Below are 57,671 nucleotides of genomic sequence, written 5' to 3' on the forward strand. Positions count from 1 at the left end.
TCGGTGCCCTCCACATGGATGCTTCCCGATTCCGCGCGCTCCAGGCCGGCCATCACCATGAGAAGCGTCGACTTGCCGGAGCCCGAGGGGCCGACCAGCCCTACAGCCTCGCCGCGCGCTACTTCGAGGGAGATGCCGCGCAGGACATGCACCCGAGCCGCCCCCCGTCCAAGACTGAGATCGATCTTCGAAAGGGCGATCGCCGGACTCTGGACCTTGCCGGGTATCAAGGCAGGACCGATCTGTGTGAGATCATCGTCATGAACACCATAGGTCAGGGCTGTGCGCGAATGGGTCTGTGTCATACGTCACGCATCGGCGTCGATATGGTCGGTCGGAGAGCGCCGCGCCAGCACTCGCGCCGGACGGCCCTCGCCATGACGCTCTTTGCCGCACTCGGCGTTGGAACAGGAATCGGCCACGCCGCCTCCCGCCCGCTCAACATCGTGGCCTTCGGCGACAGCCTCACGGCCGGTTATCGCCTGCCCTCGGCAGCGGCCTTCCCCTCAGTGCTGGAACGAGAGTTGAAGGCAAGGGGACGCGAGGTCTCCATCGCCAATGCCGGCGTGTCCGGCGATACCAGCACCGGGGGACTCGACCGGCTCGACTGGTCCGTCCCGGACGGGACCGATGGGGTTATCCTCGAACTCGGTGCCAACGACATGCTGCGCGGCACCGACCCCGCTGTGACCAAGAAGGCCCTCGACACCATCGTGTCACGCTTGAAGGCCCGCAACATTCCGGTCCTGCTCGCGGGCATGAAGGCCTCGACCAATCTCGGGCCGGATTACGTCACGCGGTTCGACGCGATTTATCCTGATCTGGCTTCGCGATACGGACTCGTCCTCTACCCGTTCTTCCTCGATGGCATCGTGGGCGACCGGCGCTTCAACCTAGAAGACGGGCTCCATCCCAACGTGAAGGGCGTCGAGACGATCGTGGCTGGCATCCTGCCCACCGTCGAGACCTTCCTCGACAAGCTCGGCACGGCGTCGAAGTAACCCGATGCCCCGCCTGTTCACAGCCATAGAAATCCCGGACGACGCAGCGGAGGCGCTGACGCGCTACCAATGCGGCCTTCGCGGCGCGCGCTGGATCGAGCGCGGTGACCTTCACATCACCCTGCGCTTCCTCGGCGACGTGGATGACGAGGTGGCCGAGGCGTTCCATGCCGGTCTCGTCGAAGCGCGCCCGCGCCCGCCTCTCAACGTGACGCTGTCCAGCCTCGACGCGTTCGGCGGAGACAAGCCTCGCGCGATCATCGCAAGCGTGACTGCCGGCCCCGACCTGCTCGACCTGCAAGACGAGCACGAGCGCATCGCCCGGGCAGCCGGAGCTGAGCCGGCACGGCGCAAGTTCACGCCGCACGTCACGCTCGCCCGCCTCAACCGCCGCGACACCCAGGCGGCGGATGTGGCAGGGTACATCGCCGAGGCGGGGCTTTTTGCGACGCTGAGGTTCACCGCAACACGGGTGGCGCTGTTCTCGGCGCGGGAATCGCGAGGCGGAGGACCGTATGTGGTGGAGGCGGCGTATCCGCTAGGATGACGACGCTCACGGGCCGTTTCACAACCGCCGCAGCGCTACGCTCTCGATACGGTGGCTCGCGCCCTTGGCCAGGATCAGGCTCGCTCGTTGTCGCGTCGGCAGGATGTTGTCGCGCAAGTTGGGCAGGTTGATCGTGGTCCAAAGATTGTCGGCGATCTCCAGGGCCTCGGCCTCCGTCACCTCGGCGTATTTCCGGAAATACGAGAGCGGATCCCGGAAGGCGGTCTGGCGCAGGCGCAGGAAGCGGTTGACGTACCAGCGGTGCAGGTCGTCCTCGTGACCGTCGAGATAGATCGAGAAGTCGAAGAAATCGGATACGAAGGGGATCGCGGTCCCATCGCGCGGCAGGCGCGCCGGCTGGAGGACGTTGAGGCCTTCCACGATGAGGATGTCGGGAGATTCCACCACCCGTTCCTCGCCCGGCACCACATCGTAGACGAGGTGGGAATAGAGCGGCGCGGCCACGCGTTTCTTGCCGGCCTTGATGTCGGTGAGGAAGCGCAGAAGCGCCGCCGTGTCGTAGCTCTCGGGAAACCCCTTGCGCTCCATCGCGCCCATGCGCTTCAGCTCGGCATTCGGGTGCAGGAACCCGTCCGTGGTGATGAGATCGACCTTCGGAGTATTGGGCCAGCGCGCCAGCAGTGCCTTCAGCACGCGGGCCGTGGTGGATTTCCCCACCGCCACCGATCCGGCGACGCCGATGATGTAGGGGACCTTGGCCTCGTGCTCAGCGAGGAGGAAGCGCTGGGTTGCTTTAAACAACCCCTGCGTGGCCGCTACGTAGAGCGAGAGAAGACGCGACAAGGGCAGGTAGATCGCCACCACCTCCTCGATGGAGATGGGATCGTTGAGGGATTGCAGGCGGCTGACATCGTCGCTCGTCAGGGTGAGCGGCGTCTCGGCGCGCAATTGGGCCCACTCGTCCCGGGAAAACAGTCGGTAGGGCGACAGTCGCTCCGGGCCGATCCCAGTCACGGGATCCTGGCCCAGCACGAGGCCGCGGCCGAGAGCCGGTTCGCGCCCAATCACGGAGGCCACGGGCCGTTGGGGCTCGACGGTCACGTCTGCCTCCGGGCCGCCTTTTCGGCGATGCCGCTCTGTGCCGTACGACGCTGAAGTTCCGCCATCACCTCCGGCAGGCCGATGCCGCCGGCACGCAGCACAACCAGGAGATGATAGAGCACATCCGCCGCCTCGCTCACCAAGCCTGCCCGGTCACCCTGGACCGCGGCGATGGCGGCCTCGACGGCCTCCTCGCCGAGTTTTTTAGCGGGCTTTGCCGGCCCGCCGGCAAGGAGCTTGGCGGTGTAGGATTGGTCCGGTGGTGCGGCGGCGCGGTCGGCCACCACGGCCTCCAGGTCGCTCAGAGTGAAATCGGTCATGCGATCCTAGGGACGTTGGCGGGCGGGGCCGCGCGCTCCACGGGCCGGAGCCTGCGGCACGGGGCAGAATTGGGCAAGGGTGGGGTCGAGGGGGCGCATTACGGATCGAGCCGCATGCGCAGGCCGGCCGCCGCCATATGTGCCTTGGCCTCGGCGACGCTGTGCTGGCCGAAATGGAAGATCGATGCGGCGAGAACCGCGCTGGCGCCCCCTTCGCGCACGCCCGCCACGAGGTCGTCGAGGCCGCCGACGCCGCCGGAGGCGATCACCGGTACGGAGACCGCGTCCGAGATCGCCCGCGTCAGGGCGATGTCGTAGCCCGAGCGCATCCCGTCGCGGTCCATGGAGGTGACCAGAAGCTCACCGGCGCCGCGAGCCGCCACGGTGCGGGCGAAGTCGATGGCGTCGAGACCGGTGGGGGTGCGCCCGCCATGGGTGAAGATCTGCCAGGCATCGGGCTCCCCTGGCGCCGAGGTGCGCTTGGCGTCGATGGCGACCACGATGCACTGGCTGCCGAATTTGAGAGCACCACGCTCGACGAAGGAGGGATCCTTCACCGCCGCCGTGTTGATGGAGACCTTGTCGGCCCCGGCGAGCAGAAGCGTGCGGATGTCCTCCACCGTGCGTACGCCTCCACCCACGGTGAGCGGCATGAAACAGGCCTCGGCGGTCCGGCTCACCACATCCAGTAGGGTGCCGCGCGCCTCGTGGCTCGCGGTGATGTCGAGGAAGCAGAGTTCGTCCGCGCCGGCCGCGTCATAGGCCTTGGCCGCCTCGACGGGATCGCCGGCATCGCGCAGTTCGAGGAACTGGACGCCTTTAACGACGCGCCCGTCCTTCACGTCGAGGCAGGGGATGATGCGGGTCTTCAACATGGTGGACCTGTCACGCTTGCAGCCGGACTCCGGTCGCAGGCATCGGGCCATGCCCGTCCGGGCACCGTTCCGTCAACTCGACGGTGCGGATCGGCACGATTTTGCAGGATCAACTCTGCAGTTTTGAAAGACGGCCGATCCTGCAGAAACACCCATTCGTGATCTGCGTCAGCCGTATTTGGCGTCCCCGCGGCGATTCCGGTGGCCCTATCCCCACAGATCGGGTGTCGGAGGATGGATGAGGCTGCCGTCGAAGCGCAGAGCCGGGTCGCGGTCCCGCGCCAGGAGCAGCGGCCCATCGAGATCCACGTAATCGGCATGGTGGGCGAGCAGCATCGCCGGGGCCATGGCGAGCGAGGTGCCGACCATGCAGCCGATCATCAGCGAGAGGCCCCGCGCCTTCGCTTCGTGCGCCAGCATCACTGCTTCGGTGAGGCCACCGGCCTTGTCGAGCTTGATGTTGATGGCATCGTAGCGGTTGGAGAGAGCATCGAGGCCGGCACGGTCGTGCAGGCTTTCATCGGCGCAAATCGGAATCGGCCGCGGGATCTGGGCGAGAAGGTCGTCCTCCCCTGCCGGGAGCGGCTGCTCGATCAGTCCGACGCCCGCAGCGACGCAGGCGGCGAGGTTCGCCTCGATCGTGTTCGCGCGCCACGCCTCGTTCGCATCGACGATGAGGCGTGAATTCGGTGCGCCGCGACGCACGGCGGCGATGCGCTCGGGGTCGCCCTCACCGCCGAGCTTGACCTTGAGAAGGGGGCGATGGGCAGCCCCCCGGGCGGCCTCCTCCATGCTTTCGGGCGTACCGAGGCTCAACGTGTAGGCGGTGGTGGCGACCTGCGGTGCGCTGAGCCCGGCAATCTCCCAGGCCGGCCGGCCGATCTGCTTGGCCTCGAGATCGAGCAGGGCGCAATCGAGGGCGTTGCGTGCGGCGCCAGCCTTCATTCGCGTGAGCAGGTCCGTGCGGGTGGCACCCGAGGCGATGGCGTCGGCCTGTTCAGAGATCAGTGCGCAGACGCTCTCGGGGGATTCGCCGTAGCGAGGATACGGGACGCATTCGCCGCGCCCCACATGCCCCTCTGCCCCATGGACGATGGTCGCGAGTACCACCACGGCTTCCGTGCGGCTGCCCCGAGCGATGGTGAAAGCGCCAGCGATAGGAAAGCGCTCCACGGCGACGGTGAGGTGGCGGCTCATGCGGCGCTCCCGGCGGGAAATTCCGCGAGCATCCGGTCGATAATGCCGTCGACACCGAAGCGAACCGGATCGGTGGCGGGCAGCCCGTGATCGCGAGTGAGGTCTTGGAGCAGGGTTTGCGCCTCGTCCTCCGGCAGTTTCTGCGTGTTCACGGCGATGCCGACAGGGCAGATGGCGGGATTGGTCAGGCTTCCGAGCTGGATCGTCAGGTCGATCACCTGCTGGATCGAGGGAAGCGAGTGCTTGACCCCGCGCATGGTGGTGCGGCTCGGCTCATGGCAGACCACGAAGGCATCGGCCTGGGCGCCGTGCAGCAGCCCCAGACTCACGCCCGCGAAGGACGGATGGTAGAGCGACCCCTGCCCCTCGATCAGGTCCCAATGGTCGGGATCCGCCGCCGGGGCGATCCACTCCACGGCGCCGGAGATGAAATCCGCCACCACCGCGTCGATGGCGACGCCGCGCCCGGAGATGAACACCCCGGTCTGCCCCGTAGCGCGGAAATCTGCATCGAGCCCGCGTTCCCGCATGGCGCGCTCCAGGGCGAGGACCGTGTACTTCTTGCCCACCGAACAATCGGTGCCGACGCTGAGCAGGCGCCGGCCGGGTCGCCTCGTGCCCTTGCCCGTGTCGAAGGTCTCGCTGGTGTGGCGAACATCGTGAAGCTGCCGCCCGTTCCGCTCGGCCGCTTCGGCGATCTCGGGGATCGAACCGAGGCGCACATGCAGGCCACTGGCGATGTCGAGACCGGCATCGAGCGCTGTGACCACCTCGGACACCCAATGCGGGGGCAGCACACCACCCGCATTGGCGACGCCGATCACCATGGTCTTGCAGCCCTTGGCCACGGCGTCGCTCAGGGTGAGATCGGGGATGCCGAGATCGGCGGCACATCCGGGAAGGCGCAGCTGGCCGACGCACCATTCGGGCCGCCAATCGGCGATGCCGTAAGCCGTCTTGGCGGCGAGCGTATCCGGCACGTCGCCGAGGAACATCAGGTAGGGCGTTTCGATCTGCATCGCGCTGGCATCCGTCGCAATCGGGGGCTGTCGACCGTGTCCCGCCGTCTATGCGCGAACCGGGCGGCGCTGCCAAATGTGCGACTGCCGCCAACCCCGCAATCGACGCAGACGGAATTGTGCTTCCACGGTAAAGCCGCCTCGCCTGCAAGGGGAAGCCAAGACGCCGGATCGTTCCGAGGCACTCGGCCGAAGGCTGTGCCCGACGTCACGGCCGAAGAGCAAAACTGATGCAGGATGCCGCCCAAGAGGTAGGGGGAGGAGTATCGCAAGCTTCCGAGGGAGCAACGGACTGATGCGGCGGGTACGATTACGGCCGGTCGTTCTAGGGGCTCGAACGGGCCAGGCCGGATCCCGCCACGCCTGGCTCTCTCGTTTGGCGCAATGCGGCCATCGGGCAGCAAACCGAGTGACCCGACACTCGAGGATACGCGAACAGGGTCATTCATCGAGCGTAGCGATGCCGCCGCGGATGAAGAAGCTCGACACGTCGTCCATCCTCTCGTGCCACGCTCGTGATGAACTACGACAAGATCATCCCTTGCAACCGGCGCCTTTGTCGGGTGTGGTCCGCGCCAGACAAAGGTGAGGGAGATGGGCATGAGGATGTACGGCAACTGGCGCTCGGCCGCCGCCTTCCGGGTCCGTATCGCCCTTAACCTGAAGGGGATTCCCTGCGAGGAGACCTTCATCGACCTCGACGCTGGCGACCAGTACAAGCCGGATTTCCTCGCCATCAATCCGCAGGCGGCAGTACCGGCCTTCTTCGATGGCGACGGCCCTCCCCTGACCCAATCGCTGGCGATCCTCGACTATCTCGAGGACATCCACCCCGAACCGGCCCTGCTGCCGAAGGAGCCGAGGGCGCGGGCACGCGCCCGTTCCCTTGCGCAGGTCGTCGCCTGCGACACCCATCCGCTCTACGTCCCGCGTGTGCGCAACTACCTGATGTCGGCCTACGACATCCCGAAAGACGACATGATGGGTTTCGTGCGGCACTGGTTCGCGACAGGGTTGAAGACGCTCGAGACCCGCCTCGCCCACGAGCCCGGCACCGGTCGCTACGCGCAAGGGGACACGATCAGCCACGCCGATCTGTGCCTCGTGAGCCTCTGGGTCGGCACCGGCATCTTCGGCGTCGAGACAGCTCCCTATCCCACTGTGAAGCGGATCGCAGAGGATTGCCTGTCGCAGGAGGCTTTCGCGAAAGCGCATCCCCTCCGCCAGCCGGGTGCGCCTGCTTAAGGCGTAGAGCCGGCCTGCACGACGAAGGCTGCCGTTCAAAAAGATTTTGCCTATAATACCCGAGCGGACAAAAAGGGCGTACGGCCTGCCGCTCAACGCTGAAGACGAGGAACGCATGGTACCGGGCGAAACCGTGGACAACCTGCATCGGATCGTGGTCGTCGGCGGAGGCGCGGCGGGGCTTCAGCTGGCCACCAAGCTCGGCGACACGCTGGGCAGGAAAGGCAAGGCTCACGTCACCCTCGTGGACAAGGCCCGCACTCATATCTGGAAGCCTCTGTTGCACGAGGTCGCCGCTGGCAGCCTCGATGTCGGCCACCATGCGGTGGACTATCTCCACCACGCCCACCGCCATCATTTCCGCTATCGAATCGGCTCGATGACGGGACTCGACCGCGGCGCGCGCACGATCCAGCTCGCCGCGAGCCACGATGCCGAGGGGCGTGAGGTCACGCCCGTCCGCTCGATTCCCTACGATACGCTGGTCCTCGCGGTGGGCTCGACCACCAACGATTTCGGCACGCCGGGGGTGAAGGAGAACGCCATCGCCCTCGACACGCAGGAGCAGGCGGTGCGGTTCCACCAGCGCCTGATCAACGGCATGCTGCGCGCCCATACCCAGGTCGGCCCGGTGCGGGCCGGGCAGCTCCACGTGGTGGTGATCGGAGCCGGCGCCACCGGAACCGAGCTCGCGGCGGAACTTCATCGTACGACCCGTGACGTGGCCTCTACCGGTCTCGACAGGATCGATCCTGCCAAGGATCTGAAGATCACCCTCGTCGAAGCGGCGAACCGGATTCTGCCGGCAGTCCCCGAGCGTCTGTCCGCCGACGTCATGACGCTGTTGAACAAGATCGGTGTCGAGGTCCGCACCCAAGCGCGTGTCACCGAGGTCCGCCCCGATGGGGTTCAGCTCGCCGATGGTGGCTTTATCCCCTCCGAGCTCGTCGTCTGGGCTGCTGGCGTGAAGGCGCCGCCCTTCCTGCAGGAGATCGGCGGCCTGGAGACGACGCGCAACAATCAGCTCGTCGTGACGCCGACGCTCCAGACGACCCGCGACCCCGACATCTTCGCCATGGGCGATTGCGCCTATCTGGTGGAGAAGGGCTCGGATACCCCGATCCCCCCCCGCGCCCAGGCAGCGCACCAGCAGGCGAGCCACCTGATCAAGCAGATTCCGGTCAAGATGGCGGGCGGGACCCTGAAGCCGTTCAAGTATCGCGATTTCGGCTCGTTGGTTTCCCTCGGGGAGTATTCCACGGTCGGCAACCTGATGGGGTTCATTCAGGGAAAGAACCTGTTCATCGCAGGCCTCTTCGCGCGGATGATGTACCGCTCACTCTACAAGATGCACGAGCAGGCCCTGCACGGCACGATCAAGACGGCGCTCGATGCCATGGCTCGCGCGCTGACGCGGCGCACCGAACCACGGGTCAAACTTCACTGAGAACGGCCGGGTTGGCGGGGGGCGCGCCTCGCCCACGGCAGAAACGTGACGAGACACGAGCATGATCGACATCATCCAGGGTCTGCAGCACCGCAATCCTACCCTTGGCCCCTACGTCCTGGTGCTGCGCTCGGATTCCCGGGCGCGCCATCCTTCGGATCCGGCACGGCTGTGCACCGAGGCCGAGGCCTGGATCGCCGAGAAAGCGCCGGGCGCACGCCTATCGCAGGAGACCGTGCTGATCGCTCCCTATCCGGGCGCGATGCCGACGGAACGCAGCGTCTCGGTGATGGCCTTCAAGGATGCAATGCAATTGGCCGCCTTTGCCACCGCCTGGACGGCAGAGCCGGAACCGGAAGACGAGCCGGTCCCCGCGGACGAATGAGCCTGGCCGGAACGGTCAAGCAGCCTGCAACGTCCTGATCGTTCCGAGCGTACCGTCCCGGACCACGGCGAGGCGGTGGATCAGCGGGCCCAGATCGTCGCCGTTGCGGCAAGCGTTCTCGATCTCTCGACAGAGGTCGGACAGCCCGACGAAGCCGAGCAGCCCGGCGGCGGACACCATGACATGGGCATCGTAGGCGAGTTCCGGCGGATCGATGCCAGATAGGTCGACCGAGTCCGGAGGGGCCCCGAACCGGTCGACGAGTTCATCCGCCAGCATGGACAGAAGCGCGGTGGCTCGCTCCGGCCCCACCATGTCCTTCAACGTGTCGAAGATCTCCCGGTCGAGAATGGGCGGGGAATCCGGCGCACCGAGGATAGCCGAAGAATCGGTCCAGCGGGCGATAGCGGCATAGAGCGCGTCGCGCTTGAATGGCTTGCCGACGTGGTCGTTCATGCCGGCTGCGGTCAAAGCAGCAAGTTGCTGCGGCAGGACATTGGCCGTCATGGCGATGATCGGTACCGTACAGGCGGGCGCAGGCAGAGCGCGGATGAGGCGCGTGGCGGTAAGCCCGTCCATGCCCGGCATCTGCACGTCCATCAGCACAAGATCATAAGCCTTCGGTCCTTCCGCGGCATCCCGGATCGCGGCCACCGCTTCGGCACCGTCGCCCACGACCTCGACGCTGTGGCCCGCGAGTTCGAGGACCGCCCGGGCCAAGGCCTGGTTCACCGGCACATCCTCGGCGACGAGAATCCGTGCCCTTCTCGATGACGCGGACGCCCGGACAGGCTGCATTCCCGCTTCCTCTACAGCGACACCGCTCGCTGCGTCGGCGCGCGGCAGGACGAGAGTGAACCAGAAGGTCGATCCTTGCCCGGGAGTGCTGGTGACACCGATCTCCCCGTCCATCATCGAGACCAGGCGACGGCAGATCGCGAGTCCGAGACCGGTACCGCCGAAGCGGCGGCTGATCGAGGAATCGACTTGGCTGAAGCGCTGGAACAGGCGCTCCTGCTGCTCCGCCGAGATGCCGATGCCGGTATCCACCACCTCGAAGCGCAGGACCGGACCAGCTGCCTCCTCGCCGCATTGGCTGACATTGAGGGTGACGGACCCGGAGAGTGTGAACTTCACCGCGTTATTGAGCAGGTTGAGCAGAACCTGCCTGAGCCGGTTCGCATCGCCCATGGTCCAGGGCGGCAGCGTGGGGTCGAGCCGCGAGAGGATGGTCACGGGGCTCTTGAGCGCACTGCCGCGCACGATCTCCACGGTGTTCTCGATCAGGTCGCGTAACGGGAACGGCAGCAATTCCAGCGTGAACTGCCCCGCCTCGATCTTCGAGAAGTCCAGTACATCGTTGACGATGGTGAGGAGCGCATTGCCCGCCCCCTGGATCAATTCGAGGCGGTGCCTGTCGTCGGACGTCCGGCTCGGCTCCTCCAGCAGGAGGTCGGCATAACCGAGGATACTGTTCAGCGGCGTGCGGATTTCGTGGCTCATAGCAGCGAGGAACTCGCTCTTCGCAGCGCTCGCCCCCTCGGCCCTGGCTGTCGCGGCCTGCAATGCGGCCTCTACGGTCTTTCGTTCGGTAATGTCGAAATGCAGGCCGACCATACGATAGGGCGCGCCAGTTACGTCGTAGAGTACGCGTCCGCAGGTGGAGATCCAGCGCTGCTCGGTTTCCGCGAGGATGCGGTATTCCGCGACGTAGTTGAGCTGGTTCCGGATCGCGTGGGCCGCCTCCTCGCGGACCGCCTGCCTGTCATCGGGATGGACGAGCCGGATCCAGTCCCGGACCGGCATCGCCTGGGCGTCCTCCCCAGGGATGCCGAACAGGCCCAGTGCTTTCTGGCTGAGCGTGATCGCGTCCGTCCGGAGGTCGAGGTCCCAGGTACCGGCATCGGCCGCCGTCTGGGCGATGCGGAGCAGGTCGGACGTCTCCTCCAAGCGCTGACGCGCGGTGATGATGTCGTCGATGTCGAGGGCAGTGCCGAGCCATTCGGCGTCGTCGGGCGCCCGGTCGTCATGGGTCGGGATCGGAATCATCACGATCTTGTGCCAGCGGTAGACGCCGTCGTGGCGGCGCAGGCGTCCCTCCACCATAAAGGTCCGCCCCCGTTTGTGGGCGGTCCGCCAAGCGACCTCCATCCGTTCGGCATCGTCGGGATGGTTGCGCGCCGTACGCTCCGTCCTCTCGGGACCGATAGCGCCGTAAAAATCCGTGAAGGCGGGATTCACATAGGTCGCCGTCCCGTCCGGTGGACGCGTCGTCCAGATTAGCGCGGGCAGCGCCTCCGCGAGAGTGCGGTAGCGATCTTCGCTGCGCTGGAGTTCGAGTTCGGCCGCCCGACGCTCGGTGATGTCGCGGGTGATCTCAGCATAGCCGACCACGGACCCTTGTTCGTCGCGGATGGCGTCGATGGCGACACTGGCGAAGAATTGCGAGCCGTCTCGGCGAACCCGCCAGCACTCGAATTTGACCTTCCCTTCATAAGCAGCGGTCGCAAGCGCGATACGCGGGGCCCCCGCTTCGAGCCCCTCCCTCGTGTAGAAGCGCGAGACGTGGCGCCCTATGGCATCCTGGGCGGAATAGCCGGTGATACGCTCCGCTCCGCTGTTCCAGTTGGCGACATGCCCGGTCCGGTCGAGGGTGACGAAGGCGCAATCGCTCACCGCGTCCACGAGACGGCGGAACTGGCTCGTCCGCTCCCGCAGGGCGGCGTCGGAATTCCGGGCGTCCGTCACGTCGATGGCGGTGCCGACCAGACCCACGGTCAGACCCGCCACGTCGCATTCGCAGATGCCACGAACCACCATCGTCCGGATTTCTCCCGTGGGACGAACCATCCTCGCTTCGAAGGCGAAAGCACCTCTTCGCTCCAGCGCATTGGAGATGCTGGACCGAACCAGCTCACGGTCGTCGGGATGATGCAGATCGATGGCCCCGTCGAATGTCGGCGCGGAGGTCGCGGGATCGAGCCCGGCAATTCCGTAGATGCCGGTGGACCAGAAGGTCTGGCCATCGGCGAGCCGAACGCGCCAATGGCCGATCCCGGCAACCTCTTCCGCCATGGCGAGCAGGTGATGCGCGCTGGCGAGCGCGCTCTGGCGCTGCTGCAACTCTTCCCGCTGGTCGGCGATGGTCGCCTGATGGGCCGCGCGTTCCTCGGCCTCGCGGACCAGCCTCACATGGGCGTCCGCGAGGCGAAGATGGGCGGTGACGGTGGCAGCGAGGTCGTGCAGAGCCGCCTCATCCTCCACGCCGAACGGGCGCGGAGTGCTGTGCATGAGACAGAACGAGCCGACGCGGAAACCCGATTCGAGGCACAGTGGCACGCCGGCGTAGAAGACGATGGGATCGGGGCCGGTCACCAGGGGGTTCCCGGCGAAGCGCGGATCGAGGCGCGCATCCGGCACCACGAGCATGTCGCCACCGGCGATGGTGTGATGGCAGAACGATTCGAGGCGCGGCATCTCCTTGCGGCCGAGATCGCATTCCGACTTGATCCACTGCCGGTCGGAATCGATGAGGGCGACATAGGCCTTCTCGACCCCGAAAAGGCGTTTGGCCGTGCGCGACACCGCCTCGAAATGCTCTTCGGGGGGCGTATCGAGGATACCTAGGCCGTGAAGCGCGGCGAGGCGCTCGGCTTCATGAGACGGCGTGATCAAGGATCGGGCCTCGTTGAGCTGCGGCGGCAGCCTTGCGGAGCATCACATGTGCGGGTCGCAAGGATAACGTTCTATGTCTCGCATAAGAATTTCGCCCTCCGCCGCCTCACTCTCGACGGCGCACAGCATCATTCCATCGCCGGCGAGACTTCGCTGCCACGGCAATGGACCCAGCGTGAGACTTCAGATGGTCGATCGCTGTTGAGACAGCCAGCGAACGCGGGCCGCCTCGAGCCCCCATACCATTCCAAGCATCATATAGAGGTGACGCCACTTCTCGATATCGATCTGAAATGCCTGGAGGAAGAACATCAGAAGGGCCGGAAACACGATCTGGGCGAGCCCCTGATAGGGCGACGGTTTGAGGCACAGGCGAAACCCGACGAAGATCGATGTCAGGACGATGGAGACGAAAGCGAAACCGCCGAGCCACCCGCCATTCGCGAAACTGCCGATATAAGAATTGTGCGGCTCTAGATCGAAGACCACGCGCCATCTCAGCGGCCCGAAACCGAGGGGGCGATCGATGAGCATCGGGATGCCGCGGCGCTGGTTGCCGAACCGTCCGGTCTCGCCTTCGTCGTAATCCTTCGTGACCTGCGCCCGATCGGTGAACCGCTCGGAGACACCCTCCATCGACAGGAGGCCGCCGATCAGGAGCGCGCCGACGAGGACGGTGAGGGCCGACAACCGGGCGATGCGCCGCCGGACGGCCCGCGACGGAGAGGTTGCCCATGTGAGGCCGATCGTCAGGCAGATGCCGAGGAGGCACGCTCCCCAGGATCCGCGCGAGAACGAGAGGAAGACGCAGGCCAGCAGGACGAGCAGCGCCATTGCCGACAGGAACATCTCTCGCGTCTCCCCCACCAGCATCCTGCGGATGAGATACAGCACCGACAGGATCAGGAAGGATCCGAGCAGATTGGGGTCCTGGAACACGCCCGAGGCGCGTCCGTCCATCTTGAACAGCACGTCTTCGCCGAGCACGTCGAAATAGCTGAAGATGCCGCAGATCGCGGCGAAGAGGGCTCCCGCGAGGTAAGCCTTGAGGACGAAACCGACCCTGTCGGACGTCTCGTCCGAGAAGAACATCACGAAGAAGATCCCGGTCAACCCGAGATAGACGGCCTGATAGGTCCAATCGACCGAATTGCTCTCGTCGAGATAGGGGATCAGCGCGATGACGATCGCCACCAGATAGATCAGCAGAAGCGCTACGATGACGATCGTCGAACGATAGAACCTGATCCCCAGCAGGAACCACAACGCGATCGTCGGCAATGCCAGAAAATCATAGGGCGACGGCTTCATGAAGGTGAAGCACGTGAAGAAGATGACCAGCGCCAACAAGGCGTGACCGAGGGTATGCAGCGGCCCCGAAGAGACACGGCGAGAATCAGCCGACGTCAGAGTGACGCCAACCTCTTCTGCACTCCATCTCCCGCCTGCCGCCATTTCACCCGTCCAACCCGCCTCAGGATAAGCGCCCGGCCTCAGCATGAAGCAGTCCCGTCAGCGAAGGCTTAAGCAGGTGGCGTTGCGTCCCTCGCATGCTGAGGACCGTCGCCCAAGCGTCAGGCTGTCGCTATCCTGGGAGGCCGGGGGCGGACCAGGATTCCCTGGATGAAGCGGGTCACCGGCCGTTCTACGAACCGGTGCACGAACACGGCAAAGACACAGCAGGATACGACCGTGAAGGCGAGCGTCGGCCAAGCCCTAGTCGTTTCATCGAAGCCTGCCCATTGCATGGCCTTGCGGATCCCGACGATCACGAAAGGATGGCTCAGATAGAGCGCATACGATGCGTCGCCCAGATGGACCCCGAGCTTGGAGAGACGGGAAGGCTGCCCCTGACGGCCGAGGACGGCTGCGCAGACGATCAAAGCTGCGGGGAGTCCCCAGCCGAGGACGCGCCAGGCGTCGTTGGGCGTCGTCCAATCGATGGCCTGATGCGACGAGTCGATCGGGTCGGCTATCAGGATGGCGACCCCGCTGACGAGAAAGGCTCCCCGGATCAGTCCCGATAAAACCACACCATGGCGGAGGAGCAGAGCGATCCCCATGCCGAAGACAAATTCGAGAACGATCGGGCGGGTCCAGAAGAACGGGGCGGCGGCACTCGGCTGCAGGACGAATCCCATAAGAACGAGTCCACCGAGCAGGGCCGCCACAGCGATCACCGTCAGACTGCGTCGCAAGCCGATGAAGACCGCGAAGACGGCATAGAAAAACATCTCGTAATTCAGCGTCCATCCGAGTTCGAAGACGGGCATTGGAGCCTCATGCCCCGTGGCATAGGCTGGCCAGAAGGCAAAGGATGCGACGATGTTCGGCCAGCCTGGAAAGTCCTTAGTCGTGCCCACGAGCGCGATCACGAGAAACAGGGTGTAGAAGGCCGTGAACATCCAATAGAGCGGGACGATCCGCGCCACACGCCGCGCCAAAAACTCGACCGATGCACCCTTTCGTCCAAATAGATCTTCGGACGCGTAGACCATGATGAAACCGGAGATGACGAAGAAGATATCGACACCAGCACGCCAAGGTAACAGATGAACACGCTCGAACGAACCGCCGAGCTTCAACGTCTGCACGAAGGTGTGATGCTGGGCATGGCCGAAAACGACCATGAATGCCGCCAGTCCTCGCAGAATCTGAACGGAAACGATCTGTTTCACAGGGCGCGGCCTCGCCAGCGGCATGATGCCGGTCGCAGCGAATGATGAGTCCGGGCCGGTTAAATCCCGATAAAGCCAGTCGCGGAAAACGGGGTCCGGCGTCGGATTACCCGATCAGCCCCCGCACGAGCGCGCGGAACTGGTCGCCCCGATCTTCGAAACTCTTGAACTGGTCGTAGGAGGCACAAGCCGGCGAGAGGAGGACCACCGGCTCCGGCGCCTCAGACCGGGCAGCAGCCTCCGCCGCCTCCTTCGTCGCCACATCCAGGGTGCCGCAGCTCGTATAGGGCACCCTGCCCTCCAGCGTTTTGGCGAAGGCTTCGCTCGCTGCGCCGATGAGGTAGGCGTGGGCGACGCGGTCGAACAGAGGCTCTAGCAGGTCGATACCACCCTCTTTCGGCTTGCCACCGAGGATCCAATGAATATCGCGGAAGGCGGTGAGAGCCTTCTCGGTAGAATCCGCGTTAGTCGCCTTGGAATCGTTGACGAAGAGCACCCGCTCGCGACGGCCGACCTGCTCCATCCGGTGCGGCAGGCCGGGAAAAGTCTTCAATGCGGAAACGATTTCGTCGCCGGTCACACCAAGGGCCTGGACGACGGCGATGGCGACGGCGGCGTTCTGCCAGTTATGGGCGCCCCGGAGCGAGCCGATGCCGGAGACATCCGCGATGGCCTCCGCGGAGCGCCCGGCCACGATCCCGTCGCGGACGGTCAGCCCATCCACGTCCTGCACCGCGACGCCGATCCGCACGAGCGCCCCCCTATGCCGGTCGGCGATGGCGCGGCTCGGCTCGTCGTCGACCCCGACCACCGCAAGGGCGGAGCCATTGATGAGGCGCGCCTTGATCGCCGCGTAATTCTCCATCGTGCCGTGGCGGTCGAGATGGTCGGGCGTGATGTTGAGGAGCACGCCGATGCTCGGAGCCAGCGACGGCGTCAGGTCGATCTGGAACGACGACAGTTCGATGACGTGACAGCGCCCCGGCGCCGGTGCCTCCAGTGACAGGATCGCGGTGCCGATATTCCCGCCCATCTGCACGTCACGGCCCGCTTTGGCCAGGATATGAGCGATCAGCGCCGTGGTGGTCGACTTGCCGTTCGTGCCGGTGATGGCGACGAAAGGTGCATCGGGGGCGATCTTGGCCCGCTCGCGGCAGAACAGCTCGACATCGCCGATAATTTCTATCCCGGTGGCCTCGGCGAGACCGACGCTCCAATGGGGTACGGGATGGGTCAGCGGTACGCCGGGCGCCAGGATCAAGGCGGCAAAACCCGACCAGTCTGCGCTGCGCAGATCCGCAACGGTGACGCCCTGTTCTCGCGCCTTTGCCTGGCTCTCGGTACTGTCGTCCCAGGCGACGACGCGGGCGCCCCCGGCCTGGAGCGAGACCGCCGTGGCGAGGCCGGAGCCGCCGAGGCCGAACAGGGCGACCGTGCGGCCGGCGAAGGTAGTGGCGGGGGTCATGCGGGTCTCGAACTCGCCAATGCTCTGATCTCTGTCCCCCTCCCTCTACCTCATCCTGAGGTGCCCGCGCGAGCGGGCCTCGAAGGAGGCCTTCAGAGCCCAATGCACGAAGTGGAGGGCTCCTTCGAGGCCTCCGCTCCGCTGCGGCGCCTCAGGACGAGGTGGATCGGCGGGAGGAAGACCAGTTGTGACGAACCGTCATACGACGCTCAGCGCAGCTTCAGCGTCGCGAGGCCGGCGAGCGCCAGGATCACGGCGATGATCCAGAACCGGATGACGACCTGCGGCTCCTTCCACCCTTTCTGCTCGAAATGGTGGTGGATCGGCGCCATGCGGAAAACGCGCTTGCCGGTGAGCTTGAACGAGGCGACCTGGATGATCACCGACATGATCTCCAAGACGAACAGGCCGCCGACGATGGCGAGGACGATCTCGTGCTTGGTGGCGACCGCTACGGTGCCGAGCAGGCCGCCGAGGGCGAGCGAGCCGGTATCGCCCATGAAGATCTGCGCCGGGGGGGCGTTGAACCACAGGAAGCCGAGCCCCGCCCCGATGACTGCACCACAGACGACCGCGAGTTCGCCGGTGTCGCGGACGTAGTTCACCTGGAGGTATCCGGCGGTGAAGACGTTGCCGACCAGATAGGCGATGACCCCGAAGGTTCCACAGGCGATCATCACCGGCACGATCGCGAGGCCGTCGAGGCCGTCGGTGATGTTCACGGCGTTTCCGGCACCGACGATGACGAAGCCGGCGAACAGCACGTAGAACCAGCCGAGATTCAGCAAGGCATCCTTGAAGACCGGGAAGGCGAGCTGGTTCTGGAGCGCGGGCGCCGAATAATACGAGATCAGGGTGCAGGCCGAGATGGCGATGGCGGCTTCGAGCAGGAGCCGGAATTTGCCAGAGAACCCCTTATGCGACTGCTTCGTCACCTTGAGGTAATCGTCGTAGAAGCCGATGGCACCAAAGCCCAGGGTCACCGCGAGGGTTACCCAAACGAAGTGATTGCGCGGGTTGGCCCAGAGCAGGATCGCCACGATGGCGCCGGCCAGGATCATCAGCCCGCCCATGGTCGGCGTGCCGCGCTTGGTCAGATGAGTCTGCGGACCGTCCTCGCGGATCGGCTGACCCTTGCCCTGGCGCAGGCGCAGCAGCGAGATGATGAGTGGCCCGAACCAGAACACGAACAGGCCCGCCGTGAACAGCGCGCCGCCGGTGCGGAAGGTGATGTAGCGGAAGACGTTGAGGGGCGAGAGCGTGCCGCTCAGGTCCGACAGGAGATACAGCATCCGACACCCGGTCGCGGTTTGTCTGAGAATGGATCATCGGGGTTGGAGGAGGCCGCGCGCCTTTCCATCCCCGCCGTGCACCCGGCTGGCGGGCGAACCCGGTGCGAGGCCGGGCCTGACACGGAGGTCTATTGGCGGATCGCGGCCTGCGCCGACTCGGCGCGGTCCACCGCGTCCGCGTAGCGGGCTTTGAGAGCTTCGACAATGTGACCCATGCGGATGCTGTTCGACCCCTTCACCATGACGGCGTCTCCGGCGCGGAGGGCGCCGATGAGCGGATCGACCAGATCCGACGAAACGCCCGCCGAGACGCCGCGCCGGCTCACCGGCAGCGCCTCGAACAGATGCCGCATCATCGGGCCGGCGGTGAAGACGAGGTCGATCCCGCCCGCTTCCACGGCGGAGGCGAGCGCGCGGTGGTGATCTTCGGCCGAAGCGCCGAGTTCGAGCATGTCGCCTAGGACCGCGATGCGGCGCCCGCGCGGCCCCGTCTCGATTCCCGACAAGGTGGCCAGAGCCGCCCGTACCGAGGCCGGGTTGGCGTTGTAACTCTCGTCCACCAGGAAGGCCTCGCCCTCCTTGAGCCGCAAGGCCGTGCGCTCGCCACGCCCTACCGGCGGTTTCAGCGCGGCGAGCGACAGGGCAGCGCGGGCGAGATCGGCCCCGAGAGCATGGACCACCGCCATGACGCCGAGGGAGTTCATCGCCACGTGCCGGCCCGGCGTGCCGAGCTGGTAGGTGACGGGGACGCCCATCACCACCGCGTCCACCACCGAGAGATCGGGCCGCATGACGATGCGAAGGGCGCGGACATCCGCCTCCTCGTGCTCACCGAACGTGACGACCCGCCCCGCCTTCGAGGCATGCGCATGGGCGAGCAGACGCGGATAACTCGGATTGTCGCGGTTGATGATGGCGGTCCCGCCCGTACTCAACCCGGAAAAGATCTCACCCTTGGCATCGGCGATGGCCGAGAGCGAGGCGAAGTGCTCGATATGCACCGGCTCGACCGTGGTGATCAGCGCGATGTCGGGCCGGACCATGGCGGTCAACGGCACGATCTCGCCCGGATGGTTCATACCGATCTCGAACACGCCGTAACGGCTCTCGGCCGGCATCCGCGCCAAAGTCAGGGGCACGCCCCAATGGTTGTTGTAGGAGGCGATGGAGGCATGGGTCTCGCCCTGAGCCGAGAGGACGTGAAGCAGAGCCTCTTTCGTGCCGGTCTTGCCCACCGAGCCGGTGACGGCGACGATGCCGGCCTGGCTGCGGGCGCGCGAGGCCTGGCCCAGAGCCCGCATGGCGTCGAGGATCGGGTCCTCGCTCGTCCCCGATACCGCGAGAAGGCCCCCTGCCCCGGCGAATTCCTCGGCCCGGTCAGCCGCGACCACGGCCGCCCCGGCACCACGCGCCAGGGCATCGCGAACGAAGTCGTGACCGTCCCGCGCCTCACCGCGAATGGCGAAGAACAGGTCGCCCGGCTGCAGCGTCCGCGTATCGATGGAAGCGCCGGTGATCGGCTTCGGGTTGCCGCGCAAGGTGCCGCCGGTAGGGGCTTCCAGGGCCTCGGGGGTCCAGAGGGGCGTCGTCATCGGGCGGACTCATGCATGGGGCGACCGCGCGCGTACCCTCCCCCCTCTGCGGGGGAGGGTGGCCCGCGAAGCGGGTCGGGAGAGGGGAGCGCCAGTTCCGGAGAGGTCGTCCCCTCTCCCGCCTGCTCCGCAGGCACCCTCCCCCGCAAAGGGGGGAGGGAGAGACGCGCTGAAGACAGCGTTTCACCCTGACTCGATCTCACGCCCCCACCTCCGCGATCGCTGACCGGATCACCTCGTGATCCGAGAACGGGAGCACCTGTGTGCCCACGATCTGGCCGGTTTCATGACCCTTGCCGGCCACAACTAGGACGTCGCCGGCCCGGAGCCCGCGCACGGCGGTCTGGATCGCCTCGGCCCGGTCGCCGATCTCGGTGGCACCGGGAGAAGCGGCGAGAATGGCAGCGCGGATCGAGGCCGGGTCTTCGCTGCGTGGGTTGTCGTCGGTGACGATGACGAGGTCGGCTTTCCGCGCCGCGATGGCGCCCATGAGCGGGCGCTTGCCGGTGTCGCGGTCGCCGCCGCAGCCGAATACGCAAGTCAGGCGACCTGTCGCGAAGGGGCGGAGCGCATCGAGCACGCTCTCCAGGGCTTCGGGCTTGTGGGCGTAATCCACGAGGCAGAGGGCGCCGTTGACCTCGCCGATCCGTTCCATGCGGCCGGGCACGCCGGTGAGGTGTTCGAGGGTGGCGAGAATGTCCGCCATGCGGTCGCGGCCGATGGCGGCGCCGACGAGGCCGGCGGCGAGGAGCGCGTTCTCCACCTGGAAGCCGCCCACGAGGGGAAGCGCAACGCGACGGGTCGCAGCTTCACCGTGCAGGCGGATGGTGAGGGCCTGGGAGAACCCCTCGGTGCGGGCATCCAGAAGACGGATCGTCTCGCCTGTCCGGCCGGTGGTCAGGATGTCGTGCCCGGCTTCCCGCGCCACCTCGATGACGCGCTCGGAATAGGGGCCGTCCGCATTGATCACGGCGGGCCTGCCGGCAGGCAGCAACGTCGTGAACAACCGCAACTTGGCCTGGAGATAGTCTTCGATGGTGGGGTGGTAATCGAGGTGGTCGCGCCCGAGATTGGTGAAACCGGCGACGGCGAGCCTCACGCCATCGAGTCGGCGCTGCTCGATCCCGTGCGAAGACGCTTCCATGGACAGATGCGTGATGCCGTCATCGGCCAGCCGCGCCAGGATCTCGTGCAGCGAGACCGGGTCGGGCGTCGTCAGCGAGCCGTATTCGGCGCCCCGATCGGTGACGACCCCTACCGTGCCGAGGCTGGCAGAAGGAAGGGAGAGACGCGACAGGATCTGGCGGACGAAATCGGCCACCGAGCTTTTGCCGCTGGTACCGGTCACGGCGATCACGGTTTCGGGCTGGCGGAGGGAAAAGCGAGCGGCAGCGAGGGCCAATGCTCGGCGCACGTCGGGAACGGGGATCCAGAGAGCCTCAGCCGGCAGGCCGGCGGGCCGATCGCCCTCGCCCAGGATGGCGACGGCGCCGTCTGCGAAAGCCTTGGCGGCGAAGACCTTGCCGTCCACCCGCGTGCCGGGCACCGCCACGAAGACGCCACCGGGAACGACCCGGCGGCTATCGGCCGTGATGCCCGTCACGATCGCGCTGGAGGCCGGCCCGACATCGAGGTCCGGGAACAGCGAACCGAGATTCATGTCGCTCATCGCGGGTCGAGCATCGTCGCGTGATAGGCGCCGAGCTTCACCATCAGGGGGAATGGCTTCACCGGCGGATCGAATTGCGGCGGCAGGCCGATGATCGGGGCGACGCGCTCGATCACCCGGCCGGTCACGACGCCCGAATTCCAGGCGGCGGTGGCGTAGCCGCCGGATTCCGGCAGGCCCTGCGGCTCGTCCATGATGGTGACGAACAGGTATTTCGGGTTGTTCATGGGCGCGGCTGCCATGAAGGTCGTGAACAGGCGGTTCTTGACGTAGCGGCCGTGGATGACCTTCTCCGCCGTGCCGGTCTTGCCGCCGACATAGTAGAGCGGGATCGACGCCTTCTTGGCCGAGCCTTCCACCGCGTTGAGGCGCATGATGAAGCGCATCGCCTCGCTGGTCTCGGGCTTGAGCACGCGGGTCGCCTTCTTCAGCGCCTCGGCTTCCGTCGTCTTGAGGAAGGTCGGCACGATCAGGTTACCGCCGTTCGTGATCGCGCCCACCGCCGCCGCCGCCTGGAGCGGCGCGACCGCGAGGCCGTGACCGAACGCGATGGTGATGGTGTTGATTTCTGTCCAGCGCGAGGGAACGATGGGCTCGGCGCTTTCGGGCAACTCCGTCCGCATCCGGTCGGTGAGGCCCATCTTCTTCAAGAAGGCCCTGTGACCTGGCACGCCGATGCCGAGCGCCATCTTGGCCGAGCCGATGTTGGAGGAGTGCGTGAACACCTCCGGCATGGTGATGGTGCGGTTGGTACCGTGATATTCGTGGATCTTCTGCCGGCCCCAGGTCAGCACGCCGCCGCGCGTATCGAAGGTCGAGTTGACGTTGTACTTGCCGGAATCGAGCGCCATGGCGAGGGTCATCGCCTTGAAGGTCGAGCCCATCTCGTAGACGCCGACATTCATCCGGTTGATCCGGTCGGGATTGTTGGCCTCGGCCGGGTTGTTCGGGTCGAAATCCGGCAGGGAGGCGAGTGCAATCACCTCTCCGGTGGTCACGTCGAGGATCAGGCCTGCCGCGGCCTTGGCCTTGAAGTGATCGACGCCCCAGGCCAGTTCGTCGCGCAGGGCGAACTGCGCCCGCAGGTCGATGGAGAGCTGGACAGGGCGGAGGTCGGTGGCCTTGGCGACGAAGCCGAGGCTGTTCAGGTCCTTCAGGCCGGTATTGTCGATGTACTTCTCGATACCGGCGATGCCGATATTGTCGAGGTTGGTCACACCCAGAATATGGGCCGCCGCAGTGCCGTTGGGGTAGACGCGCTTGTGATCGGGAAGGAATCCGACGCCGGGAATGCCGAGGCGATGCACTTCGAGCTGCTGCTTCGGGGTGATCTCACGCTTGACCCAGACGAAGCCCTTCTTCGTCGAGAGCTTGGCACGCAGATCGGTGGCGTTGAGCTCGGGTAGGACGGCGGTCAGAAGCTCGACCGCCTCGTCCTTGTCGTAGATGTTCTTCGGCTCGGCGAAGACCGACACGGTGCGGATGTCGGTGGCCAGGATCTCACCGTTGCGGTCGACAATGTCGGGGCGGATCGCCGTGGTGGCCGCGGCGGCGACGCGGTTGTCTCCGTTATCGGCCTGAGGGAAGGCCGCCATCGCCACCAATCGGCCGGCGATGGTCAGGAACACCAGCGCGAAACCGAGGCCGACGAGGCCGACGCGAGCATAGGACCGCTCGATAGCGAGGTGGAACATCGCCCGCACCAAGCCCATCGGCGTCCAAGGCGGGCGCGTGGCGGCCACGGGCTGCGGAGCGCCTTCCTGCGGAAGAGCATCACCGGCCTCGTCGGCGGCGTGGAGCGTGTGATCGTGAACGGTCTCGTCTGACACGGGACTACCTCGAAACCGTATTGGGCGTTCTGGTGGTTTGGACGGTGGTCGTCTTGATCGTCGACGCGGTCACAGTCGGCTTGGTGGTGGTCGTGCGCGTGGTGATCGACCCGGTCGTCCTCGGCTCATCGGCAGTCTTCGCCGAAGATTTTTCCTTGGGCGTTGCGGTGGCGGCCAGCAGGCGACCGATCTCGTCACCGCGGTCTGGGCGCATCGGCAGGTCGGAGAGACGGCCGAGATGATTCACGCCGATGGGCTCCAGGGCAAGATGACGCTCGACGGCGGCCTGAAGGCGGTCTGGCCGGGTCAGGAGCTGCCACTCGGCCCGGAGCACCGCGATTGCCTGCCGCTCTTTGTGGAGCTGGCTCTTGGCCTTCGAGACCTGACCGGCCTGGTACAGCGTGTCGTACTTGATCGAGTAGGCGTAAATCGCCGAGCCGATCAGTCCGAGAATGGCGACGACGTTCAGGAGACGGATCACCGACGCACTCCACCGCTCTTCGAGACGAGGTGACCGCGCTGGGCGGGAAGAGCCGCCAGCGCTTCGATGGCCGCCAGCGGCGGCGCGGCCGGCGCCATGGTCCGCTCCGCCGCCCGGAGCTTGGCCGAGCGCGAGCGGGGATTGGCATGAACCTCGGAGTCGGAGGCCGTCACCGGGCCCTTCGTCACCATGGTGAAGCTGCGCGGGGTCGGCGCATCGGCGCTTGGCAGATGACGGGAGGCCTGGGCCGCTCGACCGCTGCGCGCGGAGAAGAACTGTTTGACGATACGGTCTTCCAGGGAATGGAAGGTGACCACGGCAAGGCGTCCACCCGGCCGGAGGATTCGCTCGGCGGCATGGAGCGCCTGGACGAGTTCGCCCAATTCGTCGTTCACGGCGATGCGCAGCCCCTGGAACGTCCGGGTGGCCGGATGGATTCCGCTGGCGGGATCCGCCCAGACCACGCTCGACACGATCTCGGCGAGCGCCGCCGTGGTCTCGATCGGGCTTTTCCGCCTGGCCTCGATGATGGCGCGGGCCACCGCCCGCGAGCGGCGCTCCTCGCCGTAATGGTAGATGATGTCGGCCAGCGTCGCCTCCTCGGCGCCATTGACGAGGTCGGCGGCGCTCTGGCCGGCGCGCTCCATGCGCATGTCCAAGGGCCCATCGTTGCGGAACGAGAAGCCGCGGTCGGCCTGGTCGATCTGCATCGAGGAGACGCCGATATCGAGGACGACGGCGTCGGCAGATTCGATGCCTTGTTCCCTGACAAGCGTATCAAGCGTGCCGAACCGGCCGGGCACGAGGGTCAAACGCCCTTCGGAAGCTGCCACGAGGCCGGCGCCACTTGCGATGGCAGTGGGATCGCGGTCGATCGCGAGCACGCGGATCCCTGGATCGGCTTGCAGCATCGCGCGGGTGTAGCCGCCTGCACCGAAGGTTCCGTCGACAACAAGGGATGTGCCCGGAAGTGCGAGCGATGCCACCACTTCGGCGATTAGCACCGGAATGTGCGGCGCAGCGGTAACCGCGCCGGCGGCGGCGGCATGAGTGAGCGTCATGCCGAAACCCGACCGGCGGCTCGGAACGGAACCGATCGCGGAGATCCGCACCGGGCTGGAACGAGTCGGGGACGCCAGGCGGCGGCGGAAGATGGGATGTGACGCATGCGTCCCTGCGGCGGGCATCGACCGCTTCGAGGCGGCCGGAGGAGACGGAACGGCAAAGAAAGAGGAGACGTCGCGGACGCGGCCCGCACTTCGCCCCCGGCGAGCGCCCTGCGCGTCCGCCGTTCCCAAAATCGCCGCTGACGAAGTGATTCCGGGTAACATGAGCCTCTGAGCACCGTCAACGCGCGGACCCGCATGTGAGCCGCCGAGTCCGATCAGACCTCAGCAAGGTTAACCGACGGTAAGTTTCGTCGGTTTTATGCAGCGTATTCGTCGGGTGTGAGAGAGCTCGCCAAGCGCTAGCCGATGCCGGCGGAAAGAGGATCAGCCGGCCTTTAAGCCGGGTTCTGTAGGGCCCGGAAGCGAACTTCCGGACGTGGCGGCCATTCCTCTGGGACGTTCGTTACCGAACGCCTCGAGCAACCAACCCGGGCGACGAGCCTGGAGAGAGGGCCTGCCCCGTCCCTTTCGGGAGAAGGCGTGTCGCCCCTATTCGGTTTTGCTCCCGGTGGGGTTTGCCGTACCGTCCGCGTTGCCGCGTCCGCGGTGCGCTCTTACCGCACCCTTTCACCCTTACCCTGCATGAAGCAGGGCGGTCTGCTCTCTGTGGCACTGTCCCTGGGGTCGCCCCCGCCGGACGTTATCCGGCACCGTCTCTCCATGGAGCCCGGACTTTCCTCCCCGGTTCGCACCGGAGCGGCCGCCCGGCCGACTGATCCGGCGCGGATGTGCGCCGCCATCGCTCCCGAGGTCAAGGAGCCGGATGCCCATCCGGGTGCCATGGCGGGATTTTGTTCGGCGGCTTGCTCGACGATCCACGTGGCCCTAGCTCATCGAATAGGGCCACGCCCGTCGCGGCGGCCCGCCAACGTGAGGAGGTGACCATGGCAGCGAGCGATTCGGCCTGGACGCTCGAAAACGTATCCGAACTCCGGACGCTGGCGCGCGAGCGCGTACCGGTCTCCATCATCAGCCTGAAGCTCAAGCGGCCGATCGAAGCCGTCTCGGCCAAGCTCGCCGAACTCGGCATCACGCCGGCCAGCGAAGCGGGCGGCGCATAGATCTAGAACCGAGATCGCGGGGCGCGCGATGACGCGCCCCGCGATCTCGCCGTCCTACCAGGAGCCGGTATTCTCCATGGAGGCCCACGGCTCCTGCGGCGCCTTGGCCTCGCCCTTCTGCAGGATCTCGATGGAGATCCCGTCCGGCGACTTCACGAAGGCCATGTAGCCGTCGCGCGGCGGCCGGTTGATGGTCACGCCCTTGTCCTGCAGGCGCGCGCAGAAGGCGTAGATGTCGTCCACCTGATAGGCGAGGTGACCGAAATTGCGCCCGCCGGAATAGGTCTCCGGATCCCAGTTGTAGGTGAGCTCCACCTGGGGCGCCTTCGTCTCCAGGGCCGTGTCGTAATCCCCGGGGGCGGCGAGGAAGACGAGGGTGAATCGACCCTTCTCGTTCTCCACGCGGCGGGTTTCGCGCAGGCCGAACGTGTCCACGTAAAAGGCGAGCGCCTTGTCGAGATCCGCCACGCGGACCATCGTGTGCAGGTATTCCATGGGCTGGGTCGTCTCCGGTTGATGCCGCCTATGTGGCCCGGCTATGCCGGGCGTCAACGCCGCGATGCCCCCGACGCTCCCGCCCCCTCTCATACCTTGAGGGTGGAAGCCGAGCGGGCCGACGACGCGGAGCCGTTCTTAGTCCTCGCTCCCGATCAGGACCAACCGCATGCGCACCGAAAGCCCGACCCTGATCCGTCTCGATGATTACCGGCCGAGCGACCACCTCATCGACACGGTGGCACTCGACGCTCGGCTCCATCCCCGTGAGACGCGGATCGTCGCGACCCTGGCCCTGCGCCCGAACCCGGACGGACGCCCGAACGCGCCCCTGGTGCTGGACGGTGATGATCTCACGCTGACGCGGCTGTCGCTCGACGGCGAAATCCTCGATCCGGCGGCCTATTCCGCCACCGCCTCGGCGCTGACGGTGCATGAGCCGCCGCGAAAGCCCTTCACGCTGGCGATCGAGACGCGGATCGACCCGACCGCCAACACCAAGCTCATGGGCCTATACCGGTCGAGCGGCGTCTACTGCACCCAGTGCGAGGCCGACGGCTTCCGCCGGATCACCTACTTCCTCGACCGGCCCGACGTGATGTCGGTCTATACGACGCGGATCGAGGCCGATGCCGACGAAGCGCCCGTCCTTCTCGGCAACGGCAACCTGACGGAAGCCGGGCCTGCCGGCCCGGGCCGCCATTATGCGATCTGGCACGATCCGCACCCGAAGCCCGCTTATCTCTTCGCCCTCGTCGGCGGCCGCCTCGACCGGGTGACTCGCGCGTTCACCACGATGGATGGCCGCCCCGTTTCCCTCGCCGTCTACGTGGAGCCGGGTAAATCGGACCGGGCCGCCTATGCCCTCGACGCCATCGCCCGCTCGATGACCTGGGACGAGGAGGCGTTCGGCCGCGCCTACGATCTCGACGTCTTCAACGTCGTGGCGGTGTCCGATTTCAACATGGGCGCCATGGAGAACAAGGGCCTCAACATTTTCAACGACAAATACGTCCTCGCCTCGCCCGACACCGCCACCGATGCCGATTACGCGGCGATCGAGCGGATCATCGCCCACGAGTATTTCCATAATTGGTCGGGCAACCGCGTCACCTGCCGCGACTGGTTCCAACTCTGCCTGAAAGAGGGCCTCACGGTCTTCCGTGACCAGGAATTCTCGTCCGACATGCGCTCGCGCGCGGTCCATCGCATCGGCGAGGTCAGGACGCTGCGCGCCCGCCAGTTCCCGGAGGATGCCGGGCCGCTGGCCCATCCGGTCCGGCCCCGGGCCTATGCCGAGATCAACAATTTCTACACGGCAACGGTCTACGAAAAGGGTGCCGAGATCGTGCGGATGCTGCGCACGCTGATCGGCCCCCATGTCTTTCGCGCGGGGATGGACCGCTATTTCGTCGAGAACGACGGACGAGCCGCCACGGTGGAGGATTTCCTCGCTGCCTTCGCCACTGAGACCGGGCACGACCTGTCGGCTTTCGCGAGATGGTACGAGCGTCCGGGAACACCAACGGTCAGCGTCGAAGGAGATTACGATGCTGCCGCACGGACCTATCGCCTGCGCTTTAGCCAGCGCCTGGCAAGCGCCGAAGGCATCCCGCCCCTCGTCATCCCCATCGCCCTCGGCCTCGTAGGCGAGCGCGGCCCGATCGCTGCTTCCTGCGAACGCGTCAGCGAGGGCGTCTTCGTCCTTGACCGTACATCGGACGAGATCGTCTTCACAGACGTCGCCGAGAGGCCGGTCCCGTCCTTGTTCCGAGGCTTTTCCGCCCCGGTTCGCATCGACATGGCATCGAGCGATGCCGACCGCCTGACGCTCCTCGCCCATGACACCGACGCTTTCAATCGGTGGCAGGCTGCGCAGAACATCGCCCTGCGCCTGATCGTCGAACGGACGAGAGCCAACGCATCGCTCACGGAGGAGACGGACCCCGCCGCGCAAGCCTTCATCGAGGCGCTTGCTACCTTCCTGGACGACGAGGCCTCAAGCGATCCTGCCTTCGCAGCCCTCGTCCTCGGCATCCCGAGCGAAGGCGACGTCGCCGGCGATCTGGGCTCCGATGTCGATCCCGATGCGATCCATCGGGCCCGAAAGATCCTGCGGCGCCAGATCGGACGAGGACTCGGTCCGCGCCTGGAGACCCTTCGCGCCGCCATGGCGGACGGGGCGGACGCGCCATTCGACCCCGATGCGGTCTCGGTGGGTCGCCGGGCCCTGCGCAACGCCGCCCTGGACCTGATTGCCTCTTCGAACGGGGAGCGAGGCGTCGAGCTCGCCACTGCCGAACTCGCTGACACCACCAACATGACCGACCGACTGGCGGCACTCTCGGTCCTGGCCTCGATCCCGGGAACGGCCAGAGAAACCGCGCTCCACGCCTTCGGCCTCCGCTATCCCGACGAACCACTGGTTCTCGACAAGTGGTTCGCCATCCAGGCGATGATCCCGGAAGACGGCACGATCGAGCGAATCGAGAGGCTGCAGCGGCATCCGGCTTTCGCGATCACCAATCCAAATCGCGTACGCTCACTGATCGGGAGCTTTGCCATGGCGAACCCGACGCAGTTCGCCCGACCCGATGGAGCGGGCTTCAGACTGCTTGCGGACGCGGTTCAGACGACTGATCGGACGAATCCCCAGCTCGCAGCGCGGCTTTTGACCGCGTTCGGTTCGTGGCGAATGTGGGAGCCGGTGCGGCGTAGCCAAGCCAAGGCCACGCTTGGAGAAATTGCCTCCGGGACAGGGCTTTCCCGTGATGTGGCCGATATTCTGGCCCGGACCCTCGGTGATGGTTAACGCACTCGAAAATAAGGTTAAATTCGATCCATCGATTCTCTGAATCTGATTGCCACACTGCGCCAGGAGTCAAGCGGACGGCCAAGAATTTCGTGGACAAGTTGGCTGTGGAAATGCTGAATTGAATACGATTCGGAGCGTGACTCACCGACATGCCCCGAACGACTCACCAGCAGCTGCGGGGGCTTGTCATGCTGGAGGCGGATTCCGCTTCCCTCTCCGCACGTGCGGATACGATTCTCGGTATTCACCGCCCTCAGACTGCGGCCCATACCCGGTTCGTCCGTGCCGAGATCTGGCTTCGCTATGCGGTGCCCGCCTTCCTCGCCACCTTTCTCGTCTGTCTGGCGGCCGGCGCAGCGCTTCAATTGCGCGGCGAGCGCAGTGAGATCCTGCGCGATGCGGTCACGGACATGGAGACCTTCACGCGGCTCGTCACGGCCGCCATGTCGGACGCGGAAGCGACGCCGCCCGCGATCCGGTCGCGCCTGGAGACTCTGCTCCCCGCCTCGCTGATGCCGTCGGGCCGCCAGATCCTGGTGGCCTCGTCCTCTGAAACGCTTCTTGGCGCCCACCCGGCCCTGACGGACCTGAGCGGGACCATCGCGGACCGCCTCGGAGAGATGCAGGCCCTGAGCACGCTGGGCGAACGCGCCGGCGTGATGGCGCTGACCCTCGCCAATGGCGAACAGGCCTTCGCGGCCCTCCGGACGCTTCCCAAAGGTCGCGGCCAGGTTGCGGTGATCCAGCCGATCGCCCCCATTCTCGATGCCTGGGCCACGCGGATGCGGCATCAGGCGGTCCTCTACGCGGCTGCCGCCCTCGTGATCGTCGGGATCGGCATCGCCTACGCGCTACAGACCCAGCGGGCCTATGCGGTCGACAGGCTGTGCGAGCAGATCAAGCAGCGGCTCGACACGGCGCTCGGTCGCGGTCGGTGCGGATTGTGGGACTGGGATATTCCGCGCGGCCGGATCTACTGGTCGGATTCGATGTACGCCCTGCTCGGTTATCGCCGGGAGCGCGAGTTCCTGTCCTTCGGCGACGTCAACGCCCTGGTCCATCCCGATGACGGGGACCTCTACGCCCTGGCCCGCCAGTTGGCTGCGAGCCAGTCCACCGTCGATCACGAATTCCGCATGCGCAGCGCCAATGGCGGCTGGATCTGGCTGCGCACCCGCGCCGAGGTCGTCCCCGATCAGGTCGATGGCGGCCGGCACCTGGTCGGCATCGCACTCGACGTCACCGAACAGCGTCAGCTCGCCGAGTCCAACGCCACCGCCGACATGCGCCTGCGCGACGCGGTGGAGGCGATCTCGGAAGCCTTCGTCCTGTGGGACACGAGCAACCGCCTCGTCCTGTGCAATTCGAAATTCCGCCACCTCCACGCTCTGAGTCCCGACGATGCGACTCCGGGCAAGCGCTACCATGAGATCATGGGCCGGGGCGTCCTGCCGCCGGTACGCCGCGAACTCCGGGAGATCGAGGTTTCGTCGGCGACCGCCCGCACCTTCGAGGCGGAGCTCACCGACGGCCGCTGGCTCCAGATCAGCGAGCGGCGGACCAAGGACGGCGGCTACGTCTCGGTCGGCACCGACATCACCAACCTCAAGCGCCAGCAGGAGCAGCTCGTCGCCTCCGAGCGCGAACTGATCGAGACGGTCAAGGACCTCAAGCGCTCGCGCCGGACCCTCGAACTGCAGACCCAGCAGCTCGCGGACCTCGCCGAACGCTACCTCGACCAGAAGGCCCAAGCCGAAACCGCCAACCAGGCGAAATCCGAGTTCCTCGCCACCATGAGCCATGAGCTGCGCACGCCGCTCAACGCCATCATGGGCTTCGCGGAGTTGATGGAAAGCGGAGTCTACGGAACGCTGGGATCGCCCCGTTACACGGAATATTGCCGGGATATCCGCTCCAGCGGCGACTACCTGCTCTCGGTCATCGACGACATCCTCAACATGTCGCGCATCGAATCGCACAGCGTCCGCCTCGCGCTTCGGGAAGTCCCCCTCGACACCGCCGTCCAGGGCGCATTGAAGCTGGTGGCCGAGTCGGCCCGGGCGAAATCACTCAGCATCGACGTCGACGTCTCAGACGACCTGACCCTGCTGGCGGATGGCCGCGCGCTGCATCAAATCCTCCTGAACCTCATCCAGAACGCGGTGAAGTTCACGCCGGGCGGAGACGGGCGCATCATCGTCAAGGCGCGGCCGGCCGGCGACCGGGTCCACATCTTCATCGAAGATAACGGGATCGGCATCCCGAAAGCCGCTCTTCGCCGTCTCGGCTCGCCGTTTCAGCAGGTGGAGACGAACCTCACCCGGACCCATAAGGGCTCCGGCCTGGGGCTCGCCATCGCCCGCTCCATGGCAGAGCTTCATGGAGGCTCGCTGCGCATCCGGTCCGAGGAGGGTCTCGGCACGATCATCCTGGTCTGCATGCCGATGCCGACGGCGGAACGGCGACGTGATCTCGTTGCCCCCGGTTCCGACGAAACCGTGGATTCCCTGCGCGAGGCGTCGGGCGCCCGACCGCGCGGTGGAGCCGGATCGGGCGGGGCGCAGATGCGGAATCCGACGGCCGTTCCAGCGTGATGCGGCCGGTTTATCTCGCAGCGGCCATCACCCTGTCCGTGGCGGTCCCAGCCCATGCGGATGAGTGTGACGGACTGGCGGCGAGGATCGCTTCCGAGATCGGCGCGAAGGTCGGGAGGCGGCAAGGGCCGAGCATCGATCTCAAGATCCCGAACGGCACGAAGATCGACCTGACCTGCAGGTCCGAGCCCATCGTCCAGGCGGCCTCCGGCGATCCGACACCCTCGGCGGTCTATTTCCAGGATCTGGCGATTGCCGGTGCGGCGGCGACCGGTGAGAACGCCGGTGCGGTTCAAAGCGCCATCGGCAAGGCCTACGAGACGTCGCTCCGCGAGCGGCGCAAGTCGTTCATCCAGCAGAACGGGTGGTCGGCGAACTGCTACACCGATCCATCGGGCTCGATCCGCACCCTGTGCTCGGTCGGCCGCATCCCGCCGGGCTGACGGAGACGAGATGCAGCGGCGGGTGGAAGGACGCCAGTGCATCCCCCCACCCCCGGTCTCTCAGTACTCGACGATGCCCTCGAGCGCGTAGTGCTTCACCGTCTTGCGGTTGGCGATGAGCTCGTCGATGGTCGGCTCGCCCTTGATGGCGCGGGCGATGGCGAGCTTCGTCGCCTCGTAATTGGTGCGGTAGAGGTCCTTCTGGTCGAGATTGGCGTCCTCGGCGCAGCGCGGGTCGAGCCAGATCATGATGATCATGCACAGGTCGTCGAGTCCGTCCTTCGGCAGGATGCCCTCGATCACGCAATCGACGATGGCGTCACCCGTGGCGGCCTGAACCACGCCGCCCAGGAGGTTGACGTATTCCACGGTGTGGATCGTCGCCTTGGTGGTCATCATCGTCGAGGGGCGCACGAGCTGGTTCAGGTCGCGCACCACGAACATGCGGGTATGTCCCTGGACCTGCCCCATCATGCCGGCGAAGGCCTGGCCCACCGGGCCACGGGTGGAGCCGATCAGCACCTCCGGCATCGCGTCGGTGTACTGGCCATCGGCGGCGAGGACGGTGGCCTCTCCGGTGCGGAACCAGATCTCGGACATGTCGGCGTTTCCTTGTTCCTGGGCATTGCCTGCCGGGCCGGCGATCCGGCCGTTTCGCGGGCGGAGAAACACCGTTCCGCCGTCGCCCGTCAATATTCCTCGGCCGAGAGAGTTTCGCGGGCGGCGCTTCCGCTCTGGCCCTGAGTGCCGCAATCGGTCATTCCATGCGCGGTTCCAGGCATCGCGGCATCGGAGTTCTTCGCTCGGTCGCGTCCCATCGCCCGTCCGATGCCGTGGCGAACCGAACGGGAGACAGGCGCATGAACAGGCAGCAGGAACGGGACTGGAGTCTCGCCGTCGCCGCATTGCCGGACGGTGTGCGGCTCGAACTCGGCCTCGCGGACCTGTCCGGGGCGCCCTTCACGGCCATTCTGGCCCTCGACCGGCGCGAGGCCCGCGACCTCGCCCGTGCCCTGCTCGCGGCATCGGGGGATGCGGCGGAACGGACGTTCCCGCGCCCGTCCTCCACGAACGGCGATTAGGGCGCCGGACCAGCGCTTCCCTCAGCGACCGGGAAGTCTCGGCACCTTCAGGCCGCGCTCTTCCGGCGTCGGCTTGCAGATATAGGAGAACTCCGTCTGCAGGTCGGAGAAGACGGCTTCCCCAGTGATCTTGCAATTCTCTCGGGCGGTCTCGTCGAGGAAGGTGCGGGCCGCCTCGCGCAGGCGCTTGGCGCGGGTCTCCGCCGGGCCGCCCTGCCCGTCATAGCGCTCGTCGATGCCGCACCCCGTGATCTCCCGCAATCCATCGGAGACGACGAGCATCTTGTTCACGCGGCGCTGGTCGTAGACGGAATACGGGTCCTTGCAGCCGATCGTGACGATCTGGACGCCCACAGCGGCGTAGTTCTTCGACAGATAGGAGAAACCGGTGCAGCCGGAGACTCCCAAAGCGAGCGTGACCGCGACGGCCAGAATTCCGGTGGTCCGGTTCAACGTCGTCGCGCTCCGCTCAAGCCATCGATCAAGGGATCGCATTGAAGCGCGACGGAGACCACGGTCAAGCCTCCGCCGGACACACAAAGCACCATTCCACCAGATCGCGCGGCTTATGCCACGCCTCGGTGAGCCTGCCGCATCGGTCAGGCTCACCGAGATCCGGCGTCATTCGGCGGCCGCCGCGAGGTAGCGGGCCGGGTCGTAGTTGAGGATGGGGCCGAGCCAGCGCTCCACCTCGCGCAGGTCCATGCCCTTGCGAAGCGCATAATCCTCCACCTGATCGCGCTCCACCTTGGCGACGCCGAAGTAATGCGCTTCCGGGTGGGCGATGTAGAGGCCGGAGACCGACGAGCCGGGCCACATGGCATAGCTCTCGGTGAGCTTCACGCCGATGCGCGACTCGGCCTTGAGCAGGTCGAACAGGGTGACCTTCTCGGTATGGTCGGGCTGCGAGGGATAGCCGGGTGCCGGGCGGATACCGGCATATTCCTCGCGCACGAGATCTTCGGGGCCGAAGGTCTCGTCGGCGGCATAGCCCCAGAACTCCTTGCGCACACGTTCGTGCATGCGCTCGGCCAGCGCCTCGGCGATGCGGTCGGCGAGCGCCTTGACCAGGATCGAACGGTAATCGTCATTGGCCCGCTCGAAGCGCTCGGCGATCCGCACCTCTTCCAGGCCGGCCGTGACCACGAATCCGCCGACGTAATCGCCGATGCCCGTCTCCTTCGGCGCTACGAAATCGGACAGGCAGGTATTGGCGCGCCCGTCGCGCTTCGACAATTGCTGGCGCAGACCGTGGAAGGTCGCAAGTTTTTCGGAGCGGCTCTCGCCGGTATAGAGCGCGATGTCGTCGCCCACCGAATTTGCCGGCCAGAAGCCGATGATCGCCTTCGGGTTGAACCAGCGCTCGTCGACGATCTGCTTCAGCATCTCCTGCGCGTCGTCGAACAGGGCCTTGGCGGCGGGACCCTGGTTCGGGTCCTCGAAGATCGCCGGGTAGCGGCCCTTGAACTCGTAGGTCTGCAGGAACGGCGTCCAGTCGATATACGGCACGAGGTCGGCGACCTCGTAGGAGGAATAGACCCGCACGCCGGTGAAGCTCGGCTTCGTTGGACGGTAACCCGACCAGTCGATCTTGAACGGGTTGGCGCGAGCTTTGGCGAGTGGCAGGCGCTGCTTGTCGAGCTCAGAGCGGGCATGCGCGTCCGACACCTTGCGGTACTCGGCCTGGATGTTGGCAATGGTGGTGTCCCGCGTCTCCTTCGAGAGCAGGCTCGAGACCACGCCGACCGCACGGCTCGCATCCGTCACGTAGACCGTCTGGCCCCGATTGTATGAGGGGTGGATCTTCACCGCCGTGTGGACGCGGCTGGTCGTGGCGCCACCGATGAGCAGGGGAACCGAAAACCCTTCGCGCTCCATTTCGGCCGCCACGTGAACCATCTCGTCCAGCGAGGGCGTGATGAGGCCGGACAGGCCGACGATGTCGACATTCTCACGCTTGGCCACGTCGAGGATCTTGGCCGCCGGCACCATCACGCCCAGATCGATGATCTCGTAATTGTTGCAGGCCAGCACGACGCCGACGATGTTCTTGCCGATGTCGTGGACATCGCCCTTCACCGTCGCCATCAGGATCTTGCCGGCGGCCTGGCGCTTGCCGTCGCCGCCATTGGCGAGCTTCTCGGCCTCCATGAAGGGTTCGAGATAGGCCACCGCCTGCTTCATCACGCGGGCGGACTTCACCACCTGCGGCAGGAACATCTTGCCCGAGCCGAACAGGTCGCCGACCACGTTCATGCCGGCCATCAGCGGGCCTTCGATGACGTGGAGCGGACGTTCGACGCCGAGGCGCGCCTCTTCGGTGTCGACGAGGATGTACTCGGTGATCCCGTTGACCAGGGCATGCTCGATGCGCTTCGCCACCGGAGCCTCGCGCCAGGACAGATCGGCCGCCTTGGCCTGGACGCCGCCGCCGGACTTGAAGCGCGCGGCCGCATCGAGCAGCCGGTCGGTGGAATCGTCGCGGCGGTTGAGGACGACGTCCTCGCACAGCTCGCGCAGCTCGGCCGGAAGCTCGGCGTAGATCGCCAGCTGGCCGGCATTCACGATGCCCATATCCATGCCGACCTGGATCGCATGGTACAGGAACACCGCATGCATCGCCTCGCGCACGGGCTCGTTGCCTCGGAAGGCGAAGCTGAGATTCGAGATGCCGCCCGAGATATGGGCGTGGGGCAGAGTCTCGCGGATGGTCTTGGTCGCCTCGATGAAGGCGACACCGTAGCCGTTATGCTCCTCGATGCCGGTGGCGACGGCAAACACGTTCGGATCGAAGATGATGTCTTCCGGCGGGAAACCGACCTCTTCGGTCAGGACCTTGTAGGCCTTGGTGCAGATCTCGACCTTGCGCTCGTAAGAATCGGCCTGGCCCTGCTCGTCGAAGGCCATGACCACCACGGCGGCGCCGTAGGAGCGGCACACCTTGGCGTCACTGATGAACTTCTCGACGCCCTCCTTCATGGAGATCGAGTTCACGATCGCCTTGCCCTGGACGCATTTGAGCCCAGCCTCGATGACGTGGAATTTCGAGGAATCGATCATCACCGGCACGCGGGCGATGTCGGGCTCGGCGGCGACGAGATTGAGGAACTCGACCATCGCCTTCTCGGAATCGAGCAGGCCCTCGTCCATGTTGATGTCGATGATGCTGGCGCCCGCCGCCACCTGATCGCGCGCCACGTCGAGGGCGGCCGCGTAGTCGCCGGCGGTGATGAGCTTGCGGAATTTGGCCGAGCCGGTGACGTTGGTGCGCTCGCCAACATTCACGAAGGGGATCTCCTTCGTCAGCGTGAAGGGCTCGAGGCCCGACAGGCGCATCAGGCGGGGCACCTCCGGGATCGCGCGGGGCTTCACGCCCTCCACCGCCTGCGCGATGGCGCGGATATGATCCGGGGTGGTGCCGCAGCAGCCGCCGACCATGTTGACGAGGCCGGCGGTGGCGAACTCACCCACCAGCCTGCCCATGGCTTCGGGGCTCTCGTCATAGAGGCCGAATTCGTTGGGAAGACCCGCATTCGGATAGGCGCAGACCAGGGTGTCGGCGATGCGCGACAGTTCCGAGATGTGGCCGCGCATCTCCTTGGCGCCGAGCGCGCAATTCAGCCCGATGGTGAGGGGGCTGGCATGCCGCAGCGCGTTCCAGAACGCCTCCGGGGTCTGGCCCGAAAGGGTGCGGCCGGAAAGATCTGTGATCGTGCCTGAGATCATGATCGGCAGGACCATGCCGCGCTCCTCGAACACCGCCCAGGCGGCAGCGACCGCCGCCTTGGCGTTGAGCGTGTCAAAGATGGTCTCGATCAGGATCAGTTCGGCGCCGCCATCCATCAGGCCGCGCACCTGCTCCATGTAGGCGGTCTTGACCCCATCGAAGGTCACGGCCCGGTAACCGGGATTGTTCACGTCCGGCGAGATCGACAGGGTGCGGTTCGTCGGGCCGATGGCGCCGGCCACGAAGCGGCGGCGGCCATCCTGCTTCTCGGCCAGTGTGGCGGCCTCGCGGGCGAGGCGCGCGCCTTGCGCATTCAACTCGTGGACGATCGATTCCATGCCGTAATCGGCCTGGGCGATGGTGGTGCCCGAGAAGGTGTTGGTTTCGCAAACGTCGGCCCCGGCCAGGAAATAGTCGAGGTGGATCTGCCGGATCGCGTCGGGCTGCGTCAGGATCAGAAGGTCGTTGTTGCCCTTCTGGTCGTGCGCGTGATCGAGGAAGCGCCCCCCGCGAAAATCCGCCTCGCCGTAGCCGAGGCGCTGGATCACGGTGCCCATCGCCCCGTCGAGGACGAGGATTTTTTCCGCTGCCCGCTGGCGCAGGGCGGTTTCGATCTCTTTTCCGTCAACGGGGCGGAGGTCTGTCATGGGGTCTCTCAAGTTCCGTCGCAGATGATCCCCCTCCCCCTTGTGGGGAGGGGTCAGGGGTGGGGGTGGCCGCGAAGATGTCGCGCCGTATCCGACACCACCCCCACCTCCAGCTCCTCCCCACAAGGGGGAGGAGTGGCCCCCGTCCAAGGGTCGTTCAGGCCGCCTTCGCCGCCGCGACCTTCGGCGCCTGCGCGCGCAGGCCGAGGAGATGGCAGATGGCATAGACGAGGTCGGAGCGGTTCATCGAGTAGAAATGGAAGTCGTTGACCCCCTCGTCCACCAGATCGAGCACCTGCTCGGCCGCCACCGCCGCCGCGATCAGCCGGCGGGTATCGACATCGTTGTCCAGCCCCTCGAACCGGGCGGCCAGCCAGTACGGCACCGAGGCGCCGGTGCGGCGGGCGAAATTGGCGGATTGCTTGAAGTTCTGCACCGGCAGGATGCCGGGGATGATCGGGATCTCGATCCCCGCCGCCCGTACCTTCTCCACGTATCGGAGATAGACGTCGTTCTCGAAGAAGAACTGCGTGATCGCCTGGTCGGCCCCCGCATCGACCTTGGCCTTCAGCGCATCGATATCGGCATCGAGCGTGGCGGCCTCGGGATGCTTCTCGGGATAGGCCGAGACCGAGACCTTGAAGTCGCCGATGCGCTTGATGCCCGCCACCAGATCGCTGGTCCTGGCATAGCCGCCGGGATGCGGACGATAGGCGGTGCCGACGCCGTCCTGCGGGTCGCCGCGCAGGGCCACGATGTGGCGTACCCCGGCATCCCAATAGGATTGCACGACTTCGTCGATCTCCTCGCGGGTGGCGTCCACGCAAGTGAGATGGGCGGCGGGCTTGAGGCTCGTCTCCTTGATCATCCGCGCCACGGTGTTGTGGGTGCGCTCGCGGGTGGAGCCGCCAGCCCCATAGGTCACCGAGACGAATTTCGGCTGGAGCGGGGCGAGCCGCTCGATCGACGACCACAGGACCTTCTCCATCTCGTCGGTCTTCGGCGGGAAGAACTCGATGGAGACCTGGATCGGACGGTAGCCGTCGCGGCTGGCGCGGTGATGGGAAGCGGTGGGCATCGGGTCGTCCTCAAGATCTTTCGGTTCAGACGTGTGTCGTCGAGGCGGGAATCCGTGGCGGCCGGTCAGGCCACCGCGCGCTCCGCCTCGGAAGCAAGGGTCGGCTCGGCCGCCGAGGCGGCGAGCCAGAGGGTCACGGTGAGCTGGTGCCCGCTCTCGTCGGCCGGGGCGAGATGGCGTGTCGCCACCATGCCGAGCCCGGCATCGGCGAGCCAGCCCGTCACCTGCTCGGCGGCGAAGCCGAGGCGGCGATGGGCCTGCTCCTCGCGCAGGAATTCGAGATCGTGCGGCGCGAAATCCACCACGAGAAGCCGGCCTCCGGGGGCCACGAGCCGTGCCGCCTCGCGGAGCGCACGGGCGGGGTCGTCGAGATAATGCAGGACCTGATGCACCACGACGAGGTCGAAGCTGCCACGGCCGAAGGGCGGTGCATGGATGTCACCCTGGCGCAGGTCCACGCCCGACAGGCCGGCCCGCTCCAGATTGGCGCGGGCGACGGAGAGCATGGCATGGCTCGAATCGAGCCCCGTGGCGCGGGAGGCCCTGGGGGCGAGAAGTCCGAGCATCCGCCCCGTGCCGGTGCCGAGATCGATCAGGCTCCGCACCGGGCGCGATCCGAGGGCGTCGATCACCGCCGCCTCCACAATCGCCTCCGGCACGTGGAGGGAGCGGAGCTGGTCCCATTTCGGGGCGAGGCGGGCGAAGAAGCTCTGCGCGGCATCCGCGCGCTGGGCCCGCACGCCCTCCAACCGAGCCCGATCCTCGGACAGGGGCGGGCTTGACCGGTCGAGCCCGCCGACCAGGGGCTCCACCAGACCGGTCCTCGCCTCGATGAGACGGAAGAACGCCCAGGCCCCCTCGCGGTGCCGCTCCACCAGACCCGCCTCGACGAGAAGCTTGAGATGGCGCGAGATGCGCGGCTGCGACTGGCCGAGAATGTCGGTGAGATCGGAGACCGACAATTCCCCCTGCATCAACAGAGCGAGGATGCGCAGGCGCGTCTCTTCCGCGGTGGCGCGCAGCACACCGAGGGCATCGGAGAAAGGAAGGACGAGTGTCGCCTTGGCGCTCTCTTGAGACATAAAGATATCTTTATGTTCGATCCGGGCACATGGCAAGGGGAAACGGCGGCTGGCCGGAGGCATGAGAGAAACAGGCGTGGGCGACGATGCCGGGAGGGGAGCGTTCCGGGCGATCTGCCGATATGGTCGGCTCAAGAAGTCCCTTTTCGATTCCGGAACAACAGAAACGCCCCCGCGTGACCCAGCCGAATTCTCGTCCCCCGATCCGTTTCCGTGGCCGCTCCTTCATGGCCCTGGTGCTGGCCCCCTCGGCACCGGTGCATGACTGGCTCGAAGACCTCGACGCGCTGGCCCGGCGCTCCCCCGCCTTCTTCGTGGGGCGCCCGGTGATCCTCGACGTGTCCGGCCTCGGCCTCGACCGGGCGGACCTCACCGCCCTGGTCTCCGAGCTCAAGGCCCGCGACGTCACCGTGATGGGGATCGAGGGGGCCAAATCCGGCAGCCTCGGCGAGGGGCTGCCCCCCGCCCCGGCCGGCGGGCGGCCGGTGGACGAGGTCGCCACGCCGGACGCGCCCGCGCCGACGCAGGTGGAGGCGCCGCGCCCCGCCCGATCTCTGATCCTCGACCAGCCGGTCCGGTCGGGCCAGACCATCCTGCATCTCGAAGGCGACATCACCATCATGGGATCGGTGGCCTCCGGGGCGGAAGTGATCGCCGGCGGCTCGATCCATATCTATGGAGCGCTGCGGGGGCGGGCGATCGCCGGGGCCTCCGGCAATCCCGATGCCCGCATCACCTGCCGCAAGTTCGAGCCGGAACTGCTCGCCATCGACGGTCTCTACCGGACGGCCGACGATCTCGGGCCGGACCGCCGGGGCCAACCGGCGCAGATCCGCCTGGAAGGCGATGCGATCAAGGTCGCCGCGCTGGAGTAGCGCCGACACAGGAACCCGGGATCGCAGGATTATAGGGTCACAGGATCACAGAAAGCCGGCTCGTTAACCAAGCGGTAACCATAAGGACCGTCAATGGTTCGGTAAGGAATCGCGAGAGCCCGTGACACACGCCCCTCCATCCCGCCGATCCGTGACGCTACGAGGCCGTGCCTTCAAGGCACTCGTCCTGGCTCCGGAAGCTCCGCTTCCCGATTGGTTCGCCGATCTGGACGCCTCGCTGAAGCGGTCGCCGACCCTGTTCGACGGCCGCCCCCTCATCCTCGACATCGCGGCGCTCGGGTCTGACCCGGACGTGGTGGGCAAGCTGCTGGCCGATCTCGGCACCCGCCGCATCCGCATCCTCGGCATCGAGGGCGCGGAAGCCACGCTCTCGGGCAAGACCTTGCTCGACGGCATCGCCCTCCCCCCGCTTCTGGTGGCGGGACGGCCGGCGACCAGCATCGAGATCCCGGGCGATGCCGAGCCCGAGACCACCTCCCTCATGATCGAAGGGTCGGTCCGTTCCGGCCAGTCCATCGTGCATCCGACCGGTGACGTCACCGTCATGGGTTCGGTCGCCTCCGGCGCCGAGATCCTCGCCGGCGGCTCGATCCACGTCTACGGCGCATTGCGGGGGCGCGCCATCGCCGGCGCCGCCCGCAACCCCCGCGCCCGCATCTACTGCCGCAAGTTCGAGCCCGAATTGCTCGGGATCGATCGCCTCGTCCGCACGGCCGAAGACATGGGCACGACCCTGCGCGGGAAACCCGTGCAGATCTGGCTCGATAGCGGCTCCATCAAAATGGCAACCTTGGATTAAGGAGAGATACGAACATGGCCAAGGTTCTGGTCGTTACTTCGGGCAAGGGCGGCGTCGGCAAGACGACCACCACAGCGGCTCTCGGCGCAGCACTCGCGCAGGCCGGACAGAGCGTCGCCGTCGTCGATTTCGACGTCGGCCTGCGTAACCTCGACCTCGTGATGGGCGCCGAGCGGCGCGTGGTCTACGACCTCATCAACGTGGTCAACGGCGACGCCAAGCTCAACCAGGCACTGATCCGCGACAAGCGGCTCGAGAACCTGTCGCTGCTGCCCGCCTCGCAGACCCGCGACAAGGACGCCCTGACAGACGAGGGCGTCGCCAAGGTGATGGAAGAGCTGCGCGAGAAGTTCGACTGGGTGATCTGCGATTCCCCGGCCGGCATCGAGCGCGGAGCCACCCTGGCCATGCGCCACGCCGACCTCGCCGTCGTCGTCACGAACCCGGAAGTCTCCTCGGTCCGCGATTCCGACCGGATCATCGGCCTTCTCGATTCGAAGACCCTGAAGGCCGAGCGCGGCGAGGTGATGGAGAAACACCTCATCCTCACCCGCTACGACCCCGCCCGCGCCGATCGCGGCGACATGCTGAAGGTCGACGACGTGCTCGAGATCCTCTCGATCCCGCTGCTCGCCATCATCCCCGAGAGCCTGGAAGTGCTGCGCGCCTCCAATGTCGGCTGCCCGGTGACGATGAACAACCCGCTCAGCGCCCCGGCCCGGGCCTATATCGATGCCGTCCGCCGCCTCAAGGGCGATACCGTGCCGATGACCGTGCCGTCCGACAAGAAGTCTCTCCTCAACAAGCTGTTCACCCGGAGGGCGGCATGAGCCTGCGCAACCTCTTCAGCAAACGCGCCTCGGCCCCCACGGCCCGCGACCGTCTCCAGCTGATCCTGGCCCACGAACGGGCCGGGGCCGGCGGCTCCGACCTGGTGATGCTCCTGCGGGAGGAGATCCTCGCCGTCATCGCCAAGCACGTCACGGTGGAGCGGGACAAGGTCCAGATCCGCCTGGAACGGGGCCAGGACATGTCGACCCTTGGGGTCGACATCGAACTCCCGGTCACGGCTCCGGCCAAGGCCGCCCCGGCAGCGGCCAAGCCGTCCAAGGCCAAGCGCGCCGCCGCGTGAGGGTCCGCCGTCAGCCGATGAACAGGCCGGCGATGGTCGCACTCGTCAGGTTCGACAACGTACCAGCCAGGATCGCACGCATTCCATAGCGTGCGATCTCGGACCTCCTCTCGGGGACGAGGCTCGCCAGACTCGCGAGCTGGATCGCGATGGAGGCCAGATTGGCGAAGCCGCACAGGGCGAAGCACAGGATGGCCGTCGTCCGGGCATCGAGCGTGCCGGCCTTGAGCACCGGCGAGAGCTGGGCATAGGCCAGGAACTCGTTGAAGGCGATCTTCTGCCCGATGGCACCGCCGACCAGACCCGCCTCGCTCCAGGGCACGCCCATGAGCCAGGCCAGCGGCGCGAAGGCGAGCCCGAGCACGCCCTCGATGCTGAGAGACGGATAGCCGACCAGTCCGCCGCCCCATCCGGCAATGCCGTTGAGAAGGGCGATGAGCCCGGTGAAGGCGATCAGCATGGCGCCCACCGAGACCGCGATGACGAGGCCCTTCTGCGTGCCGTCGGCCGCCGCCTCGATGAGGTTCACCGCCCGCGTCTCGGCGAATTCCACCCGCATCGTCGTCACGCGCGTCGGCTCCGTCGAGGGCATCAGGATCTTGGCGTAGAGAAGCCCGCCGGGAATCGCCATGACACCGGCGGCCAGCAGATACTCCATCGGCACACCCAAGGCGGCGTAGCCGGCCAGGATCGATCCGGCGGTGGACGCGGCCCCGCTCGACATGACGGCGAACAATTCGGCCCCGGTCAGCAGGATCAGGAATGGCCGCAGGGCCACGGCAATCTCGCTCTGGCCGATGACGATGGTGATGACGGCCGAGAAGGTCTCGATGGGCGAGGTGCCGAGCGCCCGCTGAAGTCCCGCGCCGATGAGGCGGGCCAGGGTCTGCATCACCCTCAGATGATACAGGATCGCGATCAGCGCCGAGACGTAGAGGATCTGCGGCAGCACCCGCAGGGCCAGGATGAAGCCGCTGCCGCCGAAGAGTTCGAACATGCGCGGCTCGACGAGGCCGCCGAACAGGAACAGGACCCCGCGATCGCCATAAGCCAGAATTGTCTGGACGAGGGTGGAGGCCGCGTCGAGGACCTGCCGCCCCACGGGCACGAACAGCACGACCGCGCCGATCGCGATCTGCAGGGCAAGGGCCGAGATGACGGTCCGGGGTCGGATCGCCCGGCGGTTGGTGGAGAACAGGATCGCGATCGCGAGGAGCAGCGCGAGGCTCGCGCCGGCATGGAGCAGTCGCTCGGTCATCGTGCCCCCTCTTTCGGCCCGAGAGGAGCAAGGGCGATGCCGGGACGGGCGCACGTCATGTGGGGGTTCATCCGGAACGGGAGGACGTCCGGCGTGTTGACCGTCAAGCTGCGCCGTAATGCGGCGCATAACCGGTTTGAAGGGATACAGCCATGAGCCTCATCGGACGCCTCGTCACCAAGCTTCTCGGCAACGACAACCGCCCCGTCGTCCGCGACGACCGCAACTACGATTCGAGCAACCCGATCGGCCGCCTCGTGACGAAGATCCTGCGGAAGTAAGCTCGACGAACATCTCCTCTCCTCGCACGCGGGGAGAGGGGCTACGAAGTTCACATGGTTCGAGGGCTGCGCGGCTCTCCTCCCCCTTGTGGGGAGGAGTTGGAGGTGGGGGTGGTTGGGCGACCCTCCTGCTGCTTCGGAGGCAGGCGGAGCCACCCCCACTCCTAACCTCTCCACACAAGGGGGAGAGGGACGCGCTCTGCTTGGGAAAAGCAGTTGTGTGAATCCCAGGAAGCACGGGGGAGAGGAGTGACGGCGGATTCGTTCGGGCCTGAGGGCGATACGCGTCAGCTCTATCCCAACGCGAAACCTCTCGTCCTCACGCCGCCTTGCGTTTTCCCTTCTTCTCCCGGCCCTGCCCCGGCGCGGTCTTGCCGGTCTTCGACCGGTCGAGGACGAAGCGGGCGTAATCGTCCATGTCGCCGGCGAAGGGCTTCACCGTCCGGTCGGCGGCGAGCCAGAGGCGGTCGGCCACCAGTTCCATCAGCGAACGGTCGTGGGTGATGAGGATGACGGCGCCGCCGTAATCGTTCAGCGCGTCGAGCAAGGCCCGGCGGCTGTCGATGTCGAGATGGTTCGTCGGCTCGTCGAGGATGAGCAGGTGGGGTGCCTGCATCGCCACGAGATTGAGCAGGAGTCTCGCCCGCTCGCCACCCGAGAGCGCGTCGACCGTGGTCTCCTGCTTGTCGAAGGCGAGGCCGAAACTGGCGAGCTTCGCGCGGCGCCCGGATTCGCTGTCGTCCGGCCGCTCGCGGCGGATGATGTCGAGGGGCGTGTCCTTCGGGTCGAGGGCTTCGATCTGGTGCTGGTGAAACCAGCCGACCTGCACCCGGCCCTCGCGCACCATGCGCCCGTCCCGCACCTTCAGGGCGCCGGCTGCCATCTTGGCGAAGGTCGACTTGCCGGCGCCGTTCACGCCCAGCAATCCGATCCGATCATCGACGTCGAGGGTCAGGTTGAGGTCGCGCAGCACCGGCTCGTCATTGCCATAGCCGATGGTGGCATCGGTGAGATGCATCAGCGGCGGCGCCAGCGGACGCTTCGGCGAAGGCAGGTGGAACGGGGCCACATGCTCCTCGATGGTGGTGGAGATCGGCTCCATCTTGGCGAGACGCTTCATGCGCGACTGGGCCTGCGCCGCCTTGGAGGCCGACGCCTTGAACCGGTCGACGAAGCTCTGCAAATGAGCGCGCTCGGCGTCTTGCTTCATCTTGGTCGAGGCCTGCAGCCGTGCCTTCTCGGCCCGGCGCTTCTCGAAATCGTCGTAACCGCCGGTATAGAGTTCGAGCTTGCCGTTGGCGACGTGAAGGATCGCGTCCACCGAGTTGTTCAGAAGCTCGCGGTCGTGGCTGATGATGAGCGCCGAATGCGGATAGCGCTTCAGCCGCGCCTCCAGCCAGAGGGCGCCTTCCAGATCGAGGTAGTTGGTGGGCTCGTCGAGGAGCAGCATGTCCGGCTCGGCGAAGAGCGCGGCGGCCAGCGCCACGCGCATGCGCCAGCCGCCGGAGAATTCCGACATCGGCCGGGTCAGGTCCTCCACCGAGAAGCCGAGGCCGGCGAGGATCTCGCCCGCCCGGGCCGGCGCCCGGTCGGCGTCGATCTCGATCAGCCGGCCGTAGATCTCGCCCATGCGCTCGGGCTCGGCGGTCTCCAACTCGAGGTTCAGGGCCTCGCGCTCGATATCCGCGGCCAGGATGGTGTCGATGAGGGTGACGGGTGTCGCCGGATGCTCCTGATCGACGGAGGCGACGCGGGCATTCTTCGGCAGCAGGATCACGCCGCTATCGGGCTGGAATTCGCCGAGAATGATCTTGAACAGGGTCGACTTGCCGACACCGTTGCGGCCGACGAGCCCGACCTTCGATCCGGGCGGGACGGCCACGCTCGCGCGGTCGAAGAAGCGCCGGCCCCAGGCGCTGAAAGTGAGGTCTTCGATCTGGATCATGGGTCAACGGCCAAACGCAGGGGAGATGCGGGCCGGTGGCCACACGGGAGGATGTTCATCCTCCTATCGCAGTGCAGCAACGAGCGCGAGAGCGGGCCGCGCAGGGCACCACCCCACCGGGGGATGGTGCCGGCCGGTCAGTTCCGCGCGGCGCCGGCGGCGATCGCCTTGACGAGGGGAGCGGTGGGGACGTTCTTCTGCCAGAAGCTTCCGGTCCGTCCGGTCTCGCGCCCTCTCTCGTAGAGCTGGCGCATGTAGCCGGTGTCGAAGCCCCGCGCCGTTGTCGTGTTCGGCGCGGCCTCGTCGATATAGGTGAGGTTGAAGCCCATGCCGCTGCCGCGGGTGAAGGCGTAGGTGGCGGCCAGGGTGGCGCGGCTGCGCGCCCGGCTCGCGGTGGTGAAGGAGCGCTCGACGATGGACAGCGTGTTGTTCTGCGCCACGTCGAATTCCGGCTCGAGACGTCCGTTGATGATGACGTAGATGTCGGTCTTGCCCGCCGTCCGCAGGCGGTTGTCCCGCAGCAGGAACGATTGCGGGAGGGTGAAGACCGGCGTCACCACCGACCCGTCCACATGCATCTCCTGAAAGGCCCTGCCCTCGGCCTGCACGTCGAGGAGCTGGGGCGGGAACACGGCCGGGATGCTGGCGGAGGCCGTGAGCACATCCGTGAACAGCGAGACGGCATTGGGACCGCCATTGGCCGCGATGGCGCCCATGTTCCAGATGACGGCGCGCTGGGAATCGAGGTTCGTCGTCACCACGAGGAGGCGGCGGCCCTTGGCGTGCTGCTCGGCGATGGCGGCGAGCAGGTCAGGCGTCACGTAGCGGCGCACGAGATCGCGCAGGCGGCCATCCCCGAACAGGCCCGATCCGAACACGATGTTGGCCACGCTCGGCGATTGGACCAGGGTCGAGGCGACGCCGCTCGTATAGATGTCGGTGAGGGTGGAATCGTAGGCCGGCCCGAGGAAGGCGAAGGGCGCGATCAGCGCGCCGGTGCTGACACCGGAGACGAGGGCGAATTCGGGCCGCTTGCCGGATTCCGACCAGCCGTTGAGGATGCCGGCGCCGTAGGCTCCGTCACCGCCGCCGCCCGACAGGGCGAGGTAGGCGAAGGCGCGCTTCGAGCGCTCCGGCCGTGCTACCATCTCGGTGAAGGTGCTCTCCGACGCGTCGGCATAGGCACGCACGCTGAGATCCATGCCGGAAGGAACCGCGGCGGCGGCTTGATCGGCGGTGTAGGCCACGCGCGGGATCGAGCCGCAGGCGGCCAATTGCGCGGCCACCGCGAGCGCGGCCGCGCCCTTGACCCATCCGAACCGGCGAGATGTCGACATGACGGGATGATCCTGGCGTTCGACCGGCAACGGAGCAGTCAAGCTCGACCATAACGAGCTTGACCATTCTACCGTTCCGGGGTTCGGCGGGCAATCATCGCTCCCCCGGTCGTGCCGAAACGTTGAGCACGTGATGGAACAGCAACGGTTATCCCGCCGTGTTCAGGCACACGCTCCGTAAGAAATGCATCAAAAGAGGGGAAACAGAACCAAAAGACGAAGCTTGTCGATTGAAAGACGTACTCTATGTCGTTGACCTCAGCTCATAACGGCTTTGTCGCCAAACTTTCGCGCGTCATGACGGATCGATGCGGATCCTCGTGATACTGAAGGCAACCTTGTCGTGACTGACGACATTTGCTCTGGCCGCGAGACGCGCCGGTCAGCACAGGAAGGCAAAATGGAACCGGACGACGCCTGGCACCTCACCGACCGATTGGGGGCCGAGCACGGCAGGGGCGATCCTTTCGCGGCGGCCATCCGCGCGACGCGCATGGCGATGCTGATCACCGACCCTCGGCAGGATGACAATCCCATCGTCTTCGTCAACGATGCGTTTCTCAAGATGACCGGCTACAGCCGGCCCGAGATCATGGGCCAGAATTGCCGCTTCCTGCAGGGTGAGCAGACGGATCCCGGCACCGTGCGCAAGATCCGTGACGCGGTCACGGCCAAACGCGACATCGCCGTCGACATCCTCAATTATCGCAAGGACGGCACCCAGTTCTGGAACGCGCTGTATGTCAGCCCGGTGATCAACGACGACGGCGAGACGGTGTATTTCTTCGCCTCGCAGCTCGACGTCTCGGACCGGATCGACACGCTCATGCAGACGCGCAACGAAAGACTGCATTTCGAGCGCGAGGTGCAGAAGCGCACGAAAGAGCTGACCGAAGCGCTGGCCGCCAAGACGATGCTGGTCCACGAGGTGGACCACCGGGTGAAGAACAACCTCCAGATGATCGCCTCGCTGCTCACCCTGCAGACGCGGACGATCACCGACCCCGATGCGAAGGCGTCGCTCAAATCCATGCTGGCCCGCGTCGAAGCCCTCGGCACGGTGCACAAGCGCCTCTACCAGTCCAACGACGTCCAGCGTTTCGACGTCGCCGCCTTCGCGCGCGAACTCGCCGTCGATCTGGTGCGTGGCTCCGGGCGGCAGGGGATCGAGCTCGATTTCGACCTCGTTCCCGTCGAGGTCGCCGTCGAACATGCGCCGCCGGTCGCCCTCGTCATGAACGAGCTGCTCACCAACGCACTGAAACACGCGTTCCCGCGCGATGCCACAGGCCAGCTGTCGCTTTCGGTGAAGCCCGAGGGCGACATGATCCGTATCACGATCGCCGATGACGGGATCGGCATGCCGCCGGACGTGGCTCGAGACCGGACTTTCGGGAAACGCCTGATCGAGAGCCTTGTGCGCCAGCTGAATGCCGCTATCGCTTGGCATCAGGCCGAGCCCGGGACGCGGATCGAGATCCGCCTCCCCCGCGACGGGACCGGCAACAGGAACGCACCGTGAGTGAACCTCTGCGGATCGTCGTCGTCGAAGACGAAGCCCTGATCGTGATGCAGCTCGAAATGCTGCTGGAAGAAGCCGGACACGAGGTCGTGGGCACGGCGGTCTCCGCGAGCGACGCCATCGCGGTGGCCCGGCGGACGCGGCCCGACATCGTCCTCATCGACTTGCAACTCAAGGGCGGCTCGTCAGGTCTCGACGTGGCCAGGAATCTGGCCGACGAGCCGACGATGACCCTGGTCTTCCTCACCGCGAATGCCAGCCGCTTTCACGACGACTTCGCCGGTGCGGTGGCGGTGATCGCCAAGCCGTTCTCGGAAGCGGTCATCGGGGACACGATGATCTTTCTCGAGGAATGTATCCGAACCCCGCCGCCGGTCACCACCCTGCCCCTCGGCCTTCGGCTCGCGCCGGGTTATCTCGCCAGTCTCGGCGCCTGATCCCTCGGTGTTTCCGCGTCAGGCGGCCCTCTCGGCACAGGACAGCCTCGCGATGACGCCCGGCAGGTCCCGCGCCGAAACAGGCTTGCTGAAGAAGTAGCCCTGGACCTCGCCGCATCCCTCCGCTCGCACCAGATCGAGCTGGGCACGGGTCTCCACGCCCTCCGCCGTGATCGTGGTCCCCCGACGCTCGCCGAGCCCGACGATGGCGCGAACGATGGCGGCCGTGTCCGCATCGGCGATCTCGCGGATGAAGGAACGGTCGATCTTGATCTTGTCGAAGGGGAATTGCCGCAGATAGCTGAGGGACGAATAGCCCGTCCCGAAATCATCGAGTGCGATCCGGACGCCGAGGTAGCGCAGGCGGTGCAGGCAGCCGATCACCGCCTCGGTATCCTGGATCAGGACGCTTTCGGTGATTTCCAGTTCCAGCCTGTCCGCCGCGAGGCCCGAGGCCGAGAGGGCCATGATCACGCATTGTTCGAGGCCCGGCTCGCGAAACTGCATCGCCGAGACGTTGACCGCGATCCGGGCGGAATGGGTCCATGAGGCGGCTTCCCGGCAGGCCTCGCGCAGGGCCCAGTTGCCCAGATCGATGATCAGACCCGTCTCCTCGGCGATCTCGATGAAGGTGGCGGGCGGGATCATCCCACGGGTGGGATGCGGCCAGCGCATCAGCGCTTCGACGCCGCTCACCGTGTCCGTCTCGAGATCGACCACGGGCTGGTAATGCAGAATGAGGTCGCCGCGCAGCACGGCCTGGCGAAGATCGACCTCGAGCTGAAGCCGCTCCTCGATCGCCGCGTCCATGCCGGCTTCATAGACGCGGAACGTGTTCCGACCGCCGGCCTTGGCGCGATAGAGCGCGAGATCGGCATGCCGCAGGAGAGGGTCGGCCTCGAGCCCGTCGGCCGGCGCGTGGGCGATGCCGATGCTGATCCCGATATTGGCGAGTTGACCGTCCAGCTTGATCGGCTGGGCAATGGAATCGATCACCCTGCGGGCGATCTCGGTGGCCTGGTCACTCCGGTCCAGATCGACCAGGACGATTCCGAATTCGTCGCCTCCGAGGCGGGAGACCAAGTCGCCGGGCTTCACCACGTCGGTCAGGCGCTCGGCGACGACCTTCAGGAGGGTATCGCCCGCCAGATGCCCGAGCGTGTCGTTGATGGCCTTGAACCGGTCGAGGTCGAGACAGAGCACCGCCGTCGCGCAGCCGCCGTTCCGAACCGTCGCGAGTACCTGCTTCAGACGGTCGTGGAACACCGATCTGTTGGGCAGGCCCGTCAGGGCGTCGTGGCGGGCGAGATGGGCGATCCGCTGGTCGGCCTCCTTGCGCGCCGTGATATCGATATAGGTTCCCACGAAACGGATCGGGGCACCGTCGGCGGCGCGGGTGACGACCTTGCCGCGGGCGAGGAGCCAGCTATGGCCGCCGACCTTGTTGCGAACCCGGACCTCGATTTCGAAAGCCGGTAGGCGGCCTTCGAAATGAGCGGTCGCGGCGACGTGGCAAGCCGCCATGTCGTCCGGGTGGATCAGGGACTGTACGTAGCTGAAAGACTTGCCGAATTCACCGGGCTCGTAGCCGAGCATGCTCTGGGAGCGGTCGGAGAACCAGACCGCGCCGGTCTGGAGATCGGCGTCCCACAACCCGTCCCTGCCGCTGTCGAGGGCGAGAGCGAGCCGTTCCTCGCTCACGCGCAGGCGGGCATCGCTGGCCCGGAACGCCTCCTCGGTCTCCTTGCGGGCGGTAATGTCGAGATTCATGCCGACGAAGCGGCAGACCTCGCCCGTCCGCGGATCGAGGACGGCGCGGCCGAACCCCTGGAACCAGCGGCATTCACCGGTCGACGGGTGGAGGGCGCGGAACTCCACCCTGTGATTTGTGCGCGTGGCGATGGCCCGGCGGGCCTCGTTCCGAACCCGGATCACGTCCTCGTCCGGTACGTTGCGCTCCCACTCCTCCATGGTCATCGAAAGGCCGGCGGCCGGATCGGTCTCGTCGAGCGGCAATCCCTGCATCCGCGCGCTTTCCTGGGATTGCCAGACCCGACCCGTGACCAAGTCCCACTCCCAGACCCCTGCCTCCGCCGCGTCCTGCGCCAGACGCAGCAGGTCGCCCGTCCGCTCCAGCGCGATCCTGGCGGTGATGATGTCGTCGATATCGAGGGCCGTGGCGAGCCATCCGGGCGCACCGTCGAGGAGGCGGATCGGACGCTTGCTGACCTTGTGCCAGCGATAGACGCCGTCGGCGCGGCGGATGCGGATCTCGAAATCGTAGTCCTGCCACGCTTTGTGACGGTCGCACACGTCGCCATAGACGCGATCGCGATCGTCGGGGTGGTAGGATTCCACCCGCTCCAGCAGCGAAACGAGGGGCCGTCCGTAATAACGGTCGCAATGGCGGTTGCAGTAGGTGGTGTCGTCCCGATCGTTCGTGATCCAGACCATCTGAGGCAGGAAATCGGCGAGCAGGCGGTAGGACGCCTCGCTCTCGCGCAATGAGCGTTCGGCCATCTGGCGGGCGGTGACGTCGGCGAAGGTGTAGACGGTGCTGCCGTCGGCCAGCGGCACACCGCAGAGTTCGAGGAGGGTCTCGTCCCGCTGCTGGTGCTCGCCGGTGGCGCCCGCTTCGCCGCGTTCGCGTCTCGCCTCGCGGACGCCCCTGTCCAGAACTGCGGGAAGCGTCCCGTCCCGCTCGGCGATGAAGTGGCGGACATCGTCGAACGGCGCGCCGTCGTGCAGCATTCCCGGCGGCAGGTCGAGCAGCAGGTTCAGCCGCTCGTTATGAACCCGGACCCGGTCGTCCATGTCGACCATGACGAGGCCCTCGTCGATGCTTTCCAGGGTGATGCGCAGAAGGTTCGTCGTTTCGCGCAAATGCTGGTCGGAACGGGCCAGTTCGGTGACGTCGAGGCAGATTCCGGAAATGGCACGGATGGCTCCGGTCGGGTCGCGCTCGACGATTCCCCGTTCGGTGACGACCCTGCATTCCCCGCCCGGGCGGATGATGCGCGACCGGTGCTCGTAATCGTCGCGGGCGAAGGCGCCCACCCCCGCCACGGCTTCGTCGAGATGCCAGCGCACACGCTCCCTGTCCTCCGGATGGTAGAAGGCCAGATGCTCGTCGAGGGGAATCCGGGCAGGGTCGACGGGCGCGCGACCGTGGATCCGCGCCATTCCCTCGGACCATTCGACCCGGCCTTCGGGGATGTGGATACGCCAATGTCCGAACCCTGCGATCTCCTCGGCCATGCGCTGGGAGTCCAAGGCGGCCCGGAGAAGCGCTTCACGGCGCGTGAGGATGGACGTCACGCGCTGGCGCTCGCACAGCTCGGCCTCGCGCTCCACATTGGCGTCATGGAGACGCAGATGCCCGGTGACGATGAGGGCGAGGTCCCGCAACTGGAGCAGCTGCTCCTCGGTGAAATCCGGACGCGGCACGGTATCGATCAGGCAGATTGTACCGGCCCGGTGCCCGGGACGATGCGCCAGAGGCATGCCGGCATAGAACCGGGCCTGGAACTCCCCCTTCGCCAGGGGATGATCGGCAAAACGAGGATCGGCGAGGAGATCGCGGATCACGACTGGTCTGTCGGCCTTGCCGGCGATGTGGTGTGAAGTGACCGCATCGTCTCGATCCTGCTCGGCCTCCCCGGTCCCCGGTCCGGCCTTCAGGGGAAGAAAGTCGGTATCGGCGAGGGGAACGAGGACGATCGGAACACGAAATAGAGTGGCCGCAATACGGCACACGGCGTCGAGATGAAACTCGGGGTCACGGTCGATCCATGATGTGGAATCCGGTCCGACAGCGTCCACGCCTTCTTCATCGCCTCGGTCCTGTGCCTGATCTTGCACGTCGCGCCATCCCGGGAAGCAATCCGAAGCTACCCATCCTGCCCGTGACCGTGATCGACCATGCATGACGGAGGCTTTCTGAGGCATGTTACGCAAATCAACGTTGCAACATTCCTACCGTTTCCTTCGCTCCGGATTGGTTATTCAGCCAATTCAGGCGCGACATGCAACTCGGCCATCCCGCTGCCGCACGTGGCCGAATGGCAGCGCTTCCTTTCGCAAGGCACAATTTCATCGTAACCAGGGACGATCGTCGTCGGTCACCACCGTCCCCCGTCTCGAACCCCGTTCAGCCCCCTTGTTCCTTCCCGGTGAAAGCCATCTCTCCAGCGCGGGCTCCCGCGGCTTCTCGACCATCGACACCTGGGTGTTCGATCTCGACAACACGCTCTATCCGAGCGATGCGCGGGTCTGGCCGCAGGTCGACGAGCGGATCACGCTCTACGTCATGCAGCTCTACGGCCTCGACGGGATCTCGGCGCGGGCGCTGCAGAAGCATTTCTACCATCGCTACGGCACCACGCTGAAAGCCCTGATGATGGAGGAGAAGGTCGACCCCTACCATTTCCTCGATTTCGCCCACGACATCGACCATTCGACGATCCGCCTCGACGCGGCCTTGGGCGACGCCATCGAGCAATTGCCGGGCCGCAAGCTGATCCTCACCAACGGCTCCCGGCGCCATGCCGAGAACGTGGCGGCGAAGCTCGGCATTCTCGACCATTTCGAGGACGTGTTCGACATCGCCGCCGCCGATTTCATCCCGAAGCCCGAGCGCTCCACCTATGAGCGGTTCCTCGACCGGCACGGGGTCGATCCGCACCGGTCGGCTTTGTTCGAGGACATCGCCCGCAACCTCGTCGTGCCGCACGATCTCGGGATGGCGACGGTCCTCGTCGTTCCCCGCACCATCGATCCGTTCCGCGAGGCGTTCGAGCAGGAGGCGGTGAAGGAGCCGCATATCGACCACATCACCAACGATCTCGCCGCCTTCCTGAACGAGCGGGTCCTCCCGGCGATCCGATGAGCGAAGCCGTTCAGGACTGGTCAGAGGTCAGGTCACCCTCTCTCGACGATGTGGAGATCCTGGCACGGGACGCCCTCGGCCGCCTGCCCGCCACGTTCCTTGCTCTGTGCGAAGGCGTGACGGTCCATGTCGAGGATTTCCCCGACGACGAGACCCTGAGCGAGATGCAGTGCGAGAGCGAATTCGACCTGCTCGGCCTGTTCCGGGGAATCGGCCTCGCCCAGAGCGGCGAGACGGTGACCGGGCAGATGCACAACCGGGTCTGGCTCTACCGCAGGCCGCTGCTCGATTACTGGGCCGAGCACGAGGAGACCCTCGGTCACCTCGTCACCCATGTCCTCGTCCACGAAATCGGGCACCATATGGGCCTGTCCGACGACGACATGGCCGCCATCGAGGCGGCGGCGGAAGGCTGAGGCTCGAATGCTGCGGCCACCCGCTCCGGTCAATCGTCGTTGGCGGGGCGCGGGCTCGCGGCGCGCGGCCTGAGCAGGCTGGCCTTGGGACGACGCGTGCGGAACTGCCCGCGCTCGACGGCGATGAAGACCAGCACCGTGATCGTCAGCGTCGTGATCCACCAGATCGCCGTCAGGCCGACGCCGATACAGGCGATGGTGAAGGCGCTGGCGAAGATGGCCATCGCACCCGGTGCGATGGCGCCGGGCGCGGCGGCGGTGGCCGAGCGCCCGCTATGCCGGATCGCCGCGTGGAGGGCGAAGGCGGCGGCGAAGGCGCCCACGATCCCGAGTTCGTACCAGAGTTCGAACAGCATCGTCGTCGGGGCATTGCTCGGAAGCAGGTTCACGAACCGGCCGCGCGAGGCGGTCTCGAACCCGTGCCCGGTCACGAGGCGGACCGGCTCGGTGGTCACGACCTTCTGCCACGCCTTAATGGTCAGAACGCCGGGGGCCGTCGGACCGAAGGCAACGATCCCGATGGGCCGGGCGATGAACGGCAGGAAAGGCGCGCTCACCAGCAGGCCACCGCAGATCAGGGCCACGGCCCGCACGCCGACGAGCGGACGGTAGGTGGTGAGCAGAAACGCCACCGCGCCGACGGCGAGGGCCAGGATCTGCGTGACGTTGGAGGAGAACGAGAGGGCGACCGCCACGAGGATGGCCGTGCCGAGGGCCTCGAGGTCACGCCCACGCGAGCGCAACCATGCCACGGAGGGCCAGACCAGCAGAGCGAGGAGCGTGAGGCCGCGATCCACCGAGCTCTGATCTTCGGGCATGTTGCGCAGGAGCGTATCCCCGAACAGGCCGAACAGGATGGAGACGATGGATGCGGCGATGACGCCCAGGGGCAGCAGATAGAGATTGGCCGAGCGCATCCGGTCCGGCAGCGCGAGATAGGCGGCCAGAGTCATCAGGATGGTGGCGATGACATTGAGCAGGCGCTCCGTCGCCGGGCCGAGGAACGGCGTCCAGACGAGGGACAGGGCCGACCACAGGATGACCAGCCCACCGGCGAGGAACGTCGGGGATGTCAGCATCCGCGTCGCCGTTAGCCGCAGCGGCCGCTGTTTCCCGTCGATGGCGCTGGCGATGACGATGAGTGCGATGGCGATGGGTGCCAGGATCACGGTGGCGCGGCGGGCCACCTGCGCGGCCACGGGAAGCAGCACGAACAGGCCGAAGAAGCCGACCCGCCGCAGCAGGGCCGCGGCGTCGAGGGCCGGGTCGATAGGGGGTCGTGACGTGGTCGCGCGGGGGGGCATGGTGCGATTGCAGCCGTTCAACGGCGCCACGAGTCCATCCGTGCGCTACCGGTCGAGTCGTAGTCCACGGCGCGGACATTCGCTGTAGATGCCGTGCAACACACGCGCTTCCTCCGCCGCGTGTATTCAGGCGGTCCTGGGTTGTCGCCGCGCCGGACTGAGCCGCCGTCCGACATCCGTGAGCACGCGCCAGCCCGCCCAGGTCGCCAGAAATCCGAGGAGGCCGGCGATGATCCCGTCGGCGCTCGCCGGAACGGCGGGCACGTAATCCTGGTAGGTGGCGCGGGCCAGGGACATGTCCGGGTCGCGCAGCAGCGCCGCGAAGCGTCCCAGGGGCCCGCTTGCCTCCGTCAGGGCCCGCTTCTGCGCATCGAGATGCGCGAGGCGCTCGATATCCGCGCGGGCGGCTTCGCCGCGGCGGGCCACCAGGGTGTCGCCGTTGCCGCGCAGGCGGTCGACGGCGCCCTGCCGGTCGGTCCCACTCGCCGCCGCGTCGGCGTCGAGCGCGGCGAGGGAACGCCGCAACTCATCGAGGGTGCCACCGAGCCGCTGCGCGTATTGCTGGGCGAATTCCGGCCCCTGCGCGGCGACGATGCCGCCGAGGAGGCCGAGGGCGAGGCCGAGGGTCCGGATCACACGAAGCACGATTCATCCCTCATGACGTCGTTCAGACAAAAGGCCGAGCCGCGCGGCGGTTCCCGGACGATCAGAGCACACCCGCCAGGGCGGTCTCGACCTCGGCGCGCGTCACCTCGGCCAGGGGCTTCTCCACCTTCGCGGCCTGGGTCTTCCGCCCCGGCAGCATGACGAGGATGATGGTCTCCAGGCCGGGACAGGAGGGGTCCGGGCAGAGGATCTCGTTCACCTTCACCACGCTCTCCGGCTCGACGAGGGCGCGGACCCACGATTCGACGTTGCGCCGGGCGGTATCGTCGGGCGGGTCACGCCGACGGCCGAAGCCGAGAAGTGCCATCGCCTCAACCCGGCAGCGTCAGGATGCCGGCCATGCCGTCCGCGCAGCCGAAAGCGAGCCGGCCGCCGCGCCCGTCCCAGACCAAAGCCGAGATCGCCCCGCCCTTGGTGGCGGGCCGGACCAAGAGTTCGGAGGCATCGGCGAAGCGCACGAGCATGACGCAGCCATCCTCGTAGCCGATGGCGAGGACGAGGGCCTTGGGGTGGAACGCGACCCGCGTCACCCGGGCCGGGCGGATCCCGCATTCGCGCGGCGCCTTGCCGGTGGGGCCCTCCTTCGAGTCGAACGGCCAGATGATGGCCGCCTCCGCTCCGCTGGTGGCGAGCCAGTTGCCGTCCCCGGACCAGCTCACCGAGCGGACCTTGCCGGGATACCCCGACATCCGCATGTGGCCGCGATCGGGCTGGAGACGCCAGCCGTGGAGCGAATTCTCCTGCATCGTGGTCACGACGAAGCGGCCGTCGGGCGACCAGGTGACGTCGATATGGGAGCCCTTCCATTCCACGAAATC

The 57,671-nt window shown here is 66.5% G+C and carries 49 protein-coding genes and 1 other RNA gene (2 of these 50 only partly in view); 19 read left to right on the plus strand and 31 right to left on the minus strand.

Annotation, left to right across the window (positions count from 1 at the left end):
* On the minus strand, positions 1-305 hold the 5' end (the start) of the coding sequence (locus RQI43_RS02995) for an ABC transporter ATP-binding protein (RefSeq protein ID WP_244477881.1). Its footprint begins 469 nt before the window's first position; the window shows 305 of its 774 coding nt (coding positions 1-305); its start codon is at positions 303-305; its stop codon lies off the left edge, out of view.
* Between the two features lie 72 nt (positions 306-377).
* On the opposite strand from RQI43_RS02995, the gene RQI43_RS03000 reads away from it, so the two are divergent.
* Entirely contained in the window at positions 378-1,001 is a 624-nt protein-coding gene (locus tag RQI43_RS03000) for an arylesterase (RefSeq protein WP_311274169.1), read from the plus strand.
* Between the two features lie 4 nt (positions 1,002-1,005).
* Positions 1,006-1,548, plus strand: coding sequence for an RNA 2',3'-cyclic phosphodiesterase (thpR, locus tag RQI43_RS03005; protein WP_311274170.1), 543 nt, complete (start codon positions 1,006-1,008; stop codon positions 1,546-1,548).
* A gap of 18 nt (positions 1,549-1,566) precedes the next feature.
* On the opposite strand, the gene coaA is transcribed toward thpR, so the two are convergent.
* The 5 genes from coaA to dgcN all read right to left on the minus strand — a co-directional run bounded on the left by coaA (position 1,567) and on the right by dgcN (position 6,021).
* Complete coding sequence (gene coaA / locus RQI43_RS03010; RefSeq protein ID WP_056432456.1) at positions 1,567-2,541, minus strand: type I pantothenate kinase; 975 nt, start codon at positions 2,539-2,541, stop codon at positions 1,567-1,569.
* A 65-nt stretch (positions 2,542-2,606) separates the two neighbouring features.
* Positions 2,607-2,930, minus strand: coding sequence for a phosphoribosyl-ATP diphosphatase (locus RQI43_RS03015; protein WP_056432137.1), 324 nt, complete (start codon positions 2,928-2,930; stop codon positions 2,607-2,609).
* Positions 2,931-3,028: 98 nt separating this feature from the next.
* On the minus strand, positions 3,029-3,805 hold the full coding sequence (gene hisF, locus RQI43_RS03020; protein WP_311274171.1) for an imidazole glycerol phosphate synthase subunit HisF: 777 nt from the start codon (positions 3,803-3,805) through the stop codon (positions 3,029-3,031).
* A 207-nt stretch (positions 3,806-4,012) separates the two neighbouring features.
* Positions 4,013-5,002, minus strand: a complete 990-nt coding sequence (dgcA, locus tag RQI43_RS03025; protein ID WP_311274172.1) for an N-acetyl-D-Glu racemase DgcA — start codon at positions 5,000-5,002, stop codon at positions 4,013-4,015.
* Entirely contained in the window at positions 4,999-6,021 is a 1,023-nt protein-coding gene (dgcN, locus tag RQI43_RS03030) for an N-acetyltransferase DgcN (protein WP_311274173.1), read from the minus strand. Before dgcN ends, dgcA begins: the two co-directional genes overlap by 4 nt.
* A 600-nt stretch (positions 6,022-6,621) precedes the next feature.
* Here dgcN and maiA point away from each other — a divergent pair.
* The 3 genes from maiA to RQI43_RS03045 all read left to right on the plus strand — a co-directional run bounded on the left by maiA (position 6,622) and on the right by RQI43_RS03045 (position 9,098).
* Complete coding sequence (gene maiA / locus RQI43_RS03035) at positions 6,622-7,266, plus strand: maleylacetoacetate isomerase (protein ID WP_311274174.1); 645 nt, start codon at positions 6,622-6,624, stop codon at positions 7,264-7,266.
* 115 nt (positions 7,267-7,381) lie between these two features.
* Positions 7,382-8,713 (plus strand): NAD(P)/FAD-dependent oxidoreductase, encoded by a 1,332-nt coding sequence (locus tag RQI43_RS03040; RefSeq protein WP_056432125.1) that lies wholly within the window; start codon positions 7,382-7,384, stop codon positions 8,711-8,713.
* Between the two features lie 61 nt (positions 8,714-8,774).
* Complete coding sequence (locus tag RQI43_RS03045) at positions 8,775-9,098, plus strand: hypothetical protein (protein ID WP_311274175.1); 324 nt, start codon at positions 8,775-8,777, stop codon at positions 9,096-9,098.
* Positions 9,099-9,113: 15 nt separating this feature from the next.
* On the opposite strand, the gene RQI43_RS03050 is transcribed toward RQI43_RS03045, so the two are convergent.
* The 11 genes from RQI43_RS03050 to rnpB all read right to left on the minus strand — a co-directional run bounded on the left by RQI43_RS03050 (position 9,114) and on the right by rnpB (position 25,664).
* Positions 9,114-12,773 carry a PAS domain S-box protein gene (locus tag RQI43_RS03050; RefSeq protein ID WP_311274176.1) on the minus strand — a complete coding sequence of 1,220 codons (3,660 nt, stop codon included), beginning with the start codon at positions 12,771-12,773 and terminating at the stop codon, positions 9,114-9,116.
* Positions 12,774-12,956: 183 nt separating this feature from the next.
* The gene (locus RQI43_RS03055) at positions 12,957-14,120 is read right to left on the minus strand and encodes an O-antigen ligase (protein ID WP_246747710.1); all 1,164 of its coding nucleotides are present in this window, start codon (positions 14,118-14,120) and stop codon (positions 12,957-12,959) included.
* A 227-nt stretch (positions 14,121-14,347) separates the two neighbouring features.
* The gene (locus RQI43_RS03060; protein WP_311274177.1) at positions 14,348-15,451 is read right to left on the minus strand and encodes an acyltransferase; all 1,104 of its coding nucleotides are present in this window, start codon (positions 15,449-15,451) and stop codon (positions 14,348-14,350) included.
* A 106-nt stretch (positions 15,452-15,557) separates the two neighbouring features.
* Positions 15,558-16,916 (minus strand): UDP-N-acetylmuramoyl-L-alanine--D-glutamate ligase, encoded by a 1,359-nt coding sequence (gene murD / locus RQI43_RS03065; protein WP_311274178.1) that lies wholly within the window; start codon positions 16,914-16,916, stop codon positions 15,558-15,560.
* A 209-nt stretch (positions 16,917-17,125) separates the two neighbouring features.
* Positions 17,126-18,208: a phospho-N-acetylmuramoyl-pentapeptide-transferase gene (gene mraY, locus RQI43_RS03070; protein ID WP_056432110.1), complete on the minus strand. Its 1,083-nt coding sequence runs from the start codon at positions 18,206-18,208 to the stop codon at positions 17,126-17,128.
* Between the two features lie 128 nt (positions 18,209-18,336).
* A complete protein-coding gene (locus RQI43_RS03075) occupies positions 18,337-19,800 on the minus strand; it encodes a UDP-N-acetylmuramoylalanyl-D-glutamyl-2,6-diaminopimelate--D-alanyl-D-alanine ligase (protein WP_311274179.1) in 1,464 nt (487 codons plus the stop codon).
* Between the two features lie 199 nt (positions 19,801-19,999).
* The gene (locus RQI43_RS03080; RefSeq protein ID WP_311274180.1) at positions 20,000-21,469 is read right to left on the minus strand and encodes a UDP-N-acetylmuramoyl-L-alanyl-D-glutamate--2,6-diaminopimelate ligase; all 1,470 of its coding nucleotides are present in this window, start codon (positions 21,467-21,469) and stop codon (positions 20,000-20,002) included.
* Entirely contained in the window at positions 21,466-23,181 is a 1,716-nt protein-coding gene (locus RQI43_RS03085) for a penicillin-binding protein 2 (RefSeq protein WP_210348164.1), read from the minus strand. The genes RQI43_RS03080 and RQI43_RS03085 overlap by 4 nt, the downstream gene beginning before the upstream one ends.
* A gap of 121 nt (positions 23,182-23,302) precedes the next feature.
* The gene (locus RQI43_RS03090) at positions 23,303-23,779 is read right to left on the minus strand and encodes a hypothetical protein (RefSeq protein ID WP_207410283.1); all 477 of its coding nucleotides are present in this window, start codon (positions 23,777-23,779) and stop codon (positions 23,303-23,305) included.
* Positions 23,776-24,840: a 16S rRNA (cytosine(1402)-N(4))-methyltransferase RsmH gene (gene rsmH, locus RQI43_RS03095; RefSeq protein WP_311274181.1), complete on the minus strand. Its 1,065-nt coding sequence runs from the start codon at positions 24,838-24,840 to the stop codon at positions 23,776-23,778. The genes RQI43_RS03090 and rsmH overlap by 4 nt, the downstream gene beginning before the upstream one ends.
* 428 nt (positions 24,841-25,268) lie before the next feature.
* Positions 25,269-25,664: RNase P RNA component class A (gene rnpB / locus RQI43_RS03100), an RNA gene on the minus strand.
* 168 nt (positions 25,665-25,832) lie between these two features.
* Between rnpB and RQI43_RS03105 the strand changes: the two genes are divergently transcribed.
* Positions 25,833-26,009, plus strand: coding sequence for a hypothetical protein (locus RQI43_RS03105; protein WP_200919194.1), 177 nt, complete (start codon positions 25,833-25,835; stop codon positions 26,007-26,009).
* A gap of 54 nt (positions 26,010-26,063) precedes the next feature.
* On the opposite strand, the gene RQI43_RS03110 is transcribed toward RQI43_RS03105, so the two are convergent.
* Positions 26,064-26,504, minus strand: a complete 441-nt coding sequence (locus tag RQI43_RS03110; RefSeq protein WP_018045183.1) for a VOC family protein — start codon at positions 26,502-26,504, stop codon at positions 26,064-26,066.
* A gap of 169 nt (positions 26,505-26,673) precedes the next feature.
* Between RQI43_RS03110 and pepN the strand changes: the two genes are divergently transcribed.
* The 3 genes from pepN to RQI43_RS03125 all read left to right on the plus strand — a co-directional run bounded on the left by pepN (position 26,674) and on the right by RQI43_RS03125 (position 32,356).
* Entirely contained in the window at positions 26,674-29,316 is a 2,643-nt protein-coding gene (pepN, locus tag RQI43_RS03115) for an aminopeptidase N (RefSeq protein WP_311274182.1), read from the plus strand.
* A gap of 191 nt (positions 29,317-29,507) precedes the next feature.
* Complete coding sequence (locus RQI43_RS03120; protein WP_311274343.1) at positions 29,508-31,913, plus strand: ATP-binding protein; 2,406 nt, start codon at positions 29,508-29,510, stop codon at positions 31,911-31,913.
* On the plus strand, positions 31,910-32,356 hold the full coding sequence (locus tag RQI43_RS03125; RefSeq protein WP_311274183.1) for a hypothetical protein: 447 nt from the start codon (positions 31,910-31,912) through the stop codon (positions 32,354-32,356). Before RQI43_RS03120 ends, RQI43_RS03125 begins: the two co-directional genes overlap by 4 nt.
* Positions 32,357-32,416: 60 nt before the next feature.
* Here RQI43_RS03125 and fae read toward each other — a convergent pair whose 3' ends face one another.
* On the minus strand, positions 32,417-32,956 hold the full coding sequence (fae, locus tag RQI43_RS03130; RefSeq protein ID WP_311274184.1) for a formaldehyde-activating enzyme: 540 nt from the start codon (positions 32,954-32,956) through the stop codon (positions 32,417-32,419).
* Between the two features lie 260 nt (positions 32,957-33,216).
* Between fae and RQI43_RS03135 the strand changes: the two genes are divergently transcribed.
* Positions 33,217-33,438, plus strand: a complete 222-nt coding sequence (locus tag RQI43_RS03135; protein WP_056432071.1) for a hypothetical protein — start codon at positions 33,217-33,219, stop codon at positions 33,436-33,438.
* Between the two features lie 21 nt (positions 33,439-33,459).
* Here RQI43_RS03135 and RQI43_RS03140 read toward each other — a convergent pair whose 3' ends face one another.
* The 4 genes from RQI43_RS03140 to RQI43_RS03155 all read right to left on the minus strand — a co-directional run bounded on the left by RQI43_RS03140 (position 33,460) and on the right by RQI43_RS03155 (position 39,972).
* Positions 33,460-33,891: a hypothetical protein gene (locus RQI43_RS03140; RefSeq protein WP_056432068.1), complete on the minus strand. Its 432-nt coding sequence runs from the start codon at positions 33,889-33,891 to the stop codon at positions 33,460-33,462.
* Between the two features lie 168 nt (positions 33,892-34,059).
* Positions 34,060-37,812, minus strand: a complete 3,753-nt coding sequence (metH, locus tag RQI43_RS03145) for a methionine synthase (RefSeq protein WP_311274185.1) — start codon at positions 37,810-37,812, stop codon at positions 34,060-34,062.
* Between the two features lie 157 nt (positions 37,813-37,969).
* The gene (gene metF / locus RQI43_RS03150; RefSeq protein WP_056432058.1) at positions 37,970-38,890 is read right to left on the minus strand and encodes a methylenetetrahydrofolate reductase [NAD(P)H]; all 921 of its coding nucleotides are present in this window, start codon (positions 38,888-38,890) and stop codon (positions 37,970-37,972) included.
* Between the two features lie 65 nt (positions 38,891-38,955).
* Positions 38,956-39,972, minus strand: coding sequence for a metalloregulator ArsR/SmtB family transcription factor (locus tag RQI43_RS03155; protein ID WP_311274186.1), 1,017 nt, complete (start codon positions 39,970-39,972; stop codon positions 38,956-38,958).
* A gap of 176 nt (positions 39,973-40,148) precedes the next feature.
* Here RQI43_RS03155 and minC (RQI43_RS03160) point away from each other — a divergent pair, with 176 nt between their 5' ends.
* The 4 genes from minC (RQI43_RS03160) to minE all read left to right on the plus strand — a co-directional run bounded on the left by minC (RQI43_RS03160) (position 40,149) and on the right by minE (position 42,799).
* On the plus strand, positions 40,149-40,847 hold the full coding sequence (gene minC / locus RQI43_RS03160) for a septum site-determining protein MinC (protein ID WP_311274187.1): 699 nt from the start codon (positions 40,149-40,151) through the stop codon (positions 40,845-40,847).
* Positions 40,848-40,968: 121 nt separating this feature from the next.
* A complete protein-coding gene (gene minC / locus RQI43_RS03165; protein WP_056432051.1) occupies positions 40,969-41,667 on the plus strand; it encodes a septum site-determining protein MinC in 699 nt (232 codons plus the stop codon).
* Positions 41,668-41,681: 14 nt separating this feature from the next.
* On the plus strand, positions 41,682-42,497 hold the full coding sequence (minD, locus tag RQI43_RS03170) for a septum site-determining protein MinD (protein WP_018045194.1): 816 nt from the start codon (positions 41,682-41,684) through the stop codon (positions 42,495-42,497).
* A complete protein-coding gene (gene minE, locus RQI43_RS03175; protein WP_018045195.1) occupies positions 42,494-42,799 on the plus strand; it encodes a cell division topological specificity factor MinE in 306 nt (101 codons plus the stop codon). The genes minD and minE overlap by 4 nt, the downstream gene beginning before the upstream one ends.
* 10 nt (positions 42,800-42,809) lie before the next feature.
* On the opposite strand, the gene RQI43_RS03180 is transcribed toward minE, so the two are convergent.
* A complete protein-coding gene (locus RQI43_RS03180) occupies positions 42,810-44,057 on the minus strand; it encodes a nucleoside transporter C-terminal domain-containing protein (RefSeq protein WP_311274188.1) in 1,248 nt (415 codons plus the stop codon).
* A 152-nt stretch (positions 44,058-44,209) separates the two neighbouring features.
* Here RQI43_RS03180 and RQI43_RS03185 point away from each other — a divergent pair, with 152 nt between their 5' ends.
* Entirely contained in the window at positions 44,210-44,338 is a 129-nt protein-coding gene (locus RQI43_RS03185; protein WP_018045197.1) for a hypothetical protein, read from the plus strand.
* A gap of 319 nt (positions 44,339-44,657) precedes the next feature.
* Here RQI43_RS03185 and RQI43_RS03190 read toward each other — a convergent pair whose 3' ends face one another.
* Both RQI43_RS03190 and RQI43_RS03195 read right to left on the minus strand, forming a co-directional pair.
* Positions 44,658-46,283, minus strand: a complete 1,626-nt coding sequence (locus RQI43_RS03190) for an ABC-F family ATP-binding cassette domain-containing protein (protein WP_056432047.1) — start codon at positions 46,281-46,283, stop codon at positions 44,658-44,660.
* A gap of 137 nt (positions 46,284-46,420) precedes the next feature.
* Positions 46,421-47,620, minus strand: a complete 1,200-nt coding sequence (locus tag RQI43_RS03195) for a patatin-like phospholipase family protein (protein WP_200919193.1) — start codon at positions 47,618-47,620, stop codon at positions 46,421-46,423.
* A gap of 400 nt (positions 47,621-48,020) precedes the next feature.
* Between RQI43_RS03195 and RQI43_RS03200 the strand changes: the two genes are divergently transcribed.
* A complete protein-coding gene (locus tag RQI43_RS03200) occupies positions 48,021-49,142 on the plus strand; it encodes a histidine kinase dimerization/phosphoacceptor domain -containing protein (protein ID WP_311274189.1) in 1,122 nt (373 codons plus the stop codon).
* Positions 49,139-49,579 carry a response regulator gene (locus tag RQI43_RS03205; protein WP_056432039.1) on the plus strand — a complete coding sequence of 147 codons (441 nt, stop codon included), beginning with the start codon at positions 49,139-49,141 and terminating at the stop codon, positions 49,577-49,579. Before RQI43_RS03200 ends, RQI43_RS03205 begins: the two co-directional genes overlap by 4 nt.
* A gap of 18 nt (positions 49,580-49,597) precedes the next feature.
* Here RQI43_RS03205 and RQI43_RS03210 read toward each other — a convergent pair whose 3' ends face one another.
* Complete coding sequence (locus RQI43_RS03210) at positions 49,598-53,401, minus strand: EAL domain-containing protein (RefSeq protein ID WP_311274190.1); 3,804 nt, start codon at positions 53,399-53,401, stop codon at positions 49,598-49,600.
* 337 nt (positions 53,402-53,738) lie between these two features.
* On the opposite strand from RQI43_RS03210, the gene RQI43_RS03215 reads away from it, so the two are divergent.
* Positions 53,739-54,467: a pyrimidine 5'-nucleotidase gene (locus RQI43_RS03215; RefSeq protein ID WP_311274191.1), complete on the plus strand. Its 729-nt coding sequence runs from the start codon at positions 53,739-53,741 to the stop codon at positions 54,465-54,467.
* On the plus strand, positions 54,464-54,883 hold the full coding sequence (locus RQI43_RS03220) for a metallopeptidase family protein (protein WP_311274192.1): 420 nt from the start codon (positions 54,464-54,466) through the stop codon (positions 54,881-54,883). Before RQI43_RS03215 ends, RQI43_RS03220 begins: the two co-directional genes overlap by 4 nt.
* Before the next feature lie 29 nt (positions 54,884-54,912).
* On the opposite strand, the gene RQI43_RS03225 is transcribed toward RQI43_RS03220, so the two are convergent.
* The 4 genes from RQI43_RS03225 to RQI43_RS03240 all read right to left on the minus strand — a co-directional run.
* Positions 54,913-56,187, minus strand: coding sequence for a hypothetical protein (locus tag RQI43_RS03225; RefSeq protein ID WP_056432444.1), 1,275 nt, complete (start codon positions 56,185-56,187; stop codon positions 54,913-54,915).
* A gap of 126 nt (positions 56,188-56,313) precedes the next feature.
* Complete coding sequence (locus tag RQI43_RS03230; RefSeq protein ID WP_056432025.1) at positions 56,314-56,832, minus strand: DUF2937 family protein; 519 nt, start codon at positions 56,830-56,832, stop codon at positions 56,314-56,316.
* 61 nt (positions 56,833-56,893) lie between these two features.
* Positions 56,894-57,160, minus strand: a complete 267-nt coding sequence (locus RQI43_RS03235; protein ID WP_311274193.1) for a hypothetical protein — start codon at positions 57,158-57,160, stop codon at positions 56,894-56,896.
* Between the two features lie 4 nt (positions 57,161-57,164).
* Positions 57,165-57,671, minus strand: partial view of a WD40 repeat domain-containing protein gene (locus RQI43_RS03240; RefSeq protein WP_311274194.1) — the 3' portion only. 501 nt of this gene lie beyond the right edge of the window; only the last 507 of its 1,008 coding nucleotides appear in the window; its start codon lies beyond the right edge, outside the window; it ends in the stop codon at positions 57,165-57,167.

Origin of the sequence: Methylobacterium sp. WCS2018Hpa-22, from assembly GCF_031843785.1 — a bacterium.
Taxonomy (GTDB): Bacteria; Pseudomonadota; Alphaproteobacteria; order Rhizobiales; family Beijerinckiaceae; genus Methylobacterium.

What these genes read in the sequence shown, in the direction of transcription:
- RQI43_RS03000 (WP_311274169.1), top strand. Translation starts at nt 378, where the DNA reads ATGACGCTCTTTGCCGCACTCGGCGTTGGAACAGGAATCGGCCACGCC.
- thpR (WP_311274170.1), top strand. Translation starts at nt 1,006, where the DNA reads ATGCCCCGCCTGTTCACAGCCATAGAAATCCCGGACGACGCAGCGGAG.
- RQI43_RS03015 (WP_056432137.1), bottom strand. Translation starts at nt 2,930, where the DNA reads ATGACCGATTTCACTCTGAGCGACCTGGAGGCCGTGGTGGCCGACCGC.
- hisF (WP_311274171.1), bottom strand. Translation starts at nt 3,805, where the DNA reads ATGTTGAAGACCCGCATCATCCCCTGCCTCGACGTGAAGGACGGGCGC.
- dgcA (WP_311274172.1), bottom strand. Translation starts at nt 5,002, where the DNA reads ATGAGCCGCCACCTCACCGTCGCCGTGGAGCGCTTTCCTATCGCTGGC.
- dgcN (WP_311274173.1), bottom strand. Translation starts at nt 6,021, where the DNA reads ATGCAGATCGAAACGCCCTACCTGATGTTCCTCGGCGACGTGCCGGAT.
- maiA (WP_311274174.1), top strand. Translation starts at nt 6,622, where the DNA reads ATGAGGATGTACGGCAACTGGCGCTCGGCCGCCGCCTTCCGGGTCCGT.
- RQI43_RS03040 (WP_056432125.1), top strand. Translation starts at nt 7,382, where the DNA reads ATGGTACCGGGCGAAACCGTGGACAACCTGCATCGGATCGTGGTCGTC.
- RQI43_RS03045 (WP_311274175.1), top strand. Translation starts at nt 8,775, where the DNA reads ATGATCGACATCATCCAGGGTCTGCAGCACCGCAATCCTACCCTTGGC.
- murD (WP_311274178.1), bottom strand. Translation starts at nt 16,916, where the DNA reads ATGACCCCCGCCACTACCTTCGCCGGCCGCACGGTCGCCCTGTTCGGC.
- mraY (WP_056432110.1), bottom strand. Translation starts at nt 18,208, where the DNA reads ATGCTGTATCTCCTGTCGGACCTGAGCGGCACGCTCTCGCCCCTCAAC.
- RQI43_RS03075 (WP_311274179.1), bottom strand. Translation starts at nt 19,800, where the DNA reads ATGACGACGCCCCTCTGGACCCCCGAGGCCCTGGAAGCCCCTACCGGC.
- RQI43_RS03080 (WP_311274180.1), bottom strand. Translation starts at nt 21,469, where the DNA reads ATGAGCGACATGAATCTCGGTTCGCTGTTCCCGGACCTCGATGTCGGG.
- RQI43_RS03085 (WP_210348164.1), bottom strand. Translation starts at nt 23,181, where the DNA reads ATGGGCTTGGTGCGGGCGATGTTCCACCTCGCTATCGAGCGGTCCTAT.
- rsmH (WP_311274181.1), bottom strand. Translation starts at nt 24,840, where the DNA reads ATGACGCTCACTCATGCCGCCGCCGCCGGCGCGGTTACCGCTGCGCCG.
- RQI43_RS03105 (WP_200919194.1), top strand. Translation starts at nt 25,833, where the DNA reads ATGGCAGCGAGCGATTCGGCCTGGACGCTCGAAAACGTATCCGAACTC.
- RQI43_RS03110 (WP_018045183.1), bottom strand. Translation starts at nt 26,504, where the DNA reads ATGGAATACCTGCACACGATGGTCCGCGTGGCGGATCTCGACAAGGCG.
- pepN (WP_311274182.1), top strand. Translation starts at nt 26,674, where the DNA reads ATGCGCACCGAAAGCCCGACCCTGATCCGTCTCGATGATTACCGGCCG.
- RQI43_RS03120 (WP_311274343.1), top strand. Translation starts at nt 29,508, where the DNA reads ATGCTGGAGGCGGATTCCGCTTCCCTCTCCGCACGTGCGGATACGATT.
- fae (WP_311274184.1), bottom strand. Translation starts at nt 32,956, where the DNA reads ATGTCCGAGATCTGGTTCCGCACCGGAGAGGCCACCGTCCTCGCCGCC.
- RQI43_RS03135 (WP_056432071.1), top strand. Translation starts at nt 33,217, where the DNA reads ATGAACAGGCAGCAGGAACGGGACTGGAGTCTCGCCGTCGCCGCATTG.
- metH (WP_311274185.1), bottom strand. Translation starts at nt 37,812, where the DNA reads ATGACAGACCTCCGCCCCGTTGACGGAAAAGAGATCGAAACCGCCCTG.
- metF (WP_056432058.1), bottom strand. Translation starts at nt 38,890, where the DNA reads ATGCCCACCGCTTCCCATCACCGCGCCAGCCGCGACGGCTACCGTCCG.
- RQI43_RS03155 (WP_311274186.1), bottom strand. Translation starts at nt 39,972, where the DNA reads ATGTCTCAAGAGAGCGCCAAGGCGACACTCGTCCTTCCTTTCTCCGAT.
- minD (WP_018045194.1), top strand. Translation starts at nt 41,682, where the DNA reads ATGGCCAAGGTTCTGGTCGTTACTTCGGGCAAGGGCGGCGTCGGCAAG.
- minE (WP_018045195.1), top strand. Translation starts at nt 42,494, where the DNA reads ATGAGCCTGCGCAACCTCTTCAGCAAACGCGCCTCGGCCCCCACGGCC.
- RQI43_RS03180 (WP_311274188.1), bottom strand. Translation starts at nt 44,057, where the DNA reads ATGACCGAGCGACTGCTCCATGCCGGCGCGAGCCTCGCGCTGCTCCTC.
- RQI43_RS03185 (WP_018045197.1), top strand. Translation starts at nt 44,210, where the DNA reads ATGAGCCTCATCGGACGCCTCGTCACCAAGCTTCTCGGCAACGACAAC.
- RQI43_RS03190 (WP_056432047.1), bottom strand. Translation starts at nt 46,283, where the DNA reads ATGATCCAGATCGAAGACCTCACTTTCAGCGCCTGGGGCCGGCGCTTC.
- RQI43_RS03195 (WP_200919193.1), bottom strand. Translation starts at nt 47,620, where the DNA reads ATGTCGACATCTCGCCGGTTCGGATGGGTCAAGGGCGCGGCCGCGCTC.
- RQI43_RS03200 (WP_311274189.1), top strand. Translation starts at nt 48,021, where the DNA reads ATGGAACCGGACGACGCCTGGCACCTCACCGACCGATTGGGGGCCGAG.
- RQI43_RS03220 (WP_311274192.1), top strand. Translation starts at nt 54,464, where the DNA reads ATGAGCGAAGCCGTTCAGGACTGGTCAGAGGTCAGGTCACCCTCTCTC.
- RQI43_RS03225 (WP_056432444.1), bottom strand. Translation starts at nt 56,187, where the DNA reads ATGCCCCCCCGCGCGACCACGTCACGACCCCCTATCGACCCGGCCCTC.
- RQI43_RS03235 (WP_311274193.1), bottom strand. Translation starts at nt 57,160, where the DNA reads ATGGCACTTCTCGGCTTCGGCCGTCGGCGTGACCCGCCCGACGATACC.